Genomic DNA, 57,262 nt, shown 5'->3' with positions numbered 1-57,262 from the left:
ACGGCACCGATGTCGCCCGGGAGTTGGCGCACGGACGGCCGATGGACCCGGTACGCGCGGTCCGGATCATCACCGAGACCGCTGACGCGATCGACCACGCCAACGATGCCGGAATTCTGCATCGTGACGTGAAGCCCGCCAATATTCTGCTCGCGGCCGGAACCCGGGAGCGGGCCATCCTCACCGATTTCGGGATCGCCAAAGCGTTCGACGACAATGTCGGGCTGACGCAGACCGGCGATGTGCTTGCCAGCCTGCAATATTCAGCGCCGGAGCGGCTGGATCCCGCTGTTGTCGCCGACCGTCGCGTCGACGTGTACTCGCTCGGCTGCACGCTCTACCACATGCTCACCGGCGTGCAGCCTTACGCCGGAGGCAACGCGGCGCAGTTGATGCACGGTCATCTGAACGGCGCGATTCCGCGGCCCAGCGTCCACAATCCGCACCTGCCAATCGCTTTCGACGATGTCATCGCACGTGCCTTGGCCAAGGATCCCGCGCACCGCTTCGCCAGTTGCGGCGAACTGGCTTACGCGGCCGAGCGTGCGCTGCACCAGCAGGTGGTGGATCAACGCGATTATCGGGCCCCGTTCGTGTGTCCCCAATCACCCATGGCACCAACGCAATCGGCGAACATTCAAATTCCGAAGACGCCACCGGGAAGGAGCCGCACACCCATCGTGATCGGCATCTCGGTCGCGATAGCGGCGCTCGTCCTGGGCGGCGGCTACGCGGCGGTCCGGCTGACCGATCAATCACGCGGGCCCGCCCAGCCGACCGCCGCACCGACCACGACCGTTGCCACCAGGGATTTGCGGGACAACGCCGCCACCGACATCACCCCGTACACGTCGATCGCCCTGCTGCCCACGAGTTTCACCGATGACCTGGGTGCCACCTTCGAACTGCAGAGCGGTGGCCCGCCGACGGGCGACACTCCCCCCGACTGCAGCCATGCCGGCGGCTCCGCCGTGGTGGAAATGCTTGCCGAACATGGCTGTAAGGGGATGATGATCGGCGTCTACCTGGAGAAGACGAGTCCCGGTGCGGCACCCCCGGTATTGATATCGGTCGAGATCTTCCCGCTTCCGGATGCGACCACCGCCCAGGCCGCCGCCGCGGCATTGAACCCCACCCTGCAAAGAAACCTCGTCTTCTGGCATCCCAACTCGGGCGTCGGCAGCAATGTCAACACCCAGGGGACGAGCGACCCGCACCGCGTCGAGGCCTTCAACGTTCAACATCGCTATCTGACCACCGCACTGGCCGCACGCACCGACCTGAGCCAGGACACCGCCATCGACCCTGCACTGCAATCGGCCGCCCGAAAGGCGGTCCAGTCCGGCGGACCGCAGTAGGCGGACCGCCGGACAACCGGTCAGTGCGCGCCGAGCGCGTCGAGGATCATGGGGCGGGCGGTGCGCAGGGCCTCCTGCCAGTAGGGCCAGGTGTGGGTGCCCGGGCCGATGTCGACGCGGGCGCTGATTCCCAAGGCCGCGAACCGGTTTCGCAGGATTTGGGTGGCGGTCTGTGTCATCGCTTCCAGGGCCATGGCATTCACGGTGTTGCCCACGCCGTTGGGCAGATCCGCGCCGGTGGGGACGCCGTTGCCGCTCCAGATGTACATGGGCAGCCCGCGCAGCAGCTCGGCCTGCACGGTGGCGTCATTGCGGCTCCAGGCCGGATTGGTGATCGGCCCCCACATGTCGTCGAGGTTGAAATTGCCCTCGTCGCGCATGGCGGCGCGCATGCCCTCGTTCCACATCGGGAACGTGGGATTCACGTAGCCGGAGAAGGATCCGGCGAACCGGAACTGATCGCGATGGTGGGCCGCCAGCGTCAGCGCGGCATTGCCGCCCATGGACGGCCCGACGATGGCGTCGTTGGTGCGCGAAACCCCGTAGCCCGCAAGGAAGTTGGGCAGCTCCTCGGTGAGGAAGGTCTCCCAGCGGTAGGTGTAGGCCTGCCCGTTGGTGCTGCTGGGCCGCAGCCAGTCGGTGTAGAAGCTGGAGTGCCCGCCGACCGGGAACACCAAAGTGACGTTGTCCCCGACGAATTGGCGTAGCGCGTCGGTATCGGACGTCCACTGGCTGTGGTCGCCGGGAGCGCGCAACCCGTCCAGCAGGTACAGGGCCGAACTGCCGCCGTGTGCGGCCCACTGTACCTGCACCTTGATCGGCCCCATGCTGGAGGGCACCCACAGTTCCTGATATCCGCCCGCCGGCGCGGCCGCGGCGCGCCCGGTGCCGATCGTGGCCTGCGCCACCCCCAGGCCCGACACCAGCACGGCCGCCGCGGCAACGGTGGCGAACCGCTTGATCACATCGCGAAACATCCTGTGTCCCTTGGATCGCGCTTCGTCCACGATTCGCACCCCTCCCAGTCGATCTCCGGAGGTTCCACCCTATCCCAGCGGGAATCGGCTGTGCCTCAATCGAATCAGCTATCGATTCAAACCCCGGCGAGTCAACAGCGGCTCGATCTCCGGTGCGCGGCCGCGGAAGGCGGCGAAGGCTTCCAGCGGGTCGACCGCGCCGCCGCGCGAGAGCAGTTCACCGCGGAACCGCTCGCCCTTCGCGCGGATCGAATCCTCGCCCTCGTCGAACCACTGCACGGTATCGGCGTCGAGCACCTCGCTCCAGATGTAGGAGTAGTAGCCGGCCCCGTAACCGCCCGCGAAGATATGCGCGAAATAGCCGGTCCGGTAGCGCGGCGGGATGGCGGCGAGGGCGACGCCGGCCTTGCGCAGGGCTTCGTCCTCGAACGCCTCGGCATCGATGTCGGTCTGCGCGTCGGCGTGGGTGCGACGATGCCAGGCCCAGTCCAGCAGTGCCGCGGCCAGATATTCGACCGTGCGGAAACCCTCACCGAAGCGCTCGGCCGCGGCCAGCCGCTCGACCAGTTCGCCGGGCATCGGCTCGCCGGTGTCGATGTGGCGGGCGTAGTTGGCCAGCACTTCCGGCCGCGCCATCCACATCTCGTTCACCTGCGACGGGAATTCCACGAAGTCGCGCGGCACCGCGGTGCCGGAGAAGAACGGATACACCACGTCCGAGAACAGCCCGTGCAGGGCGTGCCCGAACTCGTGGAAGAGCGTACGGACGTTGTCCCAGGTCAGCAGTGCCGGTTCGCCCTCGGCCGGTTTCACGATATTGAGGTTGTTGACCACGACGGGCGGCTGCCCCAACAGCTTCGACTGGCGGACCAGCGAATTCATCCACGCGCCACCGCGTTTGGACGGGCGTTTGAAGAAGTCGCCGAGGAACAGACCCAGCGCGCTGCCGTCAGCGTCGAACACCTCGAACACCCGCACTTCCGGGTGATAGCCGGCCAGATCTGTGCGTTCCCGGAAGGTGAGGCCGTAAACCAGTCCGGCCGCGTGGAATACACCGTCCCACAGCACCCGCTCCAGTTCGAGGTACGGCCGCAGCACCTCGCTGTCCATCGAGAACTGTTCGGCCCGAAGCTTTTCCGACCAGAACTGCCAATCCCAGGAACGCAGTTCGGCATCCGGGTCGACGGCTCGCAGTGCGGCGGTGAGCTCACCCGCCTCCCGCTCGGCATTGGCCACTGCGGGCGACACCAGGCGAGTGAGCATATCCTCCACCGCCGCAGCCGTTTTCGCAGTCTGATCGGCTACCGCGTAGGAGGCGTGATCCGAATAGCCCAGCAGCTCGGCGCGTTCGGCGCGCAAGGCCGTCATGCGGGCGCCCAGCCCGGCATTGTCGCCGTTCGCACCGAAGCCGCGACCGAGTGACGCCGCCATCACCCGTTCCCGCACCGCCCGGTCTGCCAGATCGGCCAATACGGGCTGATTGGAGACGTTCTGCAGGCTCAGCGCCCATTTGCCGGGGTATCCGAGGGCGTCGGCGTTCTCCGCCGCAGCGGTCACCGCCGCCGGGGTGAGCCCGGCGAGTTCCTGCTCGCTGTCGAGAACCACGGTTGCCGCGTTGGCGGCCGCCAGATTGTGCTGACCGAATTCCGTTGATGCCGTGGCGAGTTCCGCATTGAGCTCGCGCAGCCGCGCCTGCTGCGTCGCATCCAGCCGGGCACCGGCGCGCACGAAGCGCAGGTGGTATCGCTCCAGCAGCCGCGTCTGTTCGGCATCCAACCCGAGTTCGGCGCGGCGCTCGTGCAGTGCGTCGATCCGGCCGAACAGCACCGGATCCAGATGGATGGCATCCGCGTGCGCGGCCAGCCGCGGCGAGACCTCCGCCTCGATCGCCTGGATGCGCTCATTCGTGTCCGAGGACACGAGGTTGAAGAACACCAGCGACACCCGGGTCAGCGCCTCACCCGAATGCTCGAGCGCCGCAATCGTATTCGCGAATGTCGGGGCCTCGTCCAACGCGGTGACGGCGGCGATCTCGGCCAGCTGCTCGGCCATCCCCCGTTCGAACGCGGGCAGATAGTGCTCTTCGCTGATCTCCGCGAACGGCGGCAGCTCGTAGGGCAGCGGGCTGCGCTCGAGGAACGGGTTGCTCGTCATACCCGCCACCTTATTCCGGCAGGTGGCACGATCATGGAATGAGTACGGACTACTTCGATCTCGGTGGATATTCGAGGCCCGTCACGACCTCCTCGCCCGATGCCCGGCTGTGGTTCGACCGGGGCCTGATCTGGACGTATGCCTTCAACCACGAGGAGGCGGTGCACTGTTTCCGGCGGGCGCTGGAAGCGGATCCGGACTTCGCGCTGGCGCATTGGGGCCTGGCCTTCGCGCTGGGCCCCAACTACAACAAGCCCTGGGAGTTCTTCGACGCCGACGAGCTCGCCACCACGGTGCCCACCGCCCATGAAGCGGCGCGGCAGGCACTCGCCCTGGCCGACGCCGCGACACCGGTCGAGCGGGCGCTCGCCGAGGCCCTCTGCACCCGCTATCCGCGGCCCGCGGCCGAGGGCGACCAGTCGGGCTGGAATCGGGACTACGCCGAGGCGATGCGCACCGTCTACCAACGGTTCCCGGACGATCTCGAGGTCGCCGCGCTGTTTGCGGACGCGCTGATGAACCTGACCCCCTGGGCCCTGTGGGACCAACGCACCGGCGAACCCGCCGCCGGGGCCTCGACATCGGAGGCCAAGGCGGTGCTGGACCGCGCGCTGCGCGGCGACGCGGGACGCGCACACCCGGGAATCCTGCACCTCTACATCCACCTGATGGAGATGTCACCGACCCCGGAATCGGCTCTGGCGGTAGCGGATCGGCTGCGCGGGTTGGTCCCCGACGCCGGACATCTGCAGCACATGCCCTCCCACCTGGATGTACTGTGCGGCGACTACCGCAGCGTGGTGGCCGCCAATTCCGCCGCCATCATCGCGGACGAGAAGTTCGCACGGCACGCGGGCGCACTCAACTTTTACACCCTCTACCGAGCGCACAACTACCACTTCAAGATCTACGGTGCGATGTTCCTCGGCCAGTTCGCGACGGCCCTGGAAACCGCTGCGCAGCTGGAGAATTCCATCCCTGAGGACCTGCTCCGGGTGCAGTCCCCACCCATGGCCGACTGGCTCGAGAGCTTTGTGCCGATGCGCGTCCATGTCCTCATTCGCTTCGGCCGCTGGGCGGACCTCATCGCCCTGGAACTCCCGAAAGACCCGGAGCTGTACTGCGTGACAACCGCACTGCTGCACTACGGCAAGGGCGTCGCATACTCCGCCACCGGCCGGATCGACGAAGCACAGCGCGAACGAGAACTCTTCCACGCCGCCGTCACCCGAGTCCCGGAGTCCAGAACCCTCTTCAACAACACCTGCCGCGACATCCTCGCCATCGCCGCCGCCATGCTGGACGGCGAGCTGCTCTATCGAAAAGGCGACTACGACAAGGCATTCGAAGCGCTGCGCCATTCGGTCGAACTCGATGACACCCTGCCCTACGACGAGCCCTGGGGCTGGATGCAACCAACCCGCCACGCCCTGGGCGCCCTACTCCTGCAACAGAACCGAATCCCCGAAGCCGAGGCCGTCTACCGAGCCGACCTGGGCCTCGACCACACCCTCCCCCGCGCCTCCCAACATCCCGGCAACGTCTGGGCCCTCCACGGCTACCACGAATGTCTCCTGCGCCTGAACAAACTCGACGCCGCCGCCATCATCGCCCAACAACTGAAACTGACCACCGCCTTGGCAGACGTCCCCATCCAAGCCTCATGCTTCTGCCGGCTCGCCGCACCCGACGAGCCCGAAGACCACTGCTGCCATTGAGATTTCACGGATTCTGGGCGAATCCGAGGGCCTGTGCGGCTGCCGCGGGAGTCGGCTGTCCCCACCGCTCTTTCAGAGTGTCGTTGGTGGTCACCGACCGGGTCTGCGCCTTGTCGAGGTAAACGATCCCGGCGAGGTGGTCGGTCTCGTGCTGGAAGATGCGGGCGGGCCAGCCGGTGAGCCGATCGGTGTGGCGGACACCGTCCAGATCCGTGTAGGTCGCGAGCACGGATTCGGGGCGGTGCACGACCGCTTGGTATCCGGGCATGCTCAAGCAGCCTTCATAGAAGCCGATCTCGTCGGCGTCGGCCGTGTATTCCGGATTGACGATGACGAACTCCGGCAGTGGCCGTCGCCCGCGCGCCACCGCCACCTCCTCGCTCACCTCGGCGGGATCCCCGAGCACCGCCACCCGCAGCGGAATCCCGATCTGTGGGGCCGCGACCCCCACCCCCGGGGCCGCTCGCATCGTGGCGAACAAGATTTCCACCAACTCCCCCAGCAACTCCGCCCCCAACTGCCCCGCCACCGGCTCGGCCACCTGCCGCAACACCGGATCACCCACCTGTACCAGCGGTGCCGGACCACCCCGATATTTCTCGACCAGTTCAGCCACCAGCGCCGTAGTCTCCATACCGACCATTGTCGGGTGTCGCTGTATCGGTGACCATTCCCCTACCGATCGGCCCTGACGGTTCGTCGGCGATGCTCGGCCACGTGCACTCGGGTCGAGCATTGTGTGGTGCAGAAGCGGCGCTTGCCGTTTCGTGAGGTGTCGACGAAAACGATGTCGCAGCCGTCGCGATCGCAAAGGCCGATCCGGTCCGGAGCCTCACAGAAGAGTGTCGCGAGCCCGAATGCGGTGTACGCCTTCACCCGTTCATCGATCGGTGCCGTTTCTTCGGCGTAGTGCAGGTGTGGGGTCCGGCCGTCGTGCACCGAAATGTACGGGCGGCCGGTCGTTTTGGCCAAGAGCCCATTGAGCAGCTCGACCGACGGATCGCGAAACACCGCATCGAGTTCCCCTGCCCACCGCCGCAATTCGGCATCCTGCCGCGCATCGATGACACCGATCGGCTTGTACCCGGCATCGGCGAGCAGCCGCCCGAGATCATCGTCATCCGACGCGTTCACCAGCCGAACCGCCAACTCGGCGGCCACACCACCGTAAGGGTTGAAGTGCACTGAACCATTACATCAGGCTGAACCCATGTGCGCCACCGCCTGCCCCGTCTGCTCCTGGCCAACCCCCACCGTTGTCTCCACCCACGGCACCACCCGCTACCTCCGCTGCGTCTGCGGCAAGTGGCTGATCGAATCCGACGGCACGACCCTGGCAACCGCAGGCACCAGCACCTTCGCTGATCGCGATCACCCCGGCGATTTGTCCGTTTTGGGGTAACTGTGATATTCGCTATACGGTAGCTCGCTCACGTTGTGGTGAGCGTGAATTCCGCTGCAGCAGTGCCCTTGTTGATTGTGAGTTCTTTCCTGTGCAGGTCGGGGTACGGAAAAGAGCGAGGCTGACGTGTAAAGGAACGCAGTGTCCAAAGTTTCGGTCAAGGCTGCCGTGGTGGCCTTGAGCATCCTGGCCTCGGGGCTGATCGGTGCCCCGGTGTCGGCGCAACCCCTGTATCCCACAGCGGATCCCGACCCGTTCTACGGTGCGCCCGCCGATCTGGGCGCCCTGGCCCCCGGGGACGTGGTGCGCACGCGCCGCATCGACACCGGGCTGTACGTGGGTACCGAGGGCTGGCAGATCGCCTTCCGCAGTACCAACTCCACCGGGCAGCCGATTCTCGGCATGACCACCGTGCTCATGCCCGCCGGCGTGCGCAATCCGCCACTGGTGTCCTATCAGGCGCTGATCAATTCGCTGGGCGCGCAATGCAATCCGTCCCGGTCGCTGTTCAACGGCGAACTCCAGGACGGAGTGGGTGCGATGCTGCCGATCGGCCGCGGGTGGGCCATCTCGCTGCCCGACTACCTCGGCCCGAACGTCGCCTACGGCGCGGCCAAGCTCAGCGGCATGGTCACCCTCGACAGCGTGAAGGCCGTGCGCAAGGTGAGCGAGCTGGGGCTGGGGAATTCACCGGTGGCCCTGGCCGGATACTCCGGCGGCGGCATGGCGACCGCCTGGGCGGGTGCGCTGCAACCGACCTACGCACCGGACCTGAAGCTGGATGCCGTGGTGGCGGGCGGGATTCCGGCCGACGAGGAGCAGATGGCGCTCTCGCTGGGCTTCGAACCACATCCGGGATTCGGGCTCGCGTTCGCGGCGGCCATGGGACTCGAACGCGAATACCCTGCCCGGCTACCGGTTTCGGACCAGCTCAACGAGAACGGGCTGTGGTTCCGAGAATTCACCCACGACGCCTGCCGCCGGTTCCTGTTGTTCCATGGCGCATTCCGCAGCGCCGAACAGATGGCGGCGTCCAAGAGCCTGCTCGACAGCCCGGAAGCGCACGCGGTGCTGCGCGAGAACAGCTTGCGCTACGACACCAGCGTGCCGACCGCGCCCACCTACTTCTGGCAGGCACGCTATGACACCCTCACCTCGTTCGAGCCGGTCGCCGAGGTAGCGGCACGCTACTGCAAAGCCGGTGTGCCCCTGCAGTTCCACCCCGTCGACGTGGCCGAACACATGACCGGCGCGGTCGCCGGCTTCGCCGATGCCTGGAACTACGTGGAATCCCGCTTCCGAGGCGACCCGGTGACCTCCACCTGCTGACGAGGCCGATACCGCCGCCGAGTCATCCGGCCTCGGCGGCGAGAGCCGCGCCGACGATGCCCGCGTCGTTGTTCAGCGCGGCGGGCACGATCTCGGCCCGCACCTTGTCGATGTACGGCAGGAACTTGTCGGCATGCTTGCTGACCCCGCCGCCGATGATGAACAACGACGGGGAGAATGCCATTTCCAGGTATTGCAGATAGCGCTCGACACGATGCGCCCACTGCTTCCAGCTGAGGTCGCGTTCTTCCCGCACATTCGCGGAGGCATGATGCTCCGCCTCGTGCCCGTCGAGCTCCAGATGCCCGAATTCGGTGTTCGGGACCAGTACGCCGTTGTAGAACTGCGCACTTCCGATACCCGTCCCGAAGGTCAGCATCAGGACCGTCCCACGCCGGTCCCGCCCGGCCCCGAACCGCATCTCGGCAATCCCCGCGGCATCCGCGTCATTGACCACGGTCACCGGCACATCCAGCACCTGCGCGAGCCGCTCGCGGGCGTCCACACCGATCCATCCGTCGTCGACGTTCGCCGCGGTGCGGGTGACACCGTCCACCACCACGCCCGGAAAGGTGACACCGACCGCCCCACGCCACTCGAACTGCCCGGCGACGTCGCGAACCACCTCGATTACCGCCTCCGGCGTCGACGGTTGCGGTGTGAGCTCCCGAACCCGCTCTCGAACCAATCGCCCGGCCGCCACATCCACCGGCGCCCCCTTGATCCCCGTGCCCCCGATATCGATGCCCAGGTAGGTGTCCATCCCTCCATGATCATCGGTGTGTCCCGAAAACGCCACGCCGATTCGGCCGCTCTGGGCAGCAATCGGATTCGCGCCGAGCTGTCTCGGATCGTGATGCGCGAATTCATCCTCGCGTGCAGGTGTGCGCCTACCGTGGAGGATTCGGGGGCGGCTTCTCCGAGGGCACGGAGTTGAGATATGAACACACCATCGGGCGACTGGCTGGATAACTGGCCGTGGCCGGAGCGCACTTTCATGGAGCGGTTGAGTCCGGCGTCGCGGCGGGATCTGCTCTCACTCGGCAAGCAACACCCCTTTCAGCCGGGAGAAGTGTTGTCGCCGTACGGGGATCCGGCCAGCAGCGTGTATCTGCTGCGATCGCGGGACTCCAAGGTGTCGGCGTGCGCGAAGATCACCGGGGCCGACGGGAAGCTGCTGGCGATCCGGGTGAGCGGGGATGTGATCGGTGAGATCGCGGCGCTCGAGCCCAGCTCCCGGCGCTCAGCGACGGTCACCATCTGCACGGCCGCCACCGTGCATCGCATGCCCGGCGTGGAGTTCCTGCGGTTCCTCGACCGGCATCCGGACGGCTGGCAGACGCTGTGCCGCACCATGGCGGACCGGCTCACCTGGGCGGATCAGCGCCGACTGGACTTCAGCGACTGCCCGGTCACCACCCGGCTCGCGCGGCTGCTCGTCGAATTCACCGTGTCCTACGGCCGCCGGACCACGGTGCGGCCCAACGGGAATGGATGTGACGACGGCCCGGCGGAAGCCGCCGGCTGGGAGATCACCATCCGACTCAACTACGAGGAACTGGGCAACCTCGTCGGAGCGCGCGTCGACGCCATCGGGATCGCCATGCGGGAGATGCGCGAACGAGGACTGGTCTGCCTGCGCAATCGCCACATCGTGGTGATCGATAACAAAGGTTGGCAGAAATACGGCATTCAACCTGGAAAATTCCTGTCACAACGCCTCTTGGATGGACAAGATCCGGATTTTTCCAGAGCGACCGATAGTTAGCCGATGGCATCTTGGTCTTACAGCAGCAAGACCAACCGGAGGTGCACGATGCCGTCGCCCCACACCCCTCCCCCAACTCACGCCGACGAGCTGTACCGCACCCTGTGCGCAGCACACAGCCCCCTGGCGGCGGCCCTCATGACCGTCGCTGCCATCGGACTGTGGCCCGCTGAATTCGTCTCCGCCACAGCGGTTCACGCGAGGTGATGACCGTGGAGATCATCATGACGCTGGCATGGGCGGCGGTGGTCGCGATCAGAGTGCTGCCCGAGATCATCCGCTCGCAACGCACCTGCATCTCGGTCATGGTCACCGCCCGAGGCGAGGGCATTCGCGAATTAGCCATCGTCGCAACGAATATCGAAGACGCCGCACAGATAGTGCGGCAGGCCCTGGCCGCCCCGCCGGAGGAGCGACGCCGGGCATGCCGCACCGGAATCGGCCTACTATCCCAGCGAGGATGCGAGTCATCCTTCTTCCCAACCGATCCCATCCCACCGGCCGACTCCCCCCAGTAGCGTTCGACGGCACTCGTCACCCGACACAGCCGAAAACAAACGGGCAGCACTCATCTCGCCCCCGCCGGCCACACCGACACACCAAACGCCGAGTGGCACAGATTTAAGGACAAACCGGGCGAAACACCTCCGGAATGTGCCACTCGGCGAGGCTGTTTGTGCCGTTGCCGACGGTTGGGATGGGATCAGGTATCGGAACTGTTGGGATGGCGGGCGAGTGGTGGTGGAGGGGGGTCGGATTGTTGTTCTAGTTCGTTCAGTAGGGCTCGAGCGGGTTGGGTTTCGGCGGCTGCGATTCGCTGGTAGATCGTGATGGCTTCTTGGAGTTCGGCTTTGGCGGTGGTCGGGTTGCCGGTGCGGATGTGGCAGCTAGCGAAGCCTTCGATCGCGCGGGCTTGTTCGAGTGGGCTGTTGATGCGACGAGCCATGTGGAGGGCTTCCTCGTATCGTGTCAGGGCTCGGTCGGTTTTGTCGGAGGCGGCGAGTTGCGCTGCCAGCCGGTTCAGTGTTTCGGCCTCGCCGGGCCGGTGTCGGATGTCTCGGTAGGTCACTAGCGCTACGCACATTTCATCGATTCCGGCGGACGGGCCGTCGGTGAGGTGCAGTACCCACCCGAGGTTGGCGAAGGCGTCAGCGAGTCCTGCGCGGTTGCCGTGCTGGTGGTAGATCTTCAGCGCTTGGCGGATCAGGTCGGTGGCGGACCGGTGGTCGCCGATGAGGTAGTGCACCCGGCCCAGCTCGTTGAGGGTGGATGCTTCCCCGGGCCGATTCTTACATTCTCGATAGATGGCGAGCGCCCGGCGCAGGGTGCGGTCAGCGGTCGGGTAGTCGCCGATCAGACGCTGTCCCCACCCGGCGTGCAGCAGCGTGACGGCCTCGCCGAACCGGTCTCCGAGGTCTGCGTAGATCTGTTGTGCGCGTTGAACATTGCCGATCATCGCGTGCGGGTCGTCGGTCAGATACCGTAGCCAGCCCTGCTGCGAGAGGATATTCGCTTCCAGCTGTTTCAGGCCGACTTCCCGCACGATAGCCAGGGATTTCTCGGTGGTGACGAGCGCGGCGCCGTGGTCGCCGCCGAGGTATTGGACCCAGCCCAGAATGCTGAGGGTGGCGGCTTCGGCAGCGCGGGCACCGGCACCGCGGCGGATCGCCAATGCCTGCCCGAGCAGGTCGTATGCGGTTGTGTAGTCGCCGAGCAAGTGCAGAACGTAGCCCAAGGTATGCAGAACGGCGGCTTCCTCGAGGCGGCTGCCGAGCATGCGATAGATCGACAGCGACCGCTGTAGAACATCGGCAGCGACCGCGAAGTCGCCGACCTGATAGCGCGCCTGGCCGAGGGTGCGCAGCGCCGCCGCAAGGGTGGTCGAATCGAGACTGTCCGCCTGGGCTTCGAGCAGCTGGTGCAACAGGGTGGCCGCGGCAACGTAATCATCGGTCAGGTACCAGGTGAAGCCTGCCTCCTTGAAAGCGAATGCCACGGCATGACGGTCGCCGATGGTGTGTGCGGCAACCACCTGCCGCTGGTAGATGCCGACGGATGGGGCCGTCGGGCCCTGCAAGCGCAGTTCGCTGCCGAGTGCGCGGGTCAACTCGATCACTCTGCTCAGCTGGTTGTTCGCGGCGGCGTAGCGCAGGCATGCCATCAGATTCGCTCGCTCGCGACGCATCCACTCGACGGCGGTGGCGTAGGTGAACTGCCTCGGCGCGGACGACTGTGGCCGGGCGGTCGGTAAGGAGGCGGTTGCCGGTGTACCGGATGGGTGGCCGGCCGCATGCAAGGTCGCCGAGTAGTAATCGAACAATCTGTCGGTGGCCAGGGCCTGCTCGGCGACCGTGTCTTCCGACGCGAGGGTGTTCGCGTATTCGCGCAGGAGATCGTGCAGTCGGTAGCGTCCGGGCGCGGTTTCCTCGAGGAGATGGTCGGTATACAGGGCGTCGAGTTCGCTTCTGACAGTACTGATCGGTAGATCGACGAGGGCGGCTGCTGCGTAGGCGTCTACGTCGGGACCGGGGTGCAGACCGAGTCGTCGGAACATCATCTGCCGTCGTGGCGGAAGACCGGTGTAGGAGGCCGCGAACGCGGCCCGGACCGCGCGTTGGCCCGCCTCGAGTACGCCGAGCCGCAGGCGGGCCTCCGACAGTTCGGCGGCCATGTCGGTAATGCTCCAGGTGGGGTGGTGTGCCAGCCGACCGGCGGTGAGCACGATCGCCAAGGGCAGACACCCGCACGCCTGGACAACCTCGGCCGCAGCGGCCGCATTCATGCCGGTCGGAGTGCGCCGCGCCAGCGTGCAGAACAGGTCGATGGCCGTGTCCCTGTCGAGCGTGCCCACCGGCAGAGGAGTCGCGTCATCGAGCGCGATCAAGCACCGCCGACTACTGACCAGGACCAGACATCCGGGGGAAGCCGGAAGCAGCGGCTCGATCTGGTCGTTGTCGCGGGCATCGTCGAGAACCAGCAGTACTCGCTTGCCGGCGAGGCGCCCTCGCCAAATGTTCCGACGGCCGTGGAGGGTGCTGGGGATATGGCGCGGGTCGATTCCGAGATCGGTGAGTAGCGTGCCCAGGACGTCGAACGGATCGCTCGGGGTAAGGCCGGCAGTGTGGGTGTTGAGCTCGACGAAATATTGACCGTCGGGGAACTGCTCGGCCAGCATGTGCGCCGCACGGACGATCAACGCGGTCTTGCCGATACCGGCCATACCGTCGACGGTGTATATCGACGGTCCAGCGGTGGCCGCGTCCACGATCGACTGCAACTCCTGCTCACGGCCCACGAACGTGCCGATGCCACGCGGCAACACCGTCGTCACGCTCGGACGAGCCCCCCGTGGATCAGCTGCGGAATTCCGCTGTCGGGCACGTCGTTTGGCCCTGGCCGGACGCGTACCCGTGGCCGAATCGTTCTCGGCGTCTGCCGCGGTCCACCACTGCTTCCACACCAGCGGATTCATCAACTCGGCCCGGGCACTGCCCGGTTTCGGGGGCACGAGTTCGATCAAGGTCAGCAATACCGGAGTGAACAGCTCGAACGACGCCGGTCGATGACGACCGGTCCGCCAATCACTGAGACGCTGCACCGACAAACCACCGCTGGCTCCCGGTGCCCGGGCCGCCCGCAGTCGTCTCTCAGCCGCTGTCACGACCTTCTGTAGCGTCGGATTCCCCGCAGCCTCAAACAATTCCACCAGCCGTGCAGCGAACCAAGCTCTCGCAGAACCGAACTCGCCGACTGGGCGTTGATGCCCCTCCACCATGACCACAGATTACCCAGGAACCCGCGACCGGAACCGAGTTTTCCGGCACCGGAAACCGACTCCTAGCAGCGAGTTCATGCCCGAATCTACCCACTCGGCAGGGTGCCCCGGAAACGTGAGCGTGCTTGCCGTAACGCTGCTACGACTTCCGTGCGACGCCTCCAAATGCGGCGATCTGCGCGGGCGTGGACACCCGTGCGGGTTTCGGGCGCCATTCGGTGATCCGAACGAAACCGGGCTCCTCGAACGACAGGCCGTCGAACGCCGCGCGAATCTCGGTTCGGGTACGCGGAACATACGGGACGCCACCGGATTTGGCGTATTCCTCACACAATTCCACATACGGTCGGCTGTCGACGGTGCCGTCCCACAACACCAGATAACTGCCTGCGGGCACCGCGTCCATTACGGTGCGCACGATGCGCAGCATGTCGTCGTAGCTGCGGGCGTGGCCGAGCACGCCCATGAACATCACCGCGATCGGCCGGTCGAAATCCAGGATCGGGCGGGCACCGGCAACGATCTGCTCGGGATGATGGAGATCGCAGTCGAGGTAGGTGGTGACCCCGTCCTCGCTGGCGTTGGTCAGCAACGCCCGCGCGTGAGTGAGCACCAGCGGGTCGTTGTCGACGTACACGATCCGCGCCTCGGGCAACACCGACTGCGCAACCTCGTGGGTGTTCTGCATCGTAGGCAAGCCGGTGCCGATATCGAGGAACTGCCGGATGCCGACCTCACCGGCGAGGTAACGCACTGTGCGGATGAGGAATTCCCGCGACTGCACAGCCATGGTCGCAATATCGGGATCGATCTTCAGGCTCGCCTCCCCGACCGCCTCATCGATCTGGTAATTATCTTTCCCACCCATCCAGTAATTCCAAATCCTGGCCGAATGCGGAATATCCGTACGGATCACCGGTTCGGACTCACTCACCTCGACACTCCCCTTCAATCGATACCCACCCACACCGAGCGCCGCCCCTCCCAGCCGCCCCGACCTCGGCACCCCCGTACACGGTCCGACAGTACAAGGCACACGACCATAGGCGCGCAGTAGTCCGAATACGTTGCAGTGCCGGCCGAAGGGCCGGACATCATGATCAGGGTGGTCGGTACCTAGCCGGGCTCAAGCGCAGTGCCCGACGATCGGGATCGCTCCACGTGACCGACCGTAACGAATCATCTGCGGATCAGGCCGCCGACTCATCGACGGCGGTTCTCTCCGGTGCACAAAATCGGCCTAAAGCTCCACTTCTTGATTGACCACAGCGAAGCGGGTATCGAGAATCTTGTCGAGTACCTGGCCGACGTCGCGGGACGGATCGAGATCACCCTGATAGATCAGCACCGCCTGCCCCGGTGGCAGATCTGGCGATACACAGGCGAGAAGCCCACTGTAGGTGGCGGCCAGCGGCAGCAGTCGAGTGGAATCGACCGCGGCATTCCAACCTGGAATGCCGTCCGGGTAGCCGCTTCTCGCGGCGAACGTGAGCATCCGACGGGGCTGGACGGGACCGAACGACCGCCAATCCGGTGCCGTGAAGCCGGCGTGCACCTCGCGCAGGAATCGCTGCACCGGTTCCGGTATCGCATCCCACAGCGGCGGCCGGCGATCTCCGAATGTTGTTGGATCCCAGCCGATCCAGCACGCGACGTAGCGTTCGTCGTCGTAGTGTTCCGCAGCGTAGATCAGCACCCACTGGTTCTCGACGCGTCCGATTCGGACTTCGGCGAGTTCACTTCGGAAGTTCTCCGCGAAAGTCGGAACCAATTCCAAGAACTCGGAATTCCAGAGCGAAAGCGCGGCGCGGCATCGCTCCTGAGGATCGATGGCCTCCACGGTGGCGCGCCACCGTACAGGCACATCCAACAGTTCGGCCGAGCCGAGATCGGGAAACACGACCTCGGGCACCTCGTCCCCACGCGCCAGACACTGCCGGATCTCAGCCAGCTCCACGGCCATCAACTGCCTCCTTGGTTCTTCACCAGTTGCTGGATGATGGTTCCAACTGTGGAAGGGCCAGGTTCTCCGCGTCGGGTGATCGCCTTGTTCACCGAGGACACGGGCTTCAGCCGGATCCGATGCCCGTAGCCTCGAGTGTCTTGAAGCACTCCTCGAACCGGGCGATAGCTTGCTCGTCCTGAATTCGTAGTTCTTTGTCTGCGTTCAATATTCGAATGTTCTTGGCGATCTCGACCGAGTGCCATTCGACAGCTTTCCGCAGGACTTCCAGCGCTTCCACATACCTCGCTCGCGTCAGTACGTCAGCCCCGGTGGCGAGCCGCTCATAGGCCCAGAGCAGCACGTAATAGCACTCGATCACACGATCTTCGACCCGGCTGCGGGCAGCCAAATCACCGTAGAGCCGGGTCCCGATCACATGCCTTGCATCGGCGACGGCTCCGGTCGTCAAGTCCCTGTGCAGGTCGGCGGCGAATCGCAGTGCATCCCGCCGAGCCACCGTCCGTGAAGTCCGATATGCCCGTGTGGCCACAGCCGCACTCGCTGCGGCAATCGCAGGCGAGAGGAGCCATCCTCCATGTGAAAACCAATGGACCACACCAACTACCGCACCGGTCACACCGGAGACGTTAGCAACACTGGACCACCGACTCCGACTGATACGACCGCCCGAACGACAGTGGGGCTGGTACCGCTGCTGGGGTACCAGCCCCACTGGAGTCGGTTTCTGTGATGACACGTTCGGTGGTGGACCCGACGGACCTGCATGCGAACCGGGCGGTGCTGGCGGACGGGCCGGACATCATGATCGCGTCGACGAGACCGATGCACCTTACAGATTGGGTCCGAAATGGGACATTATCTGTCATGACCGCAAGCGACTGCACTACAGGGCAGCCTGCGGCGCTGCCGCTCTGAGCAGCAACCTGTCGCGCGCGAATGGCAGCAACTGGCGGGAGCCCTTCGGGGCAAGCAGAGTTCGGGCTTATCTGGCAGTCGCCGCGGCTCGATGAAGTCGGCCGCAGCGCATCAGCGTCCGAGTCCGATACCGGATCAGGTGCCGCCTCGGACGCGTCCGGGATCGGTTACGCGGATCCGACGGCCGCCAGCAGGGGCTTGATGGCGTTGAAGAAGGCAGACAGCTGATCGAGGCCAGGGTTGGTCACGATGAATTGAAGTGTCGACATGTTGAAATCCTTCCGCTCCGGATCGAAGGATTTCGTATTCGAGCCGTGGCCACCAGCCCACGAAAATAGGGGGACTCGACCCAGTCCAGGGCGCGGCGTAGCGGAAATGTATGCGGCACTGGCGATGTCGGATGACGTCGAATACGTCGGCCGGGTCGATGCCCGCGGCACTGAGCATCTGGCGGCACTGCTCGAATCGGGCAATCGCTTGCTCATTCTGAATACGTAGCTCTTTGCCTGCGGTCAATATTCAAATGTTCTCAGCGATCTCGACTACGTGACCTTGTTCGGCTTGGTGCGGTTGCACCGCCGGCACCAGGTCTGCAGGTGGAGTACAATCTAGTCTGTCTAGACAGACTAGGAACGAAAGGGAGTCGAACCGATGAGCTGGCAGATTCAGGACGCCAAGCAGCGCTTCAGCGAGCTGCTCCGGAGCGTCACCACTGACGGCCCACAGGTGGTGACCCGGCACGGCGAGGCGATTGCAGTGGTGATCGATATTGCCGAATACCGAAGGCTCCGCGGTGAAGTCACCGATTTCAAAGACTTCCTACGCGCTGGTCCGAGTCTCGAGGATCTCGATCTGACCCGCAGCCGCGAAACACCGCGCGAGATTGATTGGACGGCCTGACTTGGGCTTTCTACTCGACACCAATATCGTGTCCGAACTGCGCAAGAAGAACCCCAACCCCAAGGTGCTGGCCTGGTACGAGGGAGTGCACTCCCATCAACTCCATCTCAGTGCCATCACCCTCGGCGAAATCCGGTTGGGTATCGAGCGTCTGCGCGTCCGGGACGCGCCGCAGGCTGAGATCCTCGAATCGTGGCTCGGCACCCTGCGCACCACTTATCGCGATCGCATTGTCTCCGTCGACGCGGACGTCGCCGAGGAATGGGCTCGAATGAACGTCCCCAAGACCGTCCCGATACTGGACGGCCTGCTCGCCGCTACCGCCAAGGTGCACGAGTGGACCTTCGTCACCCGCAATGTCGCGGACGTGGCCGGCACTGGCATATCCGTACTCAACCCATTCGACTGACGCGGGATGGACCCGTACCTATCGGGCTGCGACCGAATCCAACAACGCCGCAATCACACTCGGCTGCGGATGTCGGCGGTTCAGTCACCCTACGGGCAGCGCAACGCACCCGTCAGGTTCGCGCATTGCCGGAGATACAACAGAGCCGCAGGTTGATCACCTGCGGCTCTGCGATTCTGTGGAGCTAAGGGGATTCGAACCCCTGACCCCCTCACTGCCAGTGAGGTGCGCTACCAGCTGCGCCATAGCCCCGGATGGTTGCCGTTGGTTTCCCAAGGCGACTGGGAGAAGGTACACCATGGGACCCGGTGGGGAGCAAATCGGCTGGTAGAGGGGGTGGGTGAGATGGGTTGGGGGGTGCGGAAATATGGAGGGGTGGGGGTGCGGGGGCGCGCGTAGACTCGCGGGTGGTTCGTTGTCGTCCGGGGTGGGCTGCTGGGTAGGTGGCCGGCTCTGTGGGGAAGGTCGCAGGCGGGTGACGCTGATCAATGGGCGGTATGAGCTCAGGGGGATGGTGGGGAAAGGGGGGATGGCCGAGGTTTGGGATGCTTGGGATCGGCAGTTGCGCAGGCAGGTTGCGGTCAAGGTGCTCGACGCGGGGAGTCTCGCGGTGCGGGAGCAGGATGAGCAGGTGGCCTGGCAGCGGTTCGAGCGGGAGGCGCGGATCGCGGCGCAGATGAACTGCTCGAATATCGTGATGCTGCACGATTCGGGGGTGTTCGTCGAGAAGGGGCTGCGGTCACCGTTTCTGGTGATGGAGTTCATTCACGGGGAGAATCTGCGGCAGTACATGCGGACGCCGGACAATTGGGGGCTGCCGGGGATCGCCCGGGTTTTGACCGACGCGCTCAGCGGGCTGGTGTACGCGCACTCCAAGCAGGTGGTGCACCGGGATATCAAGCCCGAGAACATCATGATCTGCCGCGACGGCACCGCGAAGCTGGCCGATTTCGGGATCGCCATCGAGATGCGCGAGAACATGCAGCGGCTGACCCGCGCACACCAGGTGGTCGGCACCCAGAACTATTCCGCGCCCGAATATCTCGAGCATGGCCGGTTCACCCATCTCAGTGACGAGTACTCGTTCGCGGTGGTGTGCACCGAGGTGCTGGAGGCGGTGTACGCGCCGGCGAACCTGCCGCAGAAACTGCGCTCGGTGCTGGATCAGGCGTTGTCACCCGATCCCGCACTGCGTTTCGGCTCCGCGGCGGAATTCCAGCACTACTTCCGCGACGCCGTGCACTCGGAGACCCGCAATCTCGCCCGCAAACCGCCCGCTGACGTCACCCGCAAGATCGATGATGTCACCGACAAGATCCACGGCCCCGCACCGGATCCCGCGACGGTGCCGGTGCGCAATCCGACCAGCGTGATGCCGCCCGGCCCACCCGTCCGCCAGCCCGACCGACATGCCGGCGTCGAGATGCCCGCGACGGGCCTGTGGGGCATCTTCGTACGCCCCGCCCTGGAGTTCCGCCAACGCGTGCTGGCAGGCCTGACCCGCGACGACCCCCGCTATATCGGCGGCGTCCTGCTGGGCGCGGCCGCCACCGGAATCGTGCTGGGCTGGCTGGTTTTCCTCCTGCTCGCCTGGCTGATCGTCTCGATCGCCCACCAGCTGTGAGGAATTCGCTGCCGTGAGTAATCCGATGAACAACCCCCGCGCCGGCTTGGCCTGGGAACGATACGTCTACGCCAATTCCCGCGCCTGGCACTGGCTACGGATCGCGGTCCGGGTCGGCGGCGCTTTCTTCCTGGTCACGCTGCTGTGGCTGACCTACACCGTGTTGGCCTGAGGTGCCCCTGTGCGAATCGTCTGCCTGAACTGCCTGGCGGAGTTCAAATTCGACTCCGCCCGCCGCTCCTGGATCTGGGTGCTGCGCCAGCCCAACGGCGCCTTCGCCACCCGGGTCGCGGACTATTCGCGGCGACTGGATCGGCGTTGCCCCAACGGTTGTGAGATCGACGAGGAGATCCTCGACCATCCGACCACGGTGATCGGTTTCGTCGGCGAATCCGCCTCGTCCAAAACGCATCTCATCGTGTCCATGATCTATTCGGTCATGAACGATCCGATGCTGGCCCGGGAATGGTCGATCGTGCCGTCGCGCCGATCCACCAAACTGCTGGCGGCACTGGAGAACACGCTGATGAACCGGCAGGCCATCGGCTACACGCAGAAGCGCGGGTACGTCGGCGCGCAGATGCAGCGGCAGGAGAACGGCATCGGCCCGGTGGGCGCGCCGCAGCCGCCGCGCCCGCCCATGCCGCCGCAGAACCAGACCCAGACCCAGTCGCACGCCTGGAGCGGCTGGCAGGTGCGCACCCCGATCCTCATCAAGTTCACCTCGCTGGCCACCCGCCGCACCGTCAATCTGGCCTTCGTGGATGTCGCGGGCGAGGATGTCGCCGACGCCGAGATCGCCGCCAAGGTGAGCCCGCACCTGGCGGTCGCCGACTTCATCTGGTTCGTGGTGCCTTCCACCCTGAACAAGCAGTACCTGGCGATGATGCGCGAGCATGCGGGCCCGGCCAACGAGGAGAGCCTCAGCAACAACGTCGAGCATTCGCAGACGGTGGGCCGCACCAAGATGATGATCGATCAGATCGCGAAGCTGTGGCGCACCGCCAACAGCTACCCGCTCGAACTGCCGATCGAGCCACCGCGCCTGCATGTTTCGACGATCGTCGCGAAATCGGATCTGCTGTCGCTGATCAGCCTGCCCGAGGTCGGCATCGTCGCGCCGCCGCCGGATTGGGCCGACAGTCCCTACAGCCTCAACGGCGCGGGCAACCTGTATCAGCCGGGCCAGATCGCCTACCGCTCCGACGCCACCAGATCGCTGGTGCGCAAACTGTTTCCGGCCGTCGATTCGACCCTGTCGATCCATTTCCCGCACAACCGCTACTTCCCGGTCTCGGCCGTCGGCTGCGGCAAGCGGGCCGACAATACCTATCCGGTGTTCAAGCCGTTCGCGGCCGTCGACCCGGTCATCCACATGCTCAACCTCATCGACCACCTACGGGCCGACCGATGACGGGTTTCGCCCAACTCCTGTGCGGCTGGGCCGTGGTAACCCTGGAATCCTCCGGGACCGGCGTGGGTGTGGTCGCGCGCTCCGGAAACTGGCCCGCCGCACTGGGTTCCACCACTCGCGAGCTCGGGCCGCTGATCAGCTGGGACGGGTCACCGGCCGCGCCGGACGCGCTCGCGCTGGAATTCGCCCTGGTACGGGGACTGGCGGTGGCGCTGCTGAAGACGCCGTCGAATGCCCGGCCCGGCACCTGTGTGGCGCATCTGGTCGCAGGGGAACGCGGCATGCTCGACGGCGCGACGGCCCTTGGCCTCTACGACTCAGGGGCCTTCCGCACCGCCCTCGACGATCCCGGATACCCCACCGACGGCTGGGAAACCCAGCCGAAACCCCTGGAACACAACGGTTTCGACTCCGCCGCCGACGCCTACGTCGAACTGGAGTGGCTGCCCGCCCTGCTCGGCTACACCCTCGCGCACCTGTCCGGTCGCGGGCCCGCCGTCGAACTGCGCGTCGAGCACGGCACCGACGCGGTCGCCATGCTGCGCGCCCTCTACGGCATGCTGCCCCGTAACAGCCTGCGGGACTTGACCTTCTGCACCTCCGACACCCCGAGCTCGGAGTGCGCGATCATCACGGTGACCCACGACGGGCACCCACCGGCGGCCGCCGGCCGCCGCATCGTCACCCCGGGTGACCCCGGCGACGAGTCCGATCCTTTCGTGCAGCTGGGCCGGCAGATCGTCGGCCACCGCCGCGCCGGTCTCGCACTCCCCGAAACTCTCAGCACCGCACAGGAAATCGGTCACTGGTGCTACCGCCTGCACCTGCGCGCGCTGGGCCCCGACGAGCTCGACGACGACCATCTGGCCGAGGTGATCACCGATCCCGAGCTGAGCCCGGACTGGTTCCACGACCGCGCCGTCGCCACCCGCGCCGTCCAGCTCGCCGTCGGAAGGCCCAGCGTGGCACGGGCGCTGGCCCGGATGGAGCATCGTCCCGGGGTGCGGAAGACCTTCGAGAAGGTCCTCACCGAGCGCGTCATGAACGACACCCGCGACCGCACCCACACCGTCGAGGTGGCCCGCCAGCTCGGTTTCGATCTCACCGAGGTGGTGGCCGACGCCGCCCGGCGGCGGCTGGAAGGAGGCCACGGACAGCTGTCGGCCACCGACGCGGCCGTGGTGTGGCCGCGCCTGCACACCGACTGGGTCACCGGAAACCCCAAGCGCCGCAGAGTCATCGCCGGATATCTGACCCGCCACCGGGCCCTGCGCGAGTACGCCCTCGGTTCGCGGGATCGCGCGCTGGCGCACAAGGCGCTGCGCGCCGAGGTCGACGATCAGGGCGTCCCGACCGGCAGCAGCCATCTGCTGCACAACGCCATGTACGCGCAGCTCGGCATCGTCGCCCAGGTCGCGGTGGACGTCGCCTGCGACGGGCGCGATCGCTATGCGCTGGAACAGATCCTGACCTGCGCGCCGTCCGATCGCCTGCCCGCCCTCGTCGCCGAATGCGCCCGCTACCCCGCCCTCGATGCCCGCGACCTGATGCGGGCGCTCACCCTGACCCGCTCCGATCCGGCCGAGTTGGCCGAGGCGCTGCGGCCCGGTTGGCGCGACCTGCGCCGGGCCCTGGAACTCCCGGGGTCGATCGAGGACCTGGTGGTGCTGGATGCCGCCCCGGCGCGGGACGAGACGCCACGCGGCGGAATCCGGATGCCGCGCAAGAGCTTCGGCCGCAGGAACGGGAAGGACTGGTCACCGGCCGACCTGTCGGCGCTGCTGCGGTCCCCCGACGATCCGATCGACTTCGATATCGCGCGTGAAACAATGTCCGCCGCACTGAATTCCGATCCCGAGTACGTCGTCGACCGCCTGGTGGCGCGTACCCGTTCCGCCGACGGGGGGCCGATCCTACGGCGCTTGCTCGCCGTCACCCCACCCGACCAACTGCCCGCCCTGGTGACCGCCTGCGCCCGCCATTGGGACCTGTCCCCGGCCACCCTCCTGGACGCGCTGGCAGCCCTCGAACTGCCACCCGCCGAACTCGCCGACGCCCTGACCGGCGGCTGGCCCTGGCTCCGTAACCGCCTGGATCTTCCCCCGGCCGTCGCCGCACTGCTCGCCCTCGACGCCACTCGTGCCGGGAATTCCGCAGCCCGGGACCAGGATTCGCGCCGCGGCTGGCAGTTCTGGCGCTGACATCGCTCAGCTGGGCGACAATGCGCCACCGTGATAGCTGACCGCAGGGTTCCACAGGAAGAACCCGTTGTACCCTGCCGCATACGTCGCGTCGATCTGCGCCCGGACCTCCGCGTCACCGTAGGACACACCGAGACTGAAATCCTGCAGCCACGGAATGATCTGGGCCGCAGTGCCTTCGGTGCGCGCCCGGAAGTCCTGCAGCGAGCGGAAGATGATGTCGTAGGGCTGAGCATTCGGGTTGGCGACGTCGTATTCGCCCGCGTGCCAATGCGAGGGGTACAGCATCGGCGCGAGGAAATCGACATGGCGGGCCATGGACGGGATGTCCTGGGCGATCTCGTCGGGCCGGGTGGCGGCGATGCCGAAGACCGCCGCGCCCAGCGAGGCTCCGGCCTCGTGGATCGGCCCCTCGATATCGCGCAGGAAGTTGGCCACCGAATCCGACGGCGACTCGATCAGCCCGGGGAACTGCATGCCCGCCAGATTGCCGTCGGGGCGGCGGATGTAGTCGTACATGACGCCGTCGAAGCCCAGGTGTCCCGCTTCCACCGCGAGATCCCGGTTGTAGGAACGGATTTCGGGGCTGGCGAAATTGGTGAAGGCGATGGCGCCGTAGCCGCTGGAGTACGGCCCGCCACCCTGGTTCTGGATCACCCAGTCCGGATGCCCGTTGTGCCAGGCCCAGCCGGCCAGGGTGGGGTCGCGGAAGGCGACGATGCGGCCGACCACCTTCACACCCATGTCGTGCAACTGCTTCAGCGCGGCAGGTGCGTCGTAGATCGGGTTGACCGCACCGGATTCACGCGCCAGCGGCACCTGCGAGTCGTAGCCGACCACCCCGTCCTCGTCCTTGATGTCGAGCTGGACGGTGTCGATGCGGCCGGTCCGCGCGAGGTCCAGGACGGCCTCGCGCATGGGGTCGTAGGCCCAGGCGTAGGCGGTGACGTGGACGGCCCGGATGCGCGGCAGGGTGACTCCCACCCGCACCGGAACCTCCGCCTTGTCGCCCGCGGCGTTGGTGGCCACCAGGATGGTGTCGAGGGGCGCGTGCGGCAGGGCCAGTTCGAAGGTTCCGTCCGCGGCGACCGGTACCGACCGGTCGCCCACCGACACCTGCTTCGCACCGAGCGCCTTGCCCCGCACCGTAACCGGATCCCGGTAGGAGGTGGCGGCGGATAGCGGCGACAGTTCCAGCTGCGGAGGCCGGGACACAGTGGCTGCCGACGGCCGGCTGCGACCGTAGACGAACATCACCGTGGTGAACACCAGGACGAGCACCGCACCGAGCGCGAGCAGGGCGGACCGCCGACGGCGGATCGCCCGAAGTCGCATGAGCAACGTACACACCAACTTCCACAGACGCCTGTTCCGCATCACTATTACCCCAGCGCGCAGATGACAACCGTATTTCGCCGAGATCAACTCAAAACCGTTGTCTCCGCGTAGCGTTGCGGCAATGAGGGCGTGGGCCATGTTCCGAATGGTCACGGCGGCGCTGCTGTGCGCGACCGCCACCGCATGCGGGGGGTCGACCGCCACCGCGCCCCCGCCGACCACCACGCCGACCCCGGCCGTGCGTCCCCCGGACCCCGCCGCCGTCGCCGCCAACGAACTCGGCCAGATCCCCATCCTCATGTACCACCGCATCGAGGCCGAACCGGGCAGCGAATACGACCAGACCCCAACGAAATTCACCGCGGAACTGAACCGGCTCTACGCCGACGGCTACCGCCCGATCACTCTCGCCCGCTACCTCTCGGGCGTCATCGACCTCCCCGCGGGCACCCACCCGGTGGTCCTCACCTTCGACGACTCCACCCGCCCCCAGCTCACCCTCACCGATTCCGGTGACCCCACCCCCGACTGCGCGGTCGGCCTGCTCGAGCAATTCCATTCCAGCCACCCGGATTTCGCCGCCACCGCGACCTTCTACCTCAACAACGACCCGTTCGGCGACGACCCGCGCGCCCTCCCCTGGCTGGTCCACCACGGCTACGACATCGGAGCCCACACCGCGACCCACCCGAATCTGGGCCGCCTGAATGCCACCGACGTACAACGCGAACTGGTCCAGAACGTCCGCGCCATCCTCACCGCGGTCCCAGGCACCGCCATCCCCTCCATGGCACTCCCTCTGGGCGTGTACCCCGCCGACCACGCCCTCGCCACCGCGGGCACCTGGGACGGCACCCCCTACCACTTCGACGCCGTCCTCCTCGTCGGCGCGAACCCGGCCCCCTCCCCCGCATCCGCCACCCTGGACCCGACGGCCCTCCCTCGAATCCGCTCCGGCCGCACCCCAGTCCCCTTCGACTCCACCTACTGGCTCGACTGGTTCGCCGCCAACCCCACCGCTCGCTACACCTCCGACGGCGACCCCGCCCAACTCTCCTTCCCCCGCGCCCTCGCCGACCAGTTGGCCACTCGCTGGTCATCCACTGCCCAGCCCTACTGATTCAGTGGGTGAGGACGGCGTCCCAGGTGGCGGGGAAGTCGTAAAGCCAGGCGAGGGGGTCGGCCCTCCCCCTTCCGGACCTGCGGCCCACGAAGTGCGGGAAGATCACGTGGTCGCGGATCAGGCGGCCGACCGGGCCCGCCGCCTTGCTGTCGCCGGTCTTCCTGCCCCAGGCCACTACCCGCTCCACGCGCGGGCGGCGCAGGTCTTCGAAGGAGGTGAACGCGCCCGTGATGGAGGGTCTTTCGGTGAGGGCGCGGGCCAGCACGACGGCATCCTCGAGCGCGAGGGAGGCACCCTGGCCCGCCGATGGTGAGGCGGCGTGCGCGGCATCGCCGAGGATGATCATGAGGTTGCGGTACCAGGCGGGGACTCTCGGGAAATCGTAGGTGCCGTACGGGGTGGCCAGATCCGGTGTGTGGGCGACGATATCGAGGATCGGCCCGCGGTCACGGGCGAAGAGGGTGGTGAGCCGATCACGAATGTCCATGGCGGACAAGCCCTGCGGGGTGGGCTCGATCCGCTCCGGGAGGTTGGCGAACCACCAGATCGACTTGTCGGGATGCACCACGTAGCCGAAGAAGGCGTGCCGGCCGAAGATCAGGTTCAGCTCCCCCGGCGGGGTGTGGACGCGCAGGCCGCGCGCGTAGCCGCCGGTATTGAGCAGACCGGTGTAGCGGGCCGGTGGCGAAGTGTCGCAAATGATCTCGCGGGTGCGTGAGCGCAGGCCGTCGGCTCCGATGAGGAGGTCGCCGATCGCCGAGCTGCCGTCCGCGAAGAAGGCCCGCACCATCTCGCCGTTGGAGACCGCGTCCAGCAGTCGCCGGTCGTGCTGGATATCGATGTCGCGGCGCAGCGCCTCCTCGCGCAGCGCGCAGTAGAGGTCACTGCGCGTGATGGTGCGCGCGGTGCGGCCGTCGGGCAGCATCGGGCCGTAGGGAAAGGCGGCCAGCAGCTTGCCCGCGCCGCTGGTGATGGCCATGTCGGGGGTGGGGAATCCGCTGTCGAGACAGTGCCGCAGCCCGAGGACCTCCAGCGCGGCCTGACCGTTGACGGCGACGGTGAGGAAGCCGCCCACGGCTTCCGCTGTCTCGGAACGGCTTTCGTAGACGGTGGAGCTGATGCCCGCCCGTTGCAGGGCCATGGCTGTGACGGGGCCTGCTATGCCCGCGCCGATGATGAGTGCGTGTCTCATGAAAACCGAGTCTGGGCGCGGAATCCGACCGCATCCAGCAAGGATTCGCATCGTCGACCGTAAGGATTTCTTCGGTTCACAGGAACCTCACGGTTGCGGGGTTAGGCTCGGAATCGTGCTACATCCCTGGCGTTTACGCCTGCTGGTGGAGCTGTCGGAGCGGGGCACCATCGCGGCGGTCGCCGAGGCGCTCTACATCACCCCGGCCGGGGTGTCGCAGCAGCTGGCGACCTTGGAGTCCGAGGCCAGGACCCCGCTGCTGGAACGCTTCGGCCGGCGGGTCCGGCTCACCGAGGCGGGTGCCGTGCTGGTCACCGCCGCCAAGGAGATCCTGGCCGATATCGAACGCGCCGAAAGCGATCTGGAGCAACTGCGCGGCAACGTCTCCGGCACGCTACGGGTCAGCTGTGTGCCCACCGCCTCGGCGGCGGCGGTTCCCGCCGTCGCCCGGCTGCGGGCGCGACATCCGGACCTCACCCTGCACCTGGAACAACGGGAGACACCCGACGCCGTGCGGGCGTTGAAACTCGGCGAGATCGACCTGGCCGTCGTCGACTCGTTCGGCGACGCGGAACCCGCCGATGATGCTGCCCTGCACCGAATTCCACTCCTCGACGATCCACTGGTCGTCATGGTCGGCGACGGGCACCCGCTGGCCGGGCGGGAGTCACTGAGTATCGCCGAGCTGGCCGAGGAGAACTGGGTGCTGTGCGAGGAGCCCACACCCTGGTGTGACTTCCTGGTCTCCCTGTGCCGCGCCGCGGGTTTCGCGCCGAACGTGGTGGCCCGCTCCCGCAGCGTCGATTTCTCGGCGGCCTATGTCGAATCCGGTGACGCCGTCGCCGTGCCGTCCCGGCTGTTGATGCGCGACATCCACCGCAATGTCACCGCGATCCCGCTGCGTCCCACCACCATCCGGCACCTCGCGCTGGTATTACGCAAGACCGCGACCGCCAGCCCGACCGTGTCGGCGACGGCAGCGGCGCTCACGCACGTGTTCGCCGAGGAGCGCTAGGACTCAGCAGCCCAGGCAGCCGGGCGGGATGATCTCGCACCACCAGGGTTTCGGGGCCGGGATGGGGGCGTTCGGGTCGCCCGCTCCCGAGACGACCCAGTCGCCTTGCACGCTGACGTCGCGGCCGTCCAGGGGACGGCTGGCGGGTCCGGCCGCCACCGAGCCGTCGAGGTTGAACTTGCTGCCGTGACACGGGCAGTTGATGGTGCCGCCGGAAATATCGTTGACCGCGCAGCCCAGGTGGGTGCAGATCACCGAGAGGCCGACGAAATTGCCCGCATTCGGCTGCGTCACAACCGTATTGCCGACGATCACACCGCCGCCGACCGGGATATCACCGGTCCGAGCGATGGCATTGTCGGGCGCGCCCGGCTCGGTGACGGTCACCGGTGCGGGCTCGGTCGCCTGTGGCTGTTCGGCTGCCGGGGCGACCGGCGCGGCGGGAGCCGGGCCCGCGATCAGTTGGCCGTCACGGACATTCACCTCGCGTTGCGCCAGGCCACGGGTGGCGGGGCCGCGGACCAGGGAGCCGTCGAGCGCGAATTGGCTGCCGTGGCAGGGACAGCTGATGACGCCGCCCGAGATGGCGTTGACCGCGCAGCCCTGATGCGGGCAGACGGTCGAAAACGCCAGGTAGCTACCGGCATTCGGCTGCGTGACGACGGTATCGCCGAGAATCACGCCGCCGCCGACCGGAACCTGCGAGGTGCCGGCGAGGACCGTACCGTTCAACGGCACCGGACCCGGTTGCGCGGCAGGCGCTTCCGTGGTCGAGGGCGGCGGGGCCACGGTCGTGGTGGGCGGTGCGGCCGTGGTCGTGGTGGCCGCCGCGGCGGAGGTGGAGGCGGCAGGTGGCGAGGCCGCGCGCTGACTCGTGCACGCGGCCGCCGCCATCACCACCCCCGCCGCGACGACGATCTCTCTCCGCCCTACCTGATCGACACCCATGGTGACCTCGATTGCTCGCCACGCCGTGACCACGATTACTCGGCACGCCGATGTCGGTGAAACGACCCAGCACCTGATCCGGTTCGATCCCCGCGACCGTCGCATCTGTGTCACGGTGGAGATCGTGTTCGGCGAGCGCATGGCAACGATGAGATGGCGGCCCGGATCCGGCCGCTTGGTGACGGTGATGGCCGTCTGTTTCGGCCTGACGGTGGTGATCACCCGGCTGTATCTGATGGCCTCGGGCTATCCCAAGATCGGCGGCAAGACCTATCACATCGCGCATGCGCTCTTCGGCGGATTGCTGCTGGTCATCGCGTGCCTGGTGATGTTCCTGTTCGCCGGGCGGGCCGCGCTGAACACGGCCGCGGCATTGTCCGGAGTCGGCCTGGGCCTGTTCATCGACGAGGTCGGCAAGTTCATCACCTCCGACAACGACTACTTCTTCCCGCTCGCCGCGCCCATCATCTACCTGGCCTTCCTGCTGATCGTGCTGGTCGCCCGCTACGCCGCCCGCAACCGAAAACGCCCGCCCACCCTGGTTTTGGCCGACGTCACCGGTCAGGTCGCGATGGACCTGGGCAGCCCGATCACCGTCGAACAGCGCAACACCCTGCTCGACACCCTCGGCACTATCGACCGCAGCGGCTTCACCCCCGACACCGTCGCCCTGGCCGACGCCCTCGACACCTACCTGCGCACCACCCACGAACGCGCGGTGCCGTCCCGCTTCGCCCGGCTGAGCAGTGCCTACCGGCGCGCCGAGGACGCCCTGCTGCCGCGCCCGGTGCTGGCGGGCGTGCTCATCACCGTGCTCATCGGCCACGCCGTGTGGACCCTGCTGCGGCTCGTGCTGGCGCTCATCGTCATCTCCGGATGGCATTCGCCGTGGACCGCGGTCAATCACTTCCTCGACGTCACCCAGAACCACGGCTGGAAAGCGCTCGTGGGGTTGGGGATCGCGGCGGTGGCCGAAGTACTGGTCGGCATCGGCTGCGCGGTGGCGGCGGTGGCGTGGATTCGCGGCCGCGCCGATATCGGCGTCCGGCTGGGCATCTGGTCCAGCATCATCTCGCTGACCTTGGTGAACGTACTCGCGAGTTATTTCAGCCAATTCCTCACCGTGTTCACCGCCATAGCCGAAGCCCTCCTGCTTTGGCTCCTCATCCGCTACCGCACGCGATACTGTTCGGTGTGAGCGCATTTCGGCACAGCCCTGCCCTGGCGACGTCGAAGGGGCGTGTTCCGCGCAATGCCGAACTGCTGCTGTGCGTGGCCGCACTGGCCCTGACGGCCTTCGCCTATCTGGCCATGACCTCGGCCACCGGCAACGGCTTCGACGCCCAGAGCATCCGCGCGCTGGCCGTTTTCACGGTGTTCGTGCTGGTGTCGCATCTGGCCGTCCGGCGCTGGGCACCGACCGCCGACCCGGTCCTGCTGCCGTGCGTGGTGCTGCTCAACGGCATCGGCCTGGTTCTCATCGACCGGCTCGACCGCGCCGAGGCCACCGCCGCCAAGAACGCGGGCAAGGCCATTCCGTCCTCGGATTCGGCGCATCAGCTGATCTGGACCGGCCTGGGCATGCTGCTGTTCGTGCTGGTGCTGGTGTTCGTCCCCGACCACACCAAACCCGCGCGCTTCGGCTACACCATGGGTCTGGCCGGGGTGGTCGCGCTGCTCATCCCCGCCCTGCTGCCGTCGCGCTTCAGCGAGGTCAACGGCGGCAAGAGCTGGATCCTGTTGAGCGGATTCTCGATTCAGCCCGGCGAGTTCGCCAAGGTGGCGCTGATCATCTTCGTGGCCGCCTTCCTGGTCGCCAACCGCGAGCTGTTCACCAATGCCGGAACCCGCTTCCTGGGCATGACCATGCCGCGCCTGCGGGATCTGGCCCCGCTGCTGCTGGTCACCTTCGTCGCGGTGATCGTGCTCGTCTACGAGAAGAACCTGGGCTTCTCGCTGTTGGTGTTCGGGACCGTGCTGGCCATGATGTACATCGCCACCGGGCGGGCCTCGTGGCTGCTCATCGGCCTGCTGTTCTTCATGGTCGGCGCGTTCATCGCCTACGAGCTTTTCGGGCATGTGCGAGTGCGGGTGGACGTGTGGAAGGACCCGTTCGCCACGTATTACACGACCGGATATCAGATCTCGCAGGGCCTGTTCGGCATGGGCACCGGCGGGCTGGCCGGAACCGGACTGGGCAGCGGACGGCCGCAGGACGTGCCGTTCGCCAAGACCGACTTCATCATCTCCACCATCGGCGAGGAGCTGGGCCTGATCGGCCTGGGCGCGGTGCTGGCGCTGTTCCTGATCCTCTGCATCCGCGGCTTCAGCGCCGCCCTGACCACCCGCGACGCCTTCGGCAAACTGCTCGGCGGCGGACTGGCGTTCTCCATCGGCTGGCAGCTGTTCGTGGTGGTCGGCGGTGTCACCAAACTGATTCCGCTGACCGGTCTCACCACCCCGTTCATGTCCTACGGTGGTTCCTCGCTGCTGGCCAACTACATCATTCTGGCGCTGCTCATCCGCATCTCCGCCGATGCCCGCTCGGCCCCGCCGCCGCCCACCCGGCCGGTCCCGGTGGTCCCGCCGCTCGCCGACGCCATGACCGAACACGTCTCGCGCCGCCTGCTGCCGCGCCGCCGCTGACCCGCCGGAAAGCGGCGTACGAATCCCGTTGTGCTGTCGGCGGTCACGAATCGGAGGATGCTGGTCCGGGTGACCTCTCCGAACCCAGCGGTCAGCCGGACCGCACTCGACAATGTCCGAGTCTTCGACGGCAGCGCCTTCAGCGAACCGACCACGGTCGTCATCGACGGCGCGGTGATCGGCACCGACGACACCGGGGCCGAGCGCATCGACGCGGGTGGCGCGTTCCTGCTCCCGGGCTTCATCGACGCCCACGTGCACATCGCCGATGCCGAGACCCCGTCCCGATTCACCGCTTTCGGCGTCACCACGGCGCTGGACATGACCTGTGACCCCGCCATCGTGGCCGGACTGCGCAATACCGTCGGCACCACCGATGTCCGCAGCTCGGGCATGTGCGTCGCCGGGGCCGACGGCATGCACGGCCAGTTCCTCGGCGACGCGGTCATCATCCGCAGCGCGGAGCAGGCCGAACCCATGGTGGCGCAACGCCATTCGAGCGGATCCGACTACATCAAGCTGATCCTCGAATCCCCCGGTGAGGGCGGTCCCGACGCGGCGTGCGCGAAAGCCGTTGTCGCCGAGGCGCACGCGCGTGATCTGCTGGTCGTCGCGCACGCCGCCTCACCGGGCGCGTACGCCGCGGCACTGGACGCGGGCGTGGACATCATCACCCATGTGCCCGCGGGATTCCCGCTGCCGCCACACGATGTCGAGCGGATCGCCGCCGAGGAACGCGCCGTCGTGCCGACCCTCACCATGATGGAGGGCATGGTCGCCGCGAACGGCGTCCCCGAGGCGTTCGCCGCCGCCCTCGCCAATGTCGGCGCGCTGCATGCCGCGGGCATCCCCGTCCTCGCGGGCACGGACGCCAACGCCTCCCCCGGCGTCCCCTGCAACCCCGCTTTCGGCGAAAGCCTGCACAACGAACTGGAGCTTCTGGTCCGCGCCGGGCTCTCGACCGCGGATGCCCTCAATGCCGCAACCGCCCTGCCCGCCCGCCACTTCGGCCTGACCGACCGCGGCGCGATCACCCCCGGCCTGCGTGCCGACCTGCTGCTGCTGGACGCCGACCCCCTCGCCGACATCACCGCGACGAAGTCCATTCGCCGCGTTTGGTCCGCCGGAATCCCCGTCGCACTGTAGATTTCATGATCAGGGAGCTCGCATCGCGGAATTCTGCCCGTTTCTCCGCGGTGATAGCTCCCTGATCTTGTCCGGCCATGCCGGCCTCCGACTGGACACCTGCCCGATATGGGCCAGCGGCCTACTCGAGCCATCGAATGCCCCCAACTTCCTGGGCTTTCGCCGCCGCGGATAGTGTGGGTGACCTGGGTCTCACTTCTCGGCAAGCGGAATTGCCATGCCGTTGCTACCGTGGGCCGGATCGCCGTTCCGCAGAGCTGCCGGGCTATTCGGGCGGTGGGTGAACATCGTTCGAATGCTGAGAGGGCGGCGTCGATGGTCGGGCCGATTGCTGTCTGGACAAGACCTTTACAACGGCGGAAATCCGCTGATACGACAGAATTCCTGCGGATAGTCGAGGAACCCGCGCCGCTGCGGCGCATGCCGCGCTCGCCGCGCGTTCCGCTGGCGCCCGCCCAGGAGCGCATGTGGCACGCGGCGGCCTGCGGGCAATCCGCTGACTGGAATGTTGCTCGCGCGTTTCGAATTCGCGGCTCCATCGTGAATTCTCTCGCGCTGCGCGCCGCCATCGATGACGTCGTGCGGCGACACGCCCCGCTGCGCACCTGCTATCCGGCGACCGCCGACGGACCGATCCAGATGGTCCTCGACGCCGATGTGGCACGGGTCGAGGTCCAGGTCGTCGACAGCTTCCCGGGTGAGCTGACCGAGCGCATCGCCGAATTCGCGGGCCGAGCCTTCGATCTCGGGTCCGAGCTGCCGATCCGCGCCCGCATCTTCCGGCTCGGCAGCCGAGATGTGGTGCTGACCCTGGTGATCCACCACATCTCACTGGACGGCGCGTCCATGCAGCCGCTGCTGCGTGACCTGGTCACCGCCTACCTCGCCCGCTGCGCGCGCCGGGCACCCAACTTCACTCCCCTGGCGGTCGACTACATCGACTACACGCTGTGGAAGCACGAGTACCTGGGCGCGTTCGACGATCCGGGCAGCCGGGCCAGCAATCAACTGCGCTACTGGGCCAACAATCTCGTCGGCCGCCCCACCCCGCTCGACCTGCCGTACGACAGACCGCGTTCCGAGCGCACCGACGCCGCCGGCGACCTCATCCAGATCCGCTTCGACCCGACGCTGCACGCGGCCCTGCTGGCCCGGGCCCGGCAGGGCGGCGCGAGCCTGTTCATGCTGCTGCAGACCGCCTTCGCGCTCAGCGTCGCCACCTTCGCCAAGTCCCCGGACGTGACCGTCGCGACCGCCGTCTCCGGCCGCGACGACCCGCTGCTCGCGGACCTGGTCGGCAATCTCGCCGACGATGTCCTGCTGCGCATCCGCCTGGACCGCGCGACCGATATGAACGACCTCATCGACCAGGTCCGCAAGGTCGCGTTGGCCGCTTTCGCGCATCCCGACACCCCGAATCCGCGGTTGCTGCGCAGTCTTCCGCAGGATCCGGCGCACCCGCTGTTCCAGGCCACCCTCATCCTGCAGCGCGCCGACGCCGCCCCACCCGCGGCCGCCGCCACCGGCATGTCCATCACCGATTTCCCGACCGGCATCATCCGCGCCAAGCACGATCTGGAATTCGGCCTCACCGAAAACTACGACCACACCGGCGCGCCGACCGGCATCACCGGGCCGTTCCTGTATCCGATCGCGCGGTTCGACCGGGTCACCGCGACCCGATTCGTCGAAACCTTCAGCGCCATGGTGGAACTCGTGGCCTCCGGCTACGCGGGCCCGATCGCTCCGCTGCTGCACCCGGAACCGCGCCGCCGCAGCCGCCGGACCCACCGGACGCGATAACCGGGCAAGTGCCGGTCAGGCGCGGGCCGCAGCCGTCAAGCCCTGGCGATGCAGCGCACCGCCCGCAGCCTGCCGTCGCTCAGACCCTGCGCGAGGTGCTCGACCTTCGTCGCGAAGTCGGGGACGAAGGCTTGCAGCCCAACGGGATTCGGTGGTGCCGCCAGCACCATCCGCATGACCGCGCCCGCCTGCTCGGTGAGGTCCTCCCACACCTCGATCGTGAACCCCGTACGCTCAACGGCCGCGCGCAGCACGTCCGGGGTCACCAGGTGACTCTGCTGCGGCCGATCTGCCCACGGCAGCGGATAGCCGGGTGTGCCGTCACCGGCGGTGATATCCCAGAGCGCAAGCAGCCCACCGGTTTCCAGCACCCGATGCGCCTCCCGATACAGCGCATCCTTGTCGGCGATGTTCATCTGCACGTGCTGGCTGAAGACGACGTCGAAACCACGGTCGCCGAAGGGCAATTCGGTGACATCCCCCTGCCGCACCGAGATCAGCCCGTCCAGACCGACCGCGGCATTGAGCCAGCGCGCCGTCTCGCAGTAGTCCTCGGTCAGGTCCACCGAGGTGACCCGACAGCGGTAGGTGTCCGCGATGAAGCGTGCGGTGCCGCCGATTCCGCTCCCGGCGTCGAGCACCCTGCTGTGCGCGGTGAGCCCGGTCAGCTCCACCAGTGCGCCGGTGGCGATCCGGCCCATCGTGTGGAAGTCCTCCACCAGGGTGAGATCCGCGAGTTGTAGCCGGTCCGGGTCGCGTCCGGCATTGCGCAGCGCCTTGTCGATATCGAGCCGCGAGGTGCCCGACGAGTACGGGGAATCCAGCGAGAGGTCGTTCATGTCAGCACTTTCCGATCGAGGTCGGGACCGCGACCAGAAAGTAACCACTGGTCACATCTTCGAGTATGCGCACCTATGTGACCGCCGTCAACATCCGCGTGCGATGCTGAGACCATGAGCCCCTACCACCACGGCGCACTGCGCTCGGCGCTGATCGACGCCGGCGTGGTGCTGGCCGGTGAAGGCGGACCCGACCGCGTGGTCCTGCGTGAGGTCGCCCGCGCGGCCGGGGTCTCACATTCGGCCGCCTACCGCCACTTCGCCGATCGTGAGGCGCTGCTGGCCGAGGTATCCCGGCACGCCCGCGCCGAACTCGCCGCCGAGATGCGGGACCGCATCGGCCGCACCGACGACCCGCGCGGCCGGTTGCACGCTGTCGGCACGGCCTACATCGATTTCGCGCTGACCCGAACCGGCCTCTTCCGCACCGCATTCGGCAACCGGACGGCTACCGCACCGGCCGCGCCCGACGAACCCGCCGACGACCCGCACCGCATCCTCGGACAGGTCCTCGACGAGGCCCTCGCGGCCGGATTGATGGACCCGGAGCTGCGCCCCGGCGCGGACATTGCCGCCTGGTCGGCCGTGCACGGCCTGGCCGCCCTGCTGCTCGACGGGTCGCTGCCGACCAGCCACCGCGAGATCGACGCCGCGGTCTCGCAGGTCCTCGGCCTGGTCAATCGTGGCCTGCTGCACGATGGCCCATGATGGGGGCCGTGACTCGGATCCCGGATTGGCTGCGTCCCTCGCACTGGGGGTTGCGGATTCGCTCGGCCATCGCGGCCGCGCTGACGGTGGGCGCGGTGCTGCTGCTGGCGGCCTGGGCGCTGCTCGGACTACTGAGCCGCTCTTTGCTGCGCGAGACCGATGCCGCCGCTGCCACTCGCGCCGACACCGTCGCGAGCGAGCTGGCCCGCAGCTCGGTCGCGGACCTGCCCGGATCGCTGTTCGACGGGACCGGACAGATCGCGGTGGTGCAGATCATCGACGCGCGCGGTGCGATCGCCCGGGAGTCGAACCCGAAATACGCGACGCCGCTGCTGGATCCGGCGACCGTGGCCGAATCCGACAGCGGCCGCCGTCCGGTCGCACCCTACGACGAGGACCTGCGGGTGGCGGCCCGCCCGGTCACCACGCCCACCGGTCACTTCCTCGTCCTGGTCGGGGGCGACAGCGAACCCGCCGAGCACGCGGTGAAACGGGTCGCGGCGCTGGTCGCGGTGGGCGGGCCGATCGTCGTCGCGGCGGCCGCGCTGGCCACCTATCTGCTGGTGGGCCGATCGCTGCGCTCGGTGGAGGAGATCCGCCGCCGGGTCGCCGGGATCGGCGCAGCCGGACTCGCCGAGCGCGTCCCGGTGCCGGTGGCGCGCGACGAGATCGCGCGCCTGGCCGAGACCATGAACGACATGCTCGCCCGCGTCGAGGCCGGGCATCAGGCGCAACGGCGCTTCGTCGGCGACGCCTCGCACGAGCTGCGCAGCCCGCTCGCAGTGGTCACGGCCGCACTGGAATTGGCGCGCGACCGGCCGGAGACGCTGGACGCCGAACTCATCGACGGCACATTGCTGCCGGAGACCGAGCGCATGCGCCGGCTCATCGACGACCTACTGACCCTGGCCGCCGCCGACGAGAACGGGCTCGAATTGCGCGGCGGTGATGTGGATCTCGACGATATGGCCGCCGAACAGGTACTGGCACTGCGCATGCGCGGCGGCCTCACGGTGCGGTCCGAGATCGACGCGGTACGCGTCGTCGGGGATAGCCCGAAACTCGAACGAGCACTGCGCAATATCGTCGACAATGCCGCCGCGCACGCCCGCACCACGGTCGCCGTCACGGTGCGGCGCGACGGCGCCCTCGCCCGGATGATCGTCGACGACGACGGCCCCGGCATCCCCGCGGCCGACCGTGAGCGGGTGTTCGGCCGCTTCGTGCGGCTCGCGGCCGACCGGGCGCGCGCCACCGGCGGTTCCGGGTTGGGCCTGGCCATCGTCTCGGAAATCGTGGCCGCGCACGGTGGTTCGGTCACGATCGGCGAATCACCGTGGGGCGGGGCCCGATTCGTCATCGCCCTGCCCACCGGCGTCGATCATCCGGTAGCCGACGCCCCGTAGCGTCTCGATGCTGGTGCGGCCGAAGGGCACATCGATCTTCTTGCGCAGATACCCGACGTAGACCTCGACCACGTTCTCCGGCCCGTCGTAGTGGGCGTCCCACACATTGCGCAGGATCTCGGACTTGGTCAGGGCCAAACCCTGGTGCCGCAGCAGGAATTCCAGCAGCCCGAACTCGCGCGGGGTCAGCGTGAGCAGGGTGTCGCCGCGTCGGACCGTGCGGCGCGCGGGATCCAGCACCAGGTCTCCGGCCGCCAGCAGCGCGGGCCGTTGCGGGCTGCGCCGCCGCAGCAGCGCCCGCAGGCGCGCGATCAGCACCACGAACGAGAACGGCTTGGTCAGATAGTCGTCCGCGCCGAGATCGAGCGCGTCGGCCTGCTCGTAGTCGCCGTCCTTGGCGGTCAGCATGAGCACCGGCGTGGTCACGTCGCGGGCCCGCAATCGCCGCAGCACCTCGTAGCCGCTGAGTCCCGGTAGCATGATGTCGAGCACGATCACATCGAAGGCGTCCTCGCTCGCCGCCCACAGTCCGTCCGGCCCGGTGTGCGCGAGCTGTACCACGAACCCCTCGAGCTCGAGCCCGCGCTGAATCGTCCGCGCCAGCCGCTCCTCGTCCTCGACCACCAGCACCCGCACGGCCACCAGCATGCCCGATCACCCGCCGGCGGCGCGCCCGACCGTCCGGTCCAGTCCGTTGTCCGGCTCTCAACGTTCTCTCAGCGATACCGTGGCAACCTCGATGGCATGTTGTCCTCACCACCCGCATCGAAGGAAGCGCCCACGACGACCCGGATGGAAGACCCCGAAGACGGCATGCTCGCCGGCGTGCTCGTCGCGCTCGCGCTGACGGCCGCGATTCTGGTCCTGACCTGTGTGGTGATCTGGTACAACGGCCCGGCCGGACCGGATTCGGCCTGGCTGCAATGGTTCATCGACCATCGCAACGACACCTTGACCCCGATCGCGAAGGCGGTCAGCGCGGCGGGCGACACCACCACGGTCGCCGTCTACTCGCTCGTGGCATGCGTGCTGCTGGCCTGGCGCAAGTACTGGGATCAGGCGGTCCTGGTCGCGGTGGCCGCCGCGGGCGCGGGTCTGCTGACCTACTTCGGCAAACTTCTGATCGGCCGCGACCGGCCCCCGGTGATCGACCACCTGGTCACCGAGACCAATCACTCGTATCCGTCCGGCCACGCCCTCGGCTCGACCGTGGTGATCGGCATCCTGGTGGCCGTCATCCTGCCGCGACTCGCACACCGGATCGCCCGCGTCCTACTGATCGCCGTCGCCACCGTGTTCGTGGTGGCGGTCGGCCTGTCCCGCCTCTACCTGGGCGTGCACTGGCCGACCGACATCCTGGCGGGCTGGCTCATCGGCGCCTGCTGGCTCACGATCTGCCTGACCTTGCGGTCACAGACGCGCCTGGTCACCGACCGCCTGCCGAGTTCGCTGCGCTGATCAGCGCAGCGTGACCGTCGTCGGCAGGCTGGCGAAGCCGCGGTTGTTGGAAGCGTGGATGCGCACCAGCCCTGCCGGGTCGATCTCGAAATCGGAGACGCGGGAAGCGATTTCGGTCAGCGCCGTGCGCAGTTCCAGCAGCGCCAGATTGGAGCCCAGGCAATGGTGACGGCCGCTGCCGAAGACCAGCGACGCGGAGGTGTCGCGATCCAGATCGAAGGTGTCCGGATTCGCGAAGACCTCCGGGTCGCGGTTGGCCGCGCCGGTGAGCAACAGGATGCGGGCGTCGGCGGGAATCGCGACACCGTGCAGTTCCAAAGGCTCGGTCGTGGTGCGCAATTGGGCCTGGGTGGCCGGATCCCAGCGCATCGCCTCGTCGATCCAGTCGTCGATGCGGCCGTCGAGCGCGGCGCGACGCTGCTCGGGATGCAGCGCCGCGGCATGCCAGGCATTGCCGAAGGTGAGCATGCTGGTCTCGATGCCCGCGCCGATGAGCAGGATCAGCACCCCGACGATCTCCTCGGGGGTGAGCCGGTCGTCGCCGTCGGCGGCGTCGAGCAGACCCGAGAGCAGATCGTCCTGCCGCGACTTGCTCCGCTCGATGGTCAGTTCGGTGTAGTAGCCGACCAGTGCGCCGATCGCCTGCATGGCCTCGGGCCGCAGATCGGTCGACTCCTCGTCGGTGTACATGATCTCCATGCCGAGCTTGCGCAGCATCTCGCGATCGCCCTCGGGCACCCCGACCAGTTCCGAGATCACCTCGGTAGGGAACGGCCCGGCGAATTCGGCCATCAGGTCGAAACTGCCGCGCTCCAGCAGCGGTTCCAGCAGGCCGATCGCGATCTCGCGCAGCCGCGGCTGCAGCGACTGCACCCGGTGCGCGGTGAACGCGCGCGTCACCAGGCCGCGCAGGCGGGTGTGCTTGGGCGGGTCCATGGCGACGAAGGAGAAGAACTGTTCGGCCTGCGGTCCCCAGAAGGCGGGTTCCATGCGCAGGCCGTTGCGGCTGGAGTATCGGTCGGAGTCGCGCAGCGCGGCGAGCACGTCGGCATGGCGCGAGAAGGCCCAGAAGTCGTCGTCCGCATTGCGGTAAACCGGGGCCTCGCTACGCAACCTGGCATAGTGGGGGTACGGATCGGCATGGACGTCGAAATCGAATGGGCTGTAGCGCAACATGACGAACCTTCCGGCAAGGCCACGGAGCGGTGGCGGGCCTGGCCGCTACCGGTCCGCAACTGGAGCTGACACTGTGAGACAGTAGCCGAAAAGAATTGGGAGCGTAGTGAACTCGGATCCCGCGGCGGCGCGCATCGACACCAGCAAGCCGCACCCGGCCCGCCGGTACGACTACTGGCTGGGTGGTAAGGACAATTTCGCCGCCGATCGCGAGTCCGCGGACGCGGTGGCCGAGGCCTTCCCGACGGTACAGCTGGCCGCGGTGGAGAACCGCAATTTCCTGCGGCGGGCCACCGCCTACCTGACCGCCGAGGCGGGCATCCGCCAGTTCCTCGACATCGGCACCGGCCTGCCCACCGCGGGCAATGTGCACGAGATCGCGCAGGGCATCGCACCGAAATCCCGCATCGTCTACGTGGACAACGACCCCATCGTGCTGATGCACGCCCGCACCCTGCTCGACAGCTCCCCCGAGGGCCGCACCGCCTACCTCGACGCGGATCTGCGCGATCCGCAACGCATCCTGAGCCACCCGGATCTGCTGGCCACCCTCGATCTGAGCAAGCCGATCGCGCTCATGGTGGTGGCGGTCATGCACTTCATGACCGACGACAATCACCCTTACGAGCTGATCCGGCAGCTCACCGAACCGCTGGCCCCGGGCAGCTTCCTGGTGATGTCGCACGCCACCAGCGATTACCTCGACGAAGAGGACCTGGCGCGCTCGACCGAGGCCAATCAGCGCAGCGGCGTCCCGTTCCGGCTGCGGTCCGGGACCGAGTTCGCGAAGTTCTTCGACGGTTTCGAACCGGTGCCGCCGGGCATCACCGCGGTCACCCTGTGGCGGCCCGAGGAGTATCGCCCGCATCCGCGCCCCGAAGCGGTCAGCATGTGGGGCGGGGTAGCCCGCATTCCCTGATCGATCCCCTCGAATGCCGAACGGGCCGTGGGCCTCCAGCGCCCACGACCCGTCCCCGCCCGGATGCCGTCAGAAACGTCAGAGCCTGCCGACATCCTTGAGCACGCGGCGGGTCTGTGCGAAGAGCATCCCGACATTGACCGTCTTGCGGCACACCACGACGATCACCACGTCCTCGCGACTCTCGGTGCGACAGAACAGGTGGGTGAGATTGTCACTGTTGACCAGGATCTCCTGGAAGTAGTGGCGTTCCAGCCGGATTCCGCGCCGCTCCTTCCAGATGTTCTCGATCATCACCACATTGCGGCCCTGGAACAGCTCCAGGGTGGCGGCGGCCAGCAGATCGAGCACCTCCTGCGGATGGTTGTCGACGGTCTCCACCGCCAGCAGCATGCCGGTGGACATGTCGATGGCTCCCGCGGCGACGCAATCGGGCACCTCCGACCGCAGCACCTTGACCAGGGTCGCCACCCGATCGGTCATGCTGCCGGGTGAGCCGGCTCCGCTCGATGAATTCATTGCGTCCTCTCTGTTCTTCTGGGAGTGAGGGCACGCTGGCCGCGCGGCGCGGGTACCGGGGGGCAGGGCGGGAGCGTGTCGTTGATGCCGCTGGCGCCGCGTCGGCGGCGGGGCAGCAGGGAGCGGCCGGGGCGCGGCGGTTCGATCGGCTCCGGCGGCGGTTCGGCCACCACCGGCGCGATGCCGAGCAGGTCGTCGTCGAGCATCCGGACCACCTCGACGGTGACCGCATACAGGCTGCGGCACAACAACTTCGCAATATCCCGGCAGCTGCGGCGGCCGTTGGCCCACAGCAGGATCTCGCGCCGTCGACCGCTGCCGGGCGTGCTTAGCAGCGCCCGCCCACGCTCGGTGAGCAGCAGGTGATTGCGGTGCGGGGAGACGCGCCCGTGGCCGAGCGCGGACAGGCGCCGGTCGGTCTCGAGCAGCAGCCACCCGGGTTCGACGCCGGGCACCGGCGGCAAAACCACGCGGGGGCCGGCCATCGCCTCGGGATCGGTCGCATCGACCGGCAGGTCCTGCCAGAAGCAGCTGCCGATCCATCCCGAGGCGATGGCGAAACAGCCGTCCACCGCGGCCATTGTGGCGACCACGCGCAGGTCGGCCACCCCTGTGCAAATACGCCCGGGGCGCGCGAGCAATTCACGCACCCCGGGCGCGCCGGGCGAATCCACCGTGACCACCAGCCCGTGGACGACATGGAGGTCCCCGCCCGGATCCCCGGTCACCCGCAGCACCCCGGTGCGCGTGGTGACCGCGGCCTGTGCCAATTCCTGGACCAGTTCCCTCGCGGATTCCCGGCCCAGTGCCGACAATCGCCAGGGTTCGGCCGCTGCAGGTCGGCCGGGTCCGGCGAGTGCTCCCGTAGTCATGGTGAACTCCTGGGAATAGGCATGGCGAATAAAGGCGTTTGCGCAGCCGGAAGATATCCGAATGCGAAAGTGGCACGCCTGGTTGATATTTCGACGGTGAAGCGCCTCGTTCCGGTTCACCGTGCGGGGCATATCGTGTCAGCCCACCGGTTTTGGAGCAATGGTCTCCGGCGAATCGATTACTTAAGTCCCACGGCGTTGCACGGCGGGGCCCGCGGCCGCGATCACGGAAACGAGCATCACCAGCGCAAGCGATCCGCAACACGCGTCCACGACGGTTAAGCGCGCTTGACACCGGTCGCCGGGAAAAGGATTGCGGCACAATATGAACCGCCCGGTCGAATTGATTACCGGCGCGCGCACCCCACCAGGCCGTCCGCCAGTGCGAGCAGATCCTCGGCCGGACGCCCAGCCAGCAAACTCGCGGCCGCCCGCACCCGCCGCCCGGATTCCGCTCGGGCCCACGCCTTTCCACCCGCCCGCGCGATCAACTCGGCGGCCCGGCCGGACGGTGGATCCAGGCTCAACTGCACGGCGACGCCGAGCTCGCGGCCGAATCGGTCCATGGCCGCGACGACCTCCGACGGCGCGCCCGCCGACAGCGCACCCATCGCGCAGGCACAGCCGAACAGCACCGCGGCCCGGTGCCGCAGCGTTTCCAGATAGGCGTCGAGACCGGCCACGGCCCAGGTCTCGTGCGCGCACTCGTGATGCTGCCCCAGGCACAATTCGATGACCGCGTCCTCGAGCCGGGCGATCCCGGCGAGCGCGGCGTCGGGTGCTTCGGCCAGCGTCCAGATCGCCAGACTGTGCAGCGCGTCCCCGACCAGCACCGCATCATCGGCACCCCATAACCGCCACACCGTCGGGCGGCCGCGGCGGACGGCATCGCGGTCCATCACCTCGTCGTGGATCACGGTGAAGTTGTGCACCATCTCGACCGCGGCGGCCGCGTGCAGGGCCGCGTCCGATGAGCCGCCCGCCGCGGCGGCCGCGGCGAGCACGAGCGCGGGCCGCAAGCCCTTCCCGGCCGCCCCGGCGGCGACGGTGCCGTCAGCCTCACACCAGCCCAGGTGATATCCGGCCATCAAACGCAGTTCCGCGGGCAGGGTGTCGACGGCGGTCCGCATGAGCGGTGTGGTCAGCCGCCGCGCCCGGCTCAGCAGTTGCCGGGTGCGGTCCTGGGCTCCGCTTGCCGTGCCGGACCGCCCTTCCGGCCGGGAGAAGGCGGGATCGGCCGCTGTCGACGAACTCATGGCAACCTCCAGTGAACTGCTGCGGATTCGTGGGCGCGCCGGCCCTCAGCGCCGGGCCGCCCGATCGGCGAGCACGCTGACGAAGGCGCCCCGGAGGCCGCCGATCACCGGTTTGCGCACCGCGGCCCGCAGGGTGGGCTCGGTGTAGCGACCGGTCAGCGTGTGCCAGTGCAGATTTCCCGCCATATGGTGGCGCAGCCGCTCGACATGGTCGACGGTCGCGGCACGCACCGCATCGGGCAGTCGGTAATCGGTGAAGAATCCGGGAAGCTGGTCGCGCACAATGAATTCGAATTGCCGCAGCCGCTCATTGGCGAGATCGACGACGATATCGGCGGCCCGCTCGCGCGAGCAACCCAGGAACGACTGGGTGAGATACACCAGATTGTGCAACTCGCCGTCGAATTCGATCTCCCGCTGATACGAATAGAGATCATTGACGAGAGCTGCATAATCGTGCGCCGAATTCTCCAGCTGCCGAACGATACTGGAGTCGTCGAGCCCGGAAAGATCGGAGCCGGAAAGATCGGGGCCGGAATCGATATCGGGCGCGCCGGGGGTATCCAGGGCGCGGAACAGCGGGCCGCCCGCGGTCAGCCGCCGCAGTTCGAGATAGTCGACCGGATCGGGCAGCCGCTGACGAAGCTCGTTGTCCAGCACGCACTCCCAGCCCTCGAACAGTTCGATCAGGGCCGCGCGCAATCGATTCCGGCGTTCGTCGTCGAGCCCGGCAGCGGTATCGGCCCACAGTTGTGACAGTCCGAGTTCGAGCGGGGTGACGGGCGTGGGTGCGGTGTCGCCCAGCTGAAGCGGCAAGCGCCGCAACTGGACTCGCGCGGCGACCGGATCAGCCCGGAACACCCGGGTGGCCAGATCATCGGCATAGGTCCCCCACGTGCACCAGCGGGTGCGCAATACCAGTTCCGCCGCCTCGGCCTCGGGATCGACCATGGCCATGAGCGCGGCGAAATCGGCGGCGGCCAGCGATTCCGCCGTCCACCCCACCACCGGATCCAGCAGCCCCACCCGGGCCGCCCAGTCCGGTACATCCGCGCGGGCCAGTGCGACATGCGGATTGACCGCGACGGCATACGGCATCGACAGCCCCCGCACCGGCAACGGCCCGGGGGTGCGCGGCGGCGGGGTCTGCTGATTGAACCGGACGCGCAGGCCGGGCGCGAGCCTGGCCGCGGTGGTACCCAGTCCGGTCGGGCCCCGTGAGACACCGCTGTTCATATAGCGACTCGACCGCAGATGCCATTCGTGCCCGCCGGCCTGCCAGTCCTGCAGACCCGTGGCATAGCGGACCACCGCGAGCTGTTCGGCCGGGGTGGCCGCGCGTTCGGCGAACAGTTGCGGCACCTCGATCTCGGCGGTGTCCTCGAACTGGTCCAGCCGCGAGGTGAGCATGTCGTTGGTGAGTTCGGCGGCGGCCTGGGTGGACAGACCCAGGAAACGCTCCAGCACCAGCACCAGATTGGCGTTCTCCCCCTCGACGCGGACCTCCCGCTCGTAGGAGAACAGGTCGTTGCGCAGATGCACTGCGTCGGAGAAGGTTTCGCACAGCACCCGCAGCGGCCGCTCGGACGTGAAGCGGTCGGGCACCTCCGCGCCGCAGGCGAACTCCACCAGATTCGCCGACCAGGGCGCGCCGCCCACCCGGCGGCGCATCTCGATGTACTCGATGGGGTTGGCCACCCGGTCGCGGGCGATATTGTCCAGCTCCCACAGGGATTCGACCATGAGGTTGTGGGTGGAGGTGCGCATGCGCGCCCGCCAGCCCGCCGACATGACCGGGATGGTGCGCGCCCAGCAGTCGGCCAGTCCGGCTTCCGAGGGTGTCCCGGGTTCCGGTGCGGGGCAACCGGGTTCGCCCATGAACAGCTCCAGCCGGCCCAGGTAGCCGGTGGCCGCGCCACGATCGCCGGTGGACTTGTATTCCGAGAGGAACCAGTCGTCGAAGTAGAAGACCCAGATGTACCACTCGGTGAGCAGTGCCAAAGTCTCGGCGTCGCAGTCGGGATGGGTGTAGGCGCACAGCAGCGCGTAGCCCATGCGGTCCAATTTCTCGGCGTCCCAGATGGGTCTGCCGTCGACCCCGAGCTCGCCGAGCATGCCCATCCGTTGCGCCCATGCGGCGGAGTGCACGCGCGCGTATTCGTAGTGCGGATTGAGCCGGGCGGGGTGCGGGGTATAGAAATCGGGCAGGGTGAAGGGCTTCAACTCGGGGGCCCTCTCGCTGGGGGCTGGGAGATCGGGCTGGGAGATCCGGTCAGAACTCTCACTGCGACAACGTGATCAGCGTCACAACCATGGTAGAGGCAGGTCGCCGTCTCGCCAACACCTCGCAATCTTCTCCGACCGACCGGTACCTCCCGGACCGGCCCTCGGGGCCCCGGCCGGGATAGCCTGGGCGCTGCCCGTCCACACGCCACCCGCCCCAGGAGGATCGTCCATGTCGAATCCCGCCGCCGACCGCGCCCCGATTCTGCAGCGACTGGGCGCCCGTGGCCGGGTCCGCGTGATCGTCGCCGGTGGCGGCACCGGCGGGCACACCTATCCGGCCGTGGCGGCGGTGCGCGCGCTGCGGGATCTGGCGGCCGAGGCCGGGGCGAGCGCCGAGGTGCTGTGGGTCGGCGTGCCCGACAGCCTCGAGCAGCGGGTGGCGGGCGAGAACGACGTCGATTTCACCGGCATCAAGGCGGGAAAGCTTCGCCGCGACCGCAATCCGCTCAAAATGCTCAACAAGGACAATGCCCGGGACGCCTTGCGCGTCCCGATCAGCGTCGTCACCGCCCAGGGCGTGGTGCGCTCCTTCCGCCCCGACGCCGTGCTGTGCACCGGCGGCTACGTGTGCGCCCCCATCGGCATGGCCGCGGCGCTGCGCCGCCGGCCCCTGGTCATCCACGAGCAGACCACCGGCATCGGCAAGGCCAATCTGCTGCTGGCCCGGATGGCCGATCGCATCGCGCTCAGCTCCGAGGCGTCCATCGACATGCTCCCCGCGAAGGTCCGGGACCGGGCCCTGGTCACCGGCAACCCCATTCGGCCCGCGCTCACCACGGGCGATCCGGCCGCCGCGGTCAAGGCACTGGACTGGGACGGCTACACCCCCGGCCTGCCCACGGTCTACATCACCGGCGGCGCGCAAGGCGCGGTACAGATCAACGACCTGATCCGGGAGCTGCTGCCCGAACTTCTCCTGCAGGCCAACGTGATTCACCAGTGCGGGCGACTGTCCTTCGAGCAGGTCCGCGACCACGCGGCCACCCTGCCCGACGAGGTGCGCGGCCGCTACCTGGTCCGCGAGTTCATCGGCCCCGAGCTCCCCGATGTGCTGGCGCTCACCGATGTGGTGGTATCCCGTTCCGGCGCAGGCACTCTCGCCGAGCTCACCACCCTCGGCAAGCCCTCGGTGCTGATCCCCTACCCGCATTCCGTCGGTGGCGAGCAGATCCGCAATGCCCGCATCCTGGCCGACCACAATGCCGCCCGCGCCCTGGTGGGCGAGGATGCCACGGTCGGCAACCTGCGCACCGCGCTCACCGAACTGCTCACCGAATCCGACTCCCGCGCAGCCGTTTCCGCCGCCGCCAAGGCTCTGGGCCACCCGTTGGCCGCCGAGCACCTGGCGCTGACCGTACTGGATCTGGCGACCCGCTAGCCGCCCATGATCAGGCAGGCGCTGGTGGCGGTGGCCAGCAGCGTCCCGTCGGCGTCGCGCAGATCCGCTTCGGCGAAGGCGACACGCCGCCCCGGCTTGGTGACCCAGCCGTGCGCGCGGATCTCACCGGTGTGCGCGTGGATGGGCCGCAGATAGTTCACCTTGATCTCGATCGAGCTGTAGCCGACCCCGGCCGGCAGCGTGGTGTGCACGGCACAGCCCGCGACCGAGTCCAGCAGCGTGCAGGCCACGCCGCCGTGCACCATTCCGATCGGGTTGTACATGGATTCGTCCGGGGCACAGGTGAATACGACGTCGCCCGGCGCGACCTCGATCGGCCGCATATTGAACAGCCCGCCGATCGGCGCGCCCGGAATCTCCCCGTTCATCATCGCCGTGAGGTACTCCAGGCCGGTCTTGCCGACCGCGGCCTCCAGTCCGACCTTGGGGTCGAACCACTGCACGGTCTTGCTGCGCGCTTCGCCCCAGGAGTCGGGCACATCGATGCTCGTCATAGCCATGACCCTAACACTCTGAGTTCACATTGCGAACCTAGGTAGAATCGACGGATGGCACGGAACTGTTCGGTGGCCGCCACCCTGGAACTGATCGGCGAGCAATGGTCGCTGCTGGCCCTGCGCGAGGTATTCCTCGGCGTGCGGCGCTTCGACGCCATCGCGGATGCCACCGGCGCACCGCGCGCGGTGCTGGTGCGGCGACTACGAACCCTGGTCGAGACCGGCATTCTCGAGCGCGTCGACTATCGCGAACCGGGCGCGCGCACCCGCCAGGAGTACCGACTCACCCCGGCCGGGCGGGAACTGCAGCCGGTGCTGACCGCCCTCATGCAATGGGGTGACAAGCATCTGGCCGGACCGGATGGACCACCCCTGGCGATCACCCACACCGAGTGCGGCGAGCCGGTCCGGGCGACCCTGTGCTGTGCCGCGGGCCATCACCTCGAGGACACCGGCCGCGAACTCACGGCGACCCCGAGATAGGGACGCTCCACGCGCAAAGCTCGCTTGCCACATTACCTTTCATGACATGGGTAACGAAGGTGACATTCACGACCGGCGAAACCCGTAAAGAACAGGTAATGTCGGAGGTGTCAGCAAGTTCTCGGCTATTCCGAGAGATTGGAGATGCCATGCAAATCCAGGTCTTCGCCGACAAGCATGTCGGCGGTGGCGCGATCGCCCAGGAAGCAACGGACACCATCGCTTCGGTACTGGATCGATTCGCAGATCACCTCACCCGGGTCGAAGCCCACATCACCGATGTGAACGGCCACAAGGGCGGTTCCGAAGACAAGAAGTGCACCCTCGAAGCGCGGCCGAAAGGCCAGCCGCCGGTCGCGACCACGCACCGCGCCGCCACCGTCGAGGACGCCTACACCGGAGCCGCGGACAGCATGGCTCATCTGCTCGACAGCAAATTCGGACGACTCCACCACGCCAAGGGTGGGGAGACTATCCGCCACTTGGTGGCGGACTGAAACTCAGGGGCAAGCCCCTGAAACCCCCTGAGAGAGAAGTGATCTAAGGCAATAGCCCGAGGCGGCGTGCTCGCACGACCGCCTCGTGGCGATTGTGGGCACCGAGTTTGGTCATGGCGCTACGCAAGTAGCTCTTGACCGTTTCCGGTCGTACCGAGAGACGCTGCGCCGCTTCCAGATTCGTGCATCCCAGGGCGACTACGGCGAGCACGTCCAATTCCCGCGGCGCGAGGGTCACCGCATCGTCCGGGGCCGCGACCCCCGATACCAACCGGGCAAGTTTCTCGGTCACGTCACGCAGGCGCGAGCGCGCCGCCGCATCCGCTACCACCTGGGTGATTCCCCGCAGTTCCGCGTGCAGGTCCCGAAGTTGTTCGGTAACAACGGTGTTGGCGCTCGTCATGGCCTCGCGAGCGAAGGACAGCCGCAGGCGTCGGTCCACTTCGTCGCGAATCGCCAGTTCGGTCGCGAGCCGCCGGCCGGCCTGCACCATCTCGTCGGCGATGCGGTCGCCGATCACCCCGGAATCCCGGTTGGCCACGTACAGCACCGCCCGCGCCTGGCCGTTGAGCACCACCGGCACCGCCACCACCGCACGCAGCCCCTCCCCGAGGACCGGGCCGTCGTAATGGTGGGTGATGGTCGAGGCCGAGCGGTAGTCGGCCACCGAGCGCGGTTTGCCGGTGGCGACCGCCGAGCCGCCCAATCCGGAACTGGGCGCGACCGACAGTCCGCGCATACCGTTGGTGCGGGTGCCGACGAATTCGCTGAGTACCAGCGTGCCCGCGTGCACCTCGCCGCCGAAGACGACCGGCAGCTTGGACAGGGCCGCGAGCGAGCGTAGTTCCGCGCGCAGCGCGTCACCATCGCTCGGGCGGAGCAATCCGTCGCCGTCCGGAGTCATCGGCTAACCCCTTTCGGGGGTGGTCGGGGCTGGGTGTGACGTAGATCCTACTGGTGTGAGTGAGAGCACGGAGAGCTATGCGTTCGGGGTCTGGGACTCCCCGCTGCTCGGCGACACCATCGGCGCGAATCTGGATCGGACGACGGCCGCGTATCCGGATCGTGAGGCGCTCGTCGACTACACCACCGGCATCCGGTGGACCTACCGCGAGTTCACCGCCGAGGTGGACGCGCTGGCGCTGGGTCTGCTGGCGGCCGGGATCGGCAAGGGCGACCGGGTCGGCATCTGGGCCCCGAACTGCCCGCAGTGGACGCTGACCCAGTACGCGACCGCCAAGATCGGCGCGATCCTGGTCAATATCAATCCGGCGTACCGGTCGCACGAGCTGCGCTATGTGCTGCGGCAGGCCGGGATTCGGCTACTGGTGGCGGCTCCCGCGTTCAAGACGTCGGACTACGCGGCCATGATCACCGAGGTGCGGCCGGACTGCCAGGACCTGGAGCAGGTGGTGCTGCTCGACAGTCCGCAGTGGCGGGAGCTGTTCACCACCGGTCGCGCCGCCGACCCGGACCTGCTGGCGGCGGCGCTGTCCGGCTTGTCCACCGACGATCCGATCAATATCCAATACACCTCGGGCACAACGGGTTTCCCCAAGGGCGCGACGCTCAGCCACCACAACATCCTCAACAACGGCTATTTCGTCGGGGAACTGTGCGGCTACACCGAGCAGGACAAGATCTGCATTCCGGTCCCCTTCTACCACTGCTTCGGCATGGTGATGGGCAATCTGGCCGCCACCAGTCACGGTGCGGCCATGGTGATTCCGGCCCCGGCCTTCGATCCGCGCGCCACCCTGCAGACCGTCGCGGCCGAGCGCTGCACCTCGCTCTACGGGGTGCCGACCATGTTCATCGCCGAGCTGGCCGACCCCGAATTCGACACCTATGACCTGTCGTCCCTGCGCACCGGCATCATGGCCGGGTCGCCGTGCCCGGTCGAGGTGATGAAGCAGGTCATCGACCGGATGGGCATGCGGGAGGTGAGCATCTGCTACGGCATGACCGAGACCTCCCCGGTGTCCACCCAGACCCGCCGCGACGATTCGCTGGCGCAGCGCACCGCCACCGTCGGCCGGGCCGGGCCGCACATCGAAATCAAGATCGTGGACCCGGTCACCGGGGTGACCGTCCCGCGCGGGCAGGCCGGTGAGCTGTGCACGCGCGGCTATTCGGTGATGCTCGGCTACTGGGGCGAGCCGGAGAAGACCGCCGAGTCCATCGACGCCGCGCGCTGGATGCACACCGGCGATCTGGCCACCATGGACGGTGACGGCTACGTCGCCATCACCGGCCGGATCAAGGACATGGTCATCCGGGGCGGCGAGAACATCTACCCGCGCGAGATCGAGGAATTCCTCTACACCCATCCCGACATCCTCGACGCCCAGGTGATCGGTGTGCCCGACGCCAAGTACGGCGAAGAACTGATGGCGTGGATCCGGATGCGCCCGGACACAACACCTTTGACCGCCGAGAGCCTGCGCGAGTACTGCACCGGCAAGCTCGCCCACTACAAGATTCCCCGCTACGTGCACCTGGTCGAGGAATTCCCGATGACGGTCACCGGCAAGATTCGCAAGGTCGAGATGCGCGAGATCGGCGCCCGGCTGATCGAGGAGGACGTATGACGAACACCGACGCCTACCGTGCCGCCCGCGACGGGCTGCTGGCCGCGGCCACGGACTACGACGCCGCGGTCCGCGATTTCGCATGGCCGCAGCTGAGCGGCGAATTCAACTGGGCCACCGACTGGTTCGACGTCATCGCCCGCGGCAACGACCGTCCCGCGCTGTGGATCGTCGAGGAGGACGGGTCCGAGCAGCGGGTCGGCTTCGCCGAGATGGCCGAACGCTCGGACCGGGTGGCGACCTGGCTGGCCGGATTGGGTGTCGGCAAGGGCGACCGCGTCATGCTGATGCTGGGCAATCAGGTGCAGCTGTGGGAGGCCATGCTGGCGGTGGCCAAACTGGGTGCGGTCATCATGCCGACCACCGGAGCCCTGGGCCCGGCCGATCTGACCGACCGGATCGAGCGCGCCGCAGCACGTTTCGTGATCGCCAACGACGCCGACACGGCCAAGTTCGACGAGGTGCCCGGCGACTACACGCGCATTGTGGTGGGCGAGCCGGTGCCCGGCTGGCACGACTACACCGACGCCGCGCAGGTCGAATCCGCGGGCCCGTTCCGGCCCGGCACCGAGGTGACCGATCCGCTGCTGGTGTACTTCACCTCCGGCACCACCAGCAAGCCGAAGATGGTGCAGCACTCCCAGATCAGTTACCCGGTCGGTCATTTGAGCACCATGTACTGGATCGGCGCCCGGCCCGGCGACGTTCACCTGGCCATCAGTGCGCCCGGCTGGGCCAAGCACGCCTGGAGCTGCTTCTTCGCGCCGTGGCTGGCCGAGGCGACCGTATTCGTCTACAACTACGCGCGTTTCGATGCCGCGGCCCTGCTCGATCAGCTGCGCCGCGCCGAGGTGAATACGTTCTGCGCCCCGCCCACGGTGTGGCGCATGCTGATTCAGGCCGATCTGGGCGAGCGTCCGATCGGGCTGCGTGAAATCCTCGGCGCGGGTGAACCATTGAACCCGGATGTCATCGCCCAGGTGGAGAAGGCCTGGGGCCTGACCATCCGCGACGGCTTCGGCCAGACCGAAACCACGCTGCAGGTGGGCAATACGCCCGGCCAGCCGCTCAAGCCCGGTTCCATGGGCCGTCCCGCGCCCGGGGTGCCGGTGGTGCTGGTGGATCCGATCACCGGGCAGCTCGCCGACGAGGGCGAGATCTGCCTGGATCTCGCCGCGGCACCGGTGAATCTGATGACCGGCTACCTCGGCGACCCGGAGCGCAATGCCGCGGTCATGGACGGCGGCTACTACCACACCGGCGATGTGGCCGTGCGGGATTCGGACGGCTACATCACCTATATCGGCCGCACCGATGACGTGTTCAAATCCTCCGACTACAAGGTCTCGCCCTTCGAGCTGGAGAGCGTGCTCATCGAGCATCCGGCCGTGGTGGAGGCCGCCGTGGTGCCGCAGCCGGACGACACGCGCCTCGCGGTGCCCAAGGCGTACGTCTCGCTGGCGGCAGGATGGGAGCCGAACCGCGAAACCGCCCGCGCCATCCTCGAATACGCCCGCGATCACCTGGCCCCGTACCTTCGGGTCCGCCGTCTGGAATTCACGGAACTACCGAAAACCATCTCCGGCAAGATCCGCCGCGTCGACCTGCGTCGCCGCGAGGAGCAGGCGCACGCGGCCGGCGAAACCCTCTCCACCGAGTACCGCTACGAGGACGTACTGAACGACATCACCCGCTGAATCCGCACCGCCCCTTGCCACTACGACAGATCGGAGCTCCCGTGCCCCACACCGTGGAAACCGCGACCGCCTACGTCATTGCCGCCCTCGAGGCCAAGGGCACGGCGACCCGCGAGGACTTCGACATTCCGGGCATCGTCACCACCACCCACAGTCTCACGCAGACATGGGATTTCCACGTGCTCGATCGTCGCAGGTTCTGGGGCATCGCGGCCTCGTTCATCCGCGCCTGACCCCGCCCCGCCGAGCAGCCCCGACAACCCGGCGGCAACCTTCCTGTGCACCGGATGACCATGGTCGAGCGCCGGATGACCCTGGTCGAGCGGGCTGCCTCACAGTTCGGCGAATTCCCGGTTTCCGGCCGGGAATTCCCCGCACCATTGGCGTATGCACACCTCCGATACCGTCACGCTGCCCCGGTTCGTCCTGCGCCACGCGGCCCGGGTGGGTATCGATCCGCATCGGCTGGCGCGCCAGGCCGGGCTGCCGGACTGGCTGGCGGCCGCGGATACCGCGCGGGTGGCCAGCGACATCTATCCGCGGCTGTGGGAGCTGCTCACCCACGAATCCGGCGATCCGGACGCGACCCTGCGGGTGCTGGGGGAATACCGGCTCGGTGAGTTCGGCCTCTTCGACTATCTGATCTCGACCGCGGAGACGCTGTACGACGGGCTGACCGCCATCAACCCCTATATCGGCGCGGTGAGCACCAACTTCCGCTTCGAGGCGGGTGTGCAGACCGAGACCGAGTCCTCGTTCGACCTGCACATGATCAATGCCGAGGGCCTGGGCCGGGAGCTGAGCGTGCAGTCCGGGCTGGGCCTGGTGGTCTCGCGAGTCCGCCAGATGACCGGTCGCGGAATCGATCCCGTGCGCATGAGCTTCCAGCAGCGGGCCCCGCGCAGTCACGCCGCCTTCGTCGATTATTTCGGTACCGCCGATCTGGAATTCGGGGCCTTCCGCAACAGCGTCACCTACCGCGTCGCCGACCTCGAACTGCCGCACGTCACCGCGGATCCGATGCTCGCGGCGGTGCTACGCCGGCACGCCGCCGCCCTCCCCCCGCCGCCCCCGCGCGCCACCGAATGGCCCGACCGCGTGGCGACCGCACTGGCCGGTGTCCTCGACGAGTCCGACCAGCTGCTGGAGGAAGTCGCCCGCCGCCTCTACACCAGCCCCCGCACCCTGCAACGCCGGCTCGCCGAATCCGGCACCACCTGGCGCCTCGAGGTCGACCGCGCCCGCAAACGCCACCTGGAACAGCTCACCCCCGATCCGGCTGCCGCGCAGCGGAGAGAAGCGCTATGACCGACCCCCGATACATCCGCACCCCAACGAGCGCACGTCTTCGTTCTGGCAGGACGGCCCACACCCGGCGGACGGGACCGCTCCGGGCCGGGACGACGGCGGGGCACGAATGACCGGATCGGACAGTGTGTTGCTCGCCCGCTTCGTGCTGCGGCGGGCGCGCACGATGGGGTTGAATCCGCTGGAGTTGGCGCGGGCGGCGGGTGTCGGACCCGGCGCGCTGGACGGGCCGCCGGGAAGCCTTCCGGGCCAGTGCTATCCGCGGCTGTGGGAGTTGTTCGAACGGCGGATCGACTCGGCCCACGTGGGCCTGCTGGCGGCCCGGCGATACGGAATGGGAGAACTGGGGATGACCGACTATCTGCTGTCCACGGCCGCGACCGTCGGCGAAGGATTATGCGCGGCAGGGGAATTCGGTTCGCGGATGAGCAGTGCCCGGCGGCTGCAGGTGGCGGCCGAGACGGACCGGCACCTCACCCTGACCACCGATACCGCGAGCGACGCCGACAGCCGCGGTGCGGAACTGGCGGCGCAGGCCAGTTTCGCCTTCCTCACCGCCCGTGCCAGATTCGGCGCGCAGGCGGCGATCGTGCCCGCGGCGATCACCTTCCGCCAGCGCGCACCGCGCCACCATGCGCCGTTCCTCGAGTTCTTCGGCACCAGCACCATCGAATTCGGGGCCGCCGCCAACTCGTTGACACTGCGTCGCGCCGACCTGGATCGGCCGCAGCACAGTGCGAATCCGGGACTGGCCGCGGTGCTGCGCCGCGGCGCCCGGGCGACCGTCCTACCCGAACCGCCTGCCCGCGCCTGGGCCGATCTCGTAGCCGCCGAGCTGGATTCGGCCAGGATCGGGGCGCCGACACCGCACCCGGTGACCTTGGACGACATGGCCCGGCACCTGAACACCAGTACGCGGACACTGCAGCGGCGGCTCGCGGCGGCGGGAACCGGCTGGCACCGGGAGCTGGCGAGCGCCCGCATGCGGGCCGGCGACGGATCGTCGTGAGCAGCCGATCCGATTGCCACGACAGCATTCTCATGGCCCGGTTCGCTCTCGAACGCGCCGCCGGGGCCGGGCTCGACGCCGATCGCATCGCCCGGCTGGCGGGTGTGCCCGCCTGGCGCGAGGGCGGTGAGGGCGACCGGGTGACGCCGCGGTACTGCCTGCGCGTGTGGGAGCTGCTCGAGCAGGAGTCCGGCGATCCCGATATCGCACTGCGGGTCTCGGAGGAGAGCACGCCCGGCGAGTTCGGATTGCTCGAGTACCTGTTCCTGTCGGCGGACACGCTGGGTTCGGCGCTGGAGGCATGTACGCGCCACACCGGCAGCCTCACCACGAGTTACCAATTCCGGATCGCCGAGCGTACCGAGCACGAGGTCCGCTACGAGGTGCTCTCGGCCGTGGACGACTGCCGGGGCCGAGAGTTGTTGGTGCAGTGCTGTTTCGCCTTGGTGCTGGGCCGGGGTCGCGCGGCCACGCGCTGTCCGGTGGTGCCGTCGCAGGTGAGCTTCCGGCAGCCGGCACCGGCGGATCGAAGCCGGTTCGTCAGCCTGTTCGGCACCCGCGCAATCGATTTCGGCTGTGTCGCGGACACCGTGACGCTGCGGACGGCGGATCTGGCGCTGCCGATGAAGTCGGCCGATCCGGAGTTGACGACCGTGCTGCTGTCCTACGCGGCCACCCTGCCCACCACGCCCGAGTTCGGGGTGAGCTGGCTCGATCAGCTCGGCGATGCGCTCGACGCGGCGCTGGAGGAGGGTCCGGCCACGTTGGAGGCGGTAGCGCGACGGCTGCTGACGTCACCAAGATCATTACAGCGGCGCCTGGCAGATGCCGGAACCACGTGGCGCCGCGAGGTGGATCGCGCGCGCCGCCGCAGATTGCGCCGGGCCGAACACCTTTCGCGCGCCCAGCAGGCGGAATTCCTCGGATACGCGGATCCGGCGAGCCTGCGGCGGGCGGTGAATCGGTGGCGGGAACGCGATGATTCATGAGAATCCGACCCCGCCCGAAAGCCGAAATCGCACCTACCGTACGGTATTCCGGCAACCACACAGCTAGGTTGGCGTGCCCCGGTTAGGTTTGGCGTCTTCGGAACTCCCCTGTGGCGGAACCGGAAACAAGACTGGTCGGGAACGCCAGGACGCGCCGGCCGCGAGGCTCGCCACGGCGTTGCAGCACCCACCCGGACCGGTTAATCGATTGGAGCTTCCTCGTGGCCCACAC

General features: G+C 67.6%; 54 protein-coding genes and 1 tRNA gene (2 of these 55 running past the window's edge). 33 read left to right on the top strand and 22 right to left on the bottom strand.

What is annotated here, in order from left to right; all coding sequences use genetic code 11:
* Positions 1-1,358 carry the 3' portion of a serine/threonine-protein kinase gene (locus tag ACFXHA_RS26670; protein ID WP_379361324.1) on the top strand. It extends 274 nt beyond the left edge of the window, so 1,358 of the gene's 1,632 nt are visible here — the last part of the coding sequence; its start codon lies off the left edge, out of view; the stop codon is at positions 1,356-1,358.
* 20 nt (positions 1,359-1,378) lie between these two features.
* Here the strand turns inward: ACFXHA_RS26670 and ACFXHA_RS26665 are convergent, their stop codons facing one another.
* Together ACFXHA_RS26665 and ACFXHA_RS26660 are read right to left on the bottom strand one after the other, a co-directional pair.
* Positions 1,379-2,335, bottom strand: a complete 957-nt coding sequence (locus tag ACFXHA_RS26665; RefSeq protein ID WP_379361322.1) for an alpha/beta hydrolase — start codon at positions 2,333-2,335, stop codon at positions 1,379-1,381.
* A 108-nt stretch (positions 2,336-2,443) separates the two neighbouring features.
* Complete coding sequence (locus ACFXHA_RS26660; RefSeq protein WP_379361320.1) at positions 2,444-4,489, bottom strand: M3 family metallopeptidase; 2,046 nt, start codon at positions 4,487-4,489, stop codon at positions 2,444-2,446.
* A gap of 38 nt (positions 4,490-4,527) precedes the next feature.
* Between ACFXHA_RS26660 and ACFXHA_RS26655 the strand changes: the two genes are divergently transcribed.
* Positions 4,528-6,207: a tetratricopeptide repeat protein gene (locus ACFXHA_RS26655; protein WP_379361318.1), complete on the top strand. Its 1,680-nt coding sequence runs from the start codon at positions 4,528-4,530 to the stop codon at positions 6,205-6,207.
* A 4-nt stretch (positions 6,208-6,211) separates the two neighbouring features.
* On the opposite strand, the gene ACFXHA_RS26650 is transcribed toward ACFXHA_RS26655, so the two are convergent.
* Positions 6,212-6,841, bottom strand: coding sequence for a peptide deformylase (locus ACFXHA_RS26650; RefSeq protein WP_379361316.1), 630 nt, complete (start codon positions 6,839-6,841; stop codon positions 6,212-6,214).
* Between the two features lie 41 nt (positions 6,842-6,882).
* A complete protein-coding gene (locus tag ACFXHA_RS26645) occupies positions 6,883-7,392 on the bottom strand; it encodes a CGNR zinc finger domain-containing protein (protein ID WP_379361315.1) in 510 nt (169 codons plus the stop codon).
* A gap of 25 nt (positions 7,393-7,417) precedes the next feature.
* On the opposite strand from ACFXHA_RS26645, the gene ACFXHA_RS26640 reads away from it, so the two are divergent.
* Both ACFXHA_RS26640 and ACFXHA_RS26635 read left to right on the top strand, forming a co-directional pair.
* Positions 7,418-7,609, top strand: coding sequence for a hypothetical protein (locus ACFXHA_RS26640; RefSeq protein ID WP_379361313.1), 192 nt, complete (start codon positions 7,418-7,420; stop codon positions 7,607-7,609).
* Positions 7,610-7,750: 141 nt separating this feature from the next.
* The gene (locus ACFXHA_RS26635) at positions 7,751-8,938 is read left to right on the top strand and encodes a lipase family protein (protein ID WP_379361311.1); all 1,188 of its coding nucleotides are present in this window, start codon (positions 7,751-7,753) and stop codon (positions 8,936-8,938) included.
* A 22-nt stretch (positions 8,939-8,960) separates the two neighbouring features.
* Here the strand turns inward: ACFXHA_RS26635 and ppgK are convergent, their stop codons facing one another.
* A complete protein-coding gene (gene ppgK, locus ACFXHA_RS26630) occupies positions 8,961-9,701 on the bottom strand; it encodes a polyphosphate--glucose phosphotransferase (protein WP_379361309.1) in 741 nt (246 codons plus the stop codon).
* 177 nt (positions 9,702-9,878) lie between these two features.
* On the opposite strand from ppgK, the gene ACFXHA_RS26625 reads away from it, so the two are divergent.
* Positions 9,879-10,706 (top strand): Crp/Fnr family transcriptional regulator, encoded by an 828-nt coding sequence (locus ACFXHA_RS26625; protein ID WP_379361307.1) that lies wholly within the window; start codon positions 9,879-9,881, stop codon positions 10,704-10,706.
* A gap of 212 nt (positions 10,707-10,918) precedes the next feature.
* Positions 10,919-11,224, top strand: coding sequence for a hypothetical protein (locus ACFXHA_RS26620; RefSeq protein WP_379361305.1), 306 nt, complete (start codon positions 10,919-10,921; stop codon positions 11,222-11,224).
* 185 nt (positions 11,225-11,409) lie between these two features.
* Here the strand turns inward: ACFXHA_RS26620 and ACFXHA_RS26615 are convergent, their stop codons facing one another.
* From ACFXHA_RS26615 to ACFXHA_RS26600, 4 genes are all read right to left on the bottom strand, one after another.
* The gene (locus ACFXHA_RS26615) at positions 11,410-14,037 is read right to left on the bottom strand and encodes a tetratricopeptide repeat protein (RefSeq protein ID WP_379361303.1); all 2,628 of its coding nucleotides are present in this window, start codon (positions 14,035-14,037) and stop codon (positions 11,410-11,412) included.
* Positions 14,038-14,620: 583 nt separating this feature from the next.
* Complete coding sequence (locus ACFXHA_RS26610) at positions 14,621-15,397, bottom strand: SAM-dependent methyltransferase (RefSeq protein WP_379361618.1); 777 nt, start codon at positions 15,395-15,397, stop codon at positions 14,621-14,623.
* A 324-nt stretch (positions 15,398-15,721) separates the two neighbouring features.
* A complete protein-coding gene (locus ACFXHA_RS26605) occupies positions 15,722-16,444 on the bottom strand; it encodes a hypothetical protein (protein WP_379361301.1) in 723 nt (240 codons plus the stop codon).
* 106 nt (positions 16,445-16,550) lie between these two features.
* Positions 16,551-16,895, bottom strand: a complete 345-nt coding sequence (locus ACFXHA_RS26600) for a hypothetical protein (RefSeq protein ID WP_379361299.1) — start codon at positions 16,893-16,895, stop codon at positions 16,551-16,553.
* A 734-nt stretch (positions 16,896-17,629) separates the two neighbouring features.
* Here ACFXHA_RS26600 and ACFXHA_RS26595 point away from each other — a divergent pair.
* The 3 genes from ACFXHA_RS26595 (at position 17,630) to ACFXHA_RS26585 (ending at position 18,671) form a co-directional block, all read left to right on the top strand.
* Positions 17,630-17,860 (top strand): hypothetical protein, encoded by a 231-nt coding sequence (locus ACFXHA_RS26595; RefSeq protein WP_379361298.1) that lies wholly within the window; start codon positions 17,630-17,632, stop codon positions 17,858-17,860.
* A 153-nt stretch (positions 17,861-18,013) separates the two neighbouring features.
* On the top strand, positions 18,014-18,262 hold the full coding sequence (locus tag ACFXHA_RS26590; RefSeq protein ID WP_379361296.1) for a type II toxin-antitoxin system Phd/YefM family antitoxin: 249 nt from the start codon (positions 18,014-18,016) through the stop codon (positions 18,260-18,262).
* A gap of 1 nt (position 18,263) precedes the next feature.
* The gene (locus tag ACFXHA_RS26585) at positions 18,264-18,671 is read left to right on the top strand and encodes a type II toxin-antitoxin system VapC family toxin (RefSeq protein ID WP_379361294.1); all 408 of its coding nucleotides are present in this window, start codon (positions 18,264-18,266) and stop codon (positions 18,669-18,671) included.
* A 179-nt stretch (positions 18,672-18,850) separates the two neighbouring features.
* On the opposite strand, the gene ACFXHA_RS26580 is transcribed toward ACFXHA_RS26585, so the two are convergent.
* Positions 18,851-18,923 (bottom strand) — tRNA-Ala (locus tag ACFXHA_RS26580).
* A 115-nt stretch (positions 18,924-19,038) separates the two neighbouring features.
* Here ACFXHA_RS26580 and ACFXHA_RS26575 point away from each other — a divergent pair.
* From ACFXHA_RS26575 to ACFXHA_RS26560, 4 genes are read left to right on the top strand one after another with little or no spacing between them, the layout of a single operon-like run.
* Complete coding sequence (locus ACFXHA_RS26575; protein WP_379361292.1) at positions 19,039-20,295, top strand: serine/threonine-protein kinase; 1,257 nt, start codon at positions 19,039-19,041, stop codon at positions 20,293-20,295.
* 13 nt (positions 20,296-20,308) lie between these two features.
* Entirely contained in the window at positions 20,309-20,467 is a 159-nt protein-coding gene (locus ACFXHA_RS26570; protein WP_379361290.1) for a hypothetical protein, read from the top strand.
* Between the two features lie 9 nt (positions 20,468-20,476).
* On the top strand, positions 20,477-21,709 hold the full coding sequence (locus ACFXHA_RS26565) for a hypothetical protein (RefSeq protein WP_379361288.1): 1,233 nt from the start codon (positions 20,477-20,479) through the stop codon (positions 21,707-21,709).
* Complete coding sequence (locus ACFXHA_RS26560) at positions 21,706-23,910, top strand: hypothetical protein (protein ID WP_379361286.1); 2,205 nt, start codon at positions 21,706-21,708, stop codon at positions 23,908-23,910. Before ACFXHA_RS26565 ends, ACFXHA_RS26560 begins: the two co-directional genes overlap by 4 nt.
* Before the next feature lie 6 nt (positions 23,911-23,916).
* Here ACFXHA_RS26560 and ACFXHA_RS26555 read toward each other — a convergent pair whose 3' ends face one another.
* Positions 23,917-25,287 carry a putative glycoside hydrolase gene (locus tag ACFXHA_RS26555; protein ID WP_379361284.1) on the bottom strand — a complete coding sequence of 457 codons (1,371 nt, stop codon included), beginning with the start codon at positions 25,285-25,287 and terminating at the stop codon, positions 23,917-23,919.
* An 82-nt stretch (positions 25,288-25,369) separates the two neighbouring features.
* Here ACFXHA_RS26555 and ACFXHA_RS26550 point away from each other — a divergent pair, with 82 nt between their 5' ends.
* Positions 25,370-26,368 carry a polysaccharide deacetylase family protein gene (locus ACFXHA_RS26550; RefSeq protein ID WP_379361282.1) on the top strand — a complete coding sequence of 333 codons (999 nt, stop codon included), beginning with the start codon at positions 25,370-25,372 and terminating at the stop codon, positions 26,366-26,368.
* A gap of 1 nt (position 26,369) precedes the next feature.
* Here the strand turns inward: ACFXHA_RS26550 and ACFXHA_RS26545 are convergent, their stop codons facing one another.
* Positions 26,370-27,563: an FAD-dependent oxidoreductase gene (locus ACFXHA_RS26545; RefSeq protein WP_379361280.1), complete on the bottom strand. Its 1,194-nt coding sequence runs from the start codon at positions 27,561-27,563 to the stop codon at positions 26,370-26,372.
* Positions 27,564-27,678: 115 nt separating this feature from the next.
* Here ACFXHA_RS26545 and ACFXHA_RS26540 point away from each other — a divergent pair, with 115 nt between their 5' ends.
* Positions 27,679-28,578 (top strand): LysR family transcriptional regulator, encoded by a 900-nt coding sequence (locus tag ACFXHA_RS26540; RefSeq protein WP_379361278.1) that lies wholly within the window; start codon positions 27,679-27,681, stop codon positions 28,576-28,578.
* Between the two features lie 3 nt (positions 28,579-28,581).
* On the opposite strand, the gene ACFXHA_RS26535 is transcribed toward ACFXHA_RS26540, so the two are convergent.
* Positions 28,582-29,526, bottom strand: a complete 945-nt coding sequence (locus tag ACFXHA_RS26535; RefSeq protein WP_379361276.1) for a Rieske 2Fe-2S domain-containing protein — start codon at positions 29,524-29,526, stop codon at positions 28,582-28,584.
* Between ACFXHA_RS26535 and ACFXHA_RS26530 the strand changes: the two genes are divergently transcribed.
* From ACFXHA_RS26530 to ACFXHA_RS26515, 4 genes are all read left to right on the top strand, one after another.
* Positions 29,525-30,724 (top strand): hypothetical protein, encoded by a 1,200-nt coding sequence (locus ACFXHA_RS26530; RefSeq protein WP_379361274.1) that lies wholly within the window; start codon positions 29,525-29,527, stop codon positions 30,722-30,724. The genes ACFXHA_RS26535 and ACFXHA_RS26530 overlap by 2 nt on opposite strands.
* Positions 30,721-32,172, top strand: a complete 1,452-nt coding sequence (locus ACFXHA_RS26525; protein WP_379361272.1) for an FtsW/RodA/SpoVE family cell cycle protein — start codon at positions 30,721-30,723, stop codon at positions 32,170-32,172. The genes ACFXHA_RS26530 and ACFXHA_RS26525 overlap by 4 nt, the downstream gene beginning before the upstream one ends.
* Positions 32,173-32,241: 69 nt before the next feature.
* On the top strand, positions 32,242-33,318 hold the full coding sequence (locus ACFXHA_RS26520) for an amidohydrolase family protein (RefSeq protein ID WP_379361270.1): 1,077 nt from the start codon (positions 32,242-32,244) through the stop codon (positions 33,316-33,318).
* A gap of 420 nt (positions 33,319-33,738) precedes the next feature.
* Positions 33,739-35,121 (top strand): condensation domain-containing protein, encoded by a 1,383-nt coding sequence (locus ACFXHA_RS26515; RefSeq protein ID WP_379361268.1) that lies wholly within the window; start codon positions 33,739-33,741, stop codon positions 35,119-35,121.
* Positions 35,122-35,156: 35 nt separating this feature from the next.
* On the opposite strand, the gene ACFXHA_RS26510 is transcribed toward ACFXHA_RS26515, so the two are convergent.
* Positions 35,157-35,960, bottom strand: coding sequence for a class I SAM-dependent methyltransferase (locus tag ACFXHA_RS26510; RefSeq protein WP_379361266.1), 804 nt, complete (start codon positions 35,958-35,960; stop codon positions 35,157-35,159).
* A 114-nt stretch (positions 35,961-36,074) separates the two neighbouring features.
* Here ACFXHA_RS26510 and ACFXHA_RS26505 point away from each other — a divergent pair, with 114 nt between their 5' ends.
* Together ACFXHA_RS26505 and ACFXHA_RS26500 are read left to right on the top strand one after the other, a co-directional pair.
* Positions 36,075-36,668, top strand: a complete 594-nt coding sequence (locus tag ACFXHA_RS26505) for a TetR/AcrR family transcriptional regulator (protein ID WP_379361264.1) — start codon at positions 36,075-36,077, stop codon at positions 36,666-36,668.
* On the top strand, positions 36,668-38,074 hold the full coding sequence (locus ACFXHA_RS26500) for a sensor histidine kinase (RefSeq protein WP_379361262.1): 1,407 nt from the start codon (positions 36,668-36,670) through the stop codon (positions 38,072-38,074). Before ACFXHA_RS26505 ends, ACFXHA_RS26500 begins: the two co-directional genes overlap by 1 nt.
* Here the strand turns inward: ACFXHA_RS26500 and ACFXHA_RS26495 are convergent.
* On the bottom strand, positions 38,000-38,710 hold the full coding sequence (locus ACFXHA_RS26495; RefSeq protein ID WP_379361616.1) for a response regulator transcription factor: 711 nt from the start codon (positions 38,708-38,710) through the stop codon (positions 38,000-38,002). The genes ACFXHA_RS26500 and ACFXHA_RS26495 overlap by 75 nt on opposite strands.
* Before the next feature lie 108 nt (positions 38,711-38,818).
* Here ACFXHA_RS26495 and ACFXHA_RS26490 point away from each other — a divergent pair, with 108 nt between their 5' ends.
* On the top strand, positions 38,819-39,532 hold the full coding sequence (locus ACFXHA_RS26490; RefSeq protein WP_379361260.1) for a phosphatase PAP2 family protein: 714 nt from the start codon (positions 38,819-38,821) through the stop codon (positions 39,530-39,532).
* Here ACFXHA_RS26490 and ACFXHA_RS26485 read toward each other — a convergent pair whose 3' ends face one another.
* A complete protein-coding gene (locus ACFXHA_RS26485) occupies positions 39,533-40,708 on the bottom strand; it encodes a cytochrome P450 (protein WP_379361258.1) in 1,176 nt (391 codons plus the stop codon). It abuts the gene before it with no gap.
* Positions 40,709-40,814: 106 nt separating this feature from the next.
* Here ACFXHA_RS26485 and ACFXHA_RS26480 point away from each other — a divergent pair, with 106 nt between their 5' ends.
* Positions 40,815-41,627, top strand: a complete 813-nt coding sequence (locus ACFXHA_RS26480; RefSeq protein WP_379361256.1) for an SAM-dependent methyltransferase — start codon at positions 40,815-40,817, stop codon at positions 41,625-41,627.
* A gap of 78 nt (positions 41,628-41,705) precedes the next feature.
* On the opposite strand, the gene ACFXHA_RS26475 is transcribed toward ACFXHA_RS26480, so the two are convergent.
* From ACFXHA_RS26475 to ACFXHA_RS26460, 4 genes are all read right to left on the bottom strand, one after another.
* Positions 41,706-42,146, bottom strand: coding sequence for a hypothetical protein (locus ACFXHA_RS26475; RefSeq protein WP_379361254.1), 441 nt, complete (start codon positions 42,144-42,146; stop codon positions 41,706-41,708).
* Positions 42,143-43,018, bottom strand: a complete 876-nt coding sequence (locus tag ACFXHA_RS26470) for a hypothetical protein (RefSeq protein WP_379361252.1) — start codon at positions 43,016-43,018, stop codon at positions 42,143-42,145. The genes ACFXHA_RS26475 and ACFXHA_RS26470 overlap by 4 nt, the downstream gene beginning before the upstream one ends.
* Positions 43,019-43,365: 347 nt before the next feature.
* Entirely contained in the window at positions 43,366-44,274 is a 909-nt protein-coding gene (locus ACFXHA_RS26465; RefSeq protein WP_379361250.1) for a polyprenyl synthetase family protein, read from the bottom strand.
* Between the two features lie 45 nt (positions 44,275-44,319).
* Positions 44,320-46,497: a germacradienol/geosmin synthase gene (locus tag ACFXHA_RS26460; RefSeq protein ID WP_379361248.1), complete on the bottom strand. Its 2,178-nt coding sequence runs from the start codon at positions 46,495-46,497 to the stop codon at positions 44,320-44,322.
* 232 nt (positions 46,498-46,729) lie between these two features.
* On the opposite strand from ACFXHA_RS26460, the gene ACFXHA_RS26455 reads away from it, so the two are divergent.
* The gene (locus tag ACFXHA_RS26455; RefSeq protein WP_379361246.1) at positions 46,730-47,938 is read left to right on the top strand and encodes a glycosyltransferase; all 1,209 of its coding nucleotides are present in this window, start codon (positions 46,730-46,732) and stop codon (positions 47,936-47,938) included.
* Here ACFXHA_RS26455 and ACFXHA_RS26450 read toward each other — a convergent pair.
* Complete coding sequence (locus ACFXHA_RS26450; RefSeq protein WP_379361244.1) at positions 47,935-48,453, bottom strand: PaaI family thioesterase; 519 nt, start codon at positions 48,451-48,453, stop codon at positions 47,935-47,937. The genes ACFXHA_RS26455 and ACFXHA_RS26450 overlap by 4 nt on opposite strands.
* A gap of 54 nt (positions 48,454-48,507) precedes the next feature.
* On the opposite strand from ACFXHA_RS26450, the gene ACFXHA_RS26445 reads away from it, so the two are divergent.
* A complete protein-coding gene (locus ACFXHA_RS26445) occupies positions 48,508-48,939 on the top strand; it encodes a winged helix-turn-helix transcriptional regulator (protein ID WP_379361242.1) in 432 nt (143 codons plus the stop codon).
* A gap of 149 nt (positions 48,940-49,088) precedes the next feature.
* Positions 49,089-49,436: a ribosomal subunit interface protein gene (locus ACFXHA_RS26440; RefSeq protein ID WP_379361240.1), complete on the top strand. Its 348-nt coding sequence runs from the start codon at positions 49,089-49,091 to the stop codon at positions 49,434-49,436.
* Between the two features lie 43 nt (positions 49,437-49,479).
* Here the strand turns inward: ACFXHA_RS26440 and ACFXHA_RS26435 are convergent, their stop codons facing one another.
* Entirely contained in the window at positions 49,480-50,340 is an 861-nt protein-coding gene (locus ACFXHA_RS26435) for a LuxR C-terminal-related transcriptional regulator (RefSeq protein ID WP_379361239.1), read from the bottom strand.
* Positions 50,341-50,395: 55 nt separating this feature from the next.
* Here ACFXHA_RS26435 and ACFXHA_RS26430 point away from each other — a divergent pair, with 55 nt between their 5' ends.
* From ACFXHA_RS26430 to ACFXHA_RS26400, 7 genes are all read left to right on the top strand, one after another.
* On the top strand, positions 50,396-52,027 hold the full coding sequence (locus ACFXHA_RS26430) for an AMP-binding protein (protein WP_379361237.1): 1,632 nt from the start codon (positions 50,396-50,398) through the stop codon (positions 52,025-52,027).
* Positions 52,024-53,724: an AMP-binding protein gene (locus tag ACFXHA_RS26425; protein ID WP_379361235.1), complete on the top strand. Its 1,701-nt coding sequence runs from the start codon at positions 52,024-52,026 to the stop codon at positions 53,722-53,724. Before ACFXHA_RS26430 ends, ACFXHA_RS26425 begins: the two co-directional genes overlap by 4 nt.
* 41 nt (positions 53,725-53,765) lie before the next feature.
* Positions 53,766-53,957 carry a hypothetical protein gene (locus tag ACFXHA_RS26420; RefSeq protein ID WP_379361233.1) on the top strand — a complete coding sequence of 64 codons (192 nt, stop codon included), beginning with the start codon at positions 53,766-53,768 and terminating at the stop codon, positions 53,955-53,957.
* Between the two features lie 154 nt (positions 53,958-54,111).
* A complete protein-coding gene (locus tag ACFXHA_RS26415; RefSeq protein WP_379361231.1) occupies positions 54,112-55,032 on the top strand; it encodes an AraC family transcriptional regulator ligand-binding domain-containing protein in 921 nt (306 codons plus the stop codon).
* A 109-nt stretch (positions 55,033-55,141) separates the two neighbouring features.
* Entirely contained in the window at positions 55,142-56,041 is a 900-nt protein-coding gene (locus tag ACFXHA_RS26410; RefSeq protein ID WP_379361229.1) for an AraC family transcriptional regulator ligand-binding domain-containing protein, read from the top strand.
* Positions 56,038-57,030, top strand: a complete 993-nt coding sequence (locus ACFXHA_RS26405) for an AraC family transcriptional regulator (protein ID WP_379361227.1) — start codon at positions 56,038-56,040, stop codon at positions 57,028-57,030. The genes ACFXHA_RS26410 and ACFXHA_RS26405 overlap by 4 nt, the downstream gene beginning before the upstream one ends.
* A gap of 221 nt (positions 57,031-57,251) precedes the next feature.
* On the top strand, positions 57,252-57,262 hold the start of the coding sequence (locus ACFXHA_RS26400; RefSeq protein ID WP_379361225.1) for a hypothetical protein. 181 nt of this gene lie beyond the right edge of the window; only the first 11 of its 192 coding nucleotides appear in the window; the start codon lies at positions 57,252-57,254; its stop codon lies off the right edge, out of view.

The organism is Nocardia sp. NPDC059240 (assembly GCF_042753865.1).
Lineage (GTDB): Bacteria > Actinomycetota > Actinomycetes > Mycobacteriales > Mycobacteriaceae > Nocardia.
Note: the sequence above shows the minus strand (reverse complement) of the source record. Positions and strands in the feature narration are given on the sequence as shown.

Coding starts and splice junctions, on each gene's coding strand:
- ppgK (WP_379361309.1), bottom strand. CDS start 9,701: ATGGACACCTACCTGGGCATCGATATCGGGGGCACGGGGATCAAGGGG.
- ACFXHA_RS26505 (WP_379361264.1), top strand. CDS start 36,075: ATGAGCCCCTACCACCACGGCGCACTGCGCTCGGCGCTGATCGACGCC.
- ACFXHA_RS26660 (WP_379361320.1), bottom strand. CDS start 4,489: ATGACGAGCAACCCGTTCCTCGAGCGCAGCCCGCTGCCCTACGAGCTG.
- ACFXHA_RS26470 (WP_379361252.1), bottom strand. CDS start 43,018: ATGACTACGGGAGCACTCGCCGGACCCGGCCGACCTGCAGCGGCCGAA.
- ACFXHA_RS26490 (WP_379361260.1), top strand. CDS start 38,819: ATGTTGTCCTCACCACCCGCATCGAAGGAAGCGCCCACGACGACCCGG.
- ACFXHA_RS26640 (WP_379361313.1), top strand. CDS start 7,418: ATGTGCGCCACCGCCTGCCCCGTCTGCTCCTGGCCAACCCCCACCGTT.
- ACFXHA_RS26515 (WP_379361268.1), top strand. CDS start 33,739: ATGCCGCGCTCGCCGCGCGTTCCGCTGGCGCCCGCCCAGGAGCGCATG.
- ACFXHA_RS26450 (WP_379361244.1), bottom strand. CDS start 48,453: ATGACGAGCATCGATGTGCCCGACTCCTGGGGCGAAGCGCGCAGCAAG.
- ACFXHA_RS26445 (WP_379361242.1), top strand. CDS start 48,508: ATGGCACGGAACTGTTCGGTGGCCGCCACCCTGGAACTGATCGGCGAG.
- ACFXHA_RS26535 (WP_379361276.1), bottom strand. CDS start 29,526: ATGGGTGTCGATCAGGTAGGGCGGAGAGAGATCGTCGTCGCGGCGGGG.
- ACFXHA_RS26655 (WP_379361318.1), top strand. CDS start 4,528: ATGAGTACGGACTACTTCGATCTCGGTGGATATTCGAGGCCCGTCACG.
- ACFXHA_RS26500 (WP_379361262.1), top strand. CDS start 36,668: ATGGGGGCCGTGACTCGGATCCCGGATTGGCTGCGTCCCTCGCACTGG.
- ACFXHA_RS26510 (WP_379361266.1), bottom strand. CDS start 35,960: ATGAACGACCTCTCGCTGGATTCCCCGTACTCGTCGGGCACCTCGCGG.
- ACFXHA_RS26550 (WP_379361282.1), top strand. CDS start 25,370: ATGAGGGCGTGGGCCATGTTCCGAATGGTCACGGCGGCGCTGCTGTGC.
- ACFXHA_RS26465 (WP_379361250.1), bottom strand. CDS start 44,274: ATGAGTTCGTCGACAGCGGCCGATCCCGCCTTCTCCCGGCCGGAAGGG.
- ACFXHA_RS26575 (WP_379361292.1), top strand. CDS start 19,039: ATGGAGGGGTGGGGGTGCGGGGGCGCGCGTAGACTCGCGGGTGGTTCG.
- ACFXHA_RS26410 (WP_379361229.1), top strand. CDS start 55,142: ATGACCGGATCGGACAGTGTGTTGCTCGCCCGCTTCGTGCTGCGGCGG.
- ACFXHA_RS26650 (WP_379361316.1), bottom strand. CDS start 6,841: ATGGAGACTACGGCGCTGGTGGCTGAACTGGTCGAGAAATATCGGGGT.
- ACFXHA_RS26595 (WP_379361298.1), top strand. CDS start 17,630: ATGTTGAAATCCTTCCGCTCCGGATCGAAGGATTTCGTATTCGAGCCG.
- ACFXHA_RS26590 (WP_379361296.1), top strand. CDS start 18,014: ATGAGCTGGCAGATTCAGGACGCCAAGCAGCGCTTCAGCGAGCTGCTC.
- ACFXHA_RS26555 (WP_379361284.1), bottom strand. CDS start 25,287: ATGCGGAACAGGCGTCTGTGGAAGTTGGTGTGTACGTTGCTCATGCGA.
- ACFXHA_RS26415 (WP_379361231.1), top strand. CDS start 54,112: ATGCACACCTCCGATACCGTCACGCTGCCCCGGTTCGTCCTGCGCCAC.
- ACFXHA_RS26625 (WP_379361307.1), top strand. CDS start 9,879: ATGAACACACCATCGGGCGACTGGCTGGATAACTGGCCGTGGCCGGAG.
- ACFXHA_RS26545 (WP_379361280.1), bottom strand. CDS start 27,563: ATGAGACACGCACTCATCATCGGCGCGGGCATAGCAGGCCCCGTCACA.
- ACFXHA_RS26530 (WP_379361274.1), top strand. CDS start 29,525: ATGGTGACCTCGATTGCTCGCCACGCCGTGACCACGATTACTCGGCAC.
- ACFXHA_RS26605 (WP_379361301.1), bottom strand. CDS start 16,444: ATGGCCGTGGAGCTGGCTGAGATCCGGCAGTGTCTGGCGCGTGGGGAC.
- ACFXHA_RS26455 (WP_379361246.1), top strand. CDS start 46,730: ATGTCGAATCCCGCCGCCGACCGCGCCCCGATTCTGCAGCGACTGGGC.
- ACFXHA_RS26440 (WP_379361240.1), top strand. CDS start 49,089: ATGCAAATCCAGGTCTTCGCCGACAAGCATGTCGGCGGTGGCGCGATC.
- ACFXHA_RS26435 (WP_379361239.1), bottom strand. CDS start 50,340: ATGACTCCGGACGGCGACGGATTGCTCCGCCCGAGCGATGGTGACGCG.
- ACFXHA_RS26665 (WP_379361322.1), bottom strand. CDS start 2,335: ATGTTTCGCGATGTGATCAAGCGGTTCGCCACCGTTGCCGCGGCGGCC.
- ACFXHA_RS26425 (WP_379361235.1), top strand. CDS start 52,024: ATGACGAACACCGACGCCTACCGTGCCGCCCGCGACGGGCTGCTGGCC.
- ACFXHA_RS26475 (WP_379361254.1), bottom strand. CDS start 42,146: ATGAATTCATCGAGCGGAGCCGGCTCACCCGGCAGCATGACCGATCGG.
- ACFXHA_RS26560 (WP_379361286.1), top strand. CDS start 21,706: ATGACGGGTTTCGCCCAACTCCTGTGCGGCTGGGCCGTGGTAACCCTG.
- ACFXHA_RS26485 (WP_379361258.1), bottom strand. CDS start 40,708: ATGTTGCGCTACAGCCCATTCGATTTCGACGTCCATGCCGATCCGTAC.